The organism is Herbaspirillum sp. CAH-3, assembly GCF_009668275.1.
In the GTDB taxonomy this organism is placed as follows: domain Bacteria; phylum Pseudomonadota; class Gammaproteobacteria; order Burkholderiales; family Burkholderiaceae_D; genus Herbaspirillum; species Herbaspirillum aquaticum.
Genome location: NZ_VSWE01000004.1, coordinates 114,624 through 170,152 on the forward strand (window position 1 = coordinate 114,624; position 55,529 = coordinate 170,152).

Annotated in this window: 56 protein-coding genes and 1 riboswitch (2 of these 57 cut by a window edge); of the genes, 38 read left to right on the forward strand and 18 right to left on the reverse strand. The window is 63.7% G+C overall.

What is annotated here, in order from left to right; translation table 11 throughout:
* The 4 genes from FYB76_RS06570 to FYB76_RS06585 form a co-directional block, all read left to right on the forward strand.
* Positions 1-2,597: the 3' portion of a ribonucleoside-diphosphate reductase subunit alpha gene (locus FYB76_RS06570; protein WP_088756255.1), read on the forward strand. The gene continues 382 nt to the left of window position 1, outside the view; the window shows 2,597 of its 2,979 coding nt (coding positions 383-2,979); the start codon falls outside the window, past its left edge; the stop codon is at positions 2,595-2,597.
* A 212-nt stretch (positions 2,598-2,809) separates the two neighbouring features.
* Positions 2,810-3,976, forward strand: coding sequence for a ribonucleotide-diphosphate reductase subunit beta (locus FYB76_RS06575; protein ID WP_154133075.1), 1,167 nt, complete (start codon positions 2,810-2,812; stop codon positions 3,974-3,976).
* A gap of 503 nt (positions 3,977-4,479) precedes the next feature.
* Positions 4,480-5,355 carry a histone H1-like DNA-binding protein gene (locus FYB76_RS06580; protein ID WP_154133076.1) on the forward strand — a complete coding sequence of 292 codons (876 nt, stop codon included), beginning with the start codon at positions 4,480-4,482 and terminating at the stop codon, positions 5,353-5,355.
* Between the two features lie 310 nt (positions 5,356-5,665).
* Entirely contained in the window at positions 5,666-6,205 is a 540-nt protein-coding gene (locus tag FYB76_RS06585) for a YggT family protein (RefSeq protein WP_088756252.1), read from the forward strand.
* 84 nt (positions 6,206-6,289) lie between these two features.
* Here FYB76_RS06585 and FYB76_RS06590 read toward each other — a convergent pair whose 3' ends face one another.
* The 9 genes from FYB76_RS06590 to FYB76_RS06630 form a co-directional block, all read right to left on the reverse strand.
* Positions 6,290-6,883, reverse strand: a complete 594-nt coding sequence (locus FYB76_RS06590) for a peroxiredoxin (RefSeq protein ID WP_154133078.1) — start codon at positions 6,881-6,883, stop codon at positions 6,290-6,292.
* A gap of 68 nt (positions 6,884-6,951) precedes the next feature.
* The gene (locus FYB76_RS06595; RefSeq protein WP_154133079.1) at positions 6,952-7,887 is read right to left on the reverse strand and encodes a carbohydrate kinase family protein; all 936 of its coding nucleotides are present in this window, start codon (positions 7,885-7,887) and stop codon (positions 6,952-6,954) included.
* A gap of 136 nt (positions 7,888-8,023) precedes the next feature.
* Entirely contained in the window at positions 8,024-9,310 is a 1,287-nt protein-coding gene (locus tag FYB76_RS06600) for a DUF3426 domain-containing protein (protein ID WP_154133080.1), read from the reverse strand.
* Between the two features lie 3 nt (positions 9,311-9,313).
* A complete protein-coding gene (gene prmA, locus FYB76_RS06605) occupies positions 9,314-10,228 on the reverse strand; it encodes a 50S ribosomal protein L11 methyltransferase (protein ID WP_154133081.1) in 915 nt (304 codons plus the stop codon).
* A 66-nt stretch (positions 10,229-10,294) separates the two neighbouring features.
* The gene (accC, locus tag FYB76_RS06610) at positions 10,295-11,674 is read right to left on the reverse strand and encodes an acetyl-CoA carboxylase biotin carboxylase subunit (RefSeq protein ID WP_088756247.1); all 1,380 of its coding nucleotides are present in this window, start codon (positions 11,672-11,674) and stop codon (positions 10,295-10,297) included.
* A gap of 117 nt (positions 11,675-11,791) precedes the next feature.
* Positions 11,792-12,265: an acetyl-CoA carboxylase biotin carboxyl carrier protein gene (gene accB, locus FYB76_RS06615; RefSeq protein WP_088756246.1), complete on the reverse strand. Its 474-nt coding sequence runs from the start codon at positions 12,263-12,265 to the stop codon at positions 11,792-11,794.
* 123 nt (positions 12,266-12,388) lie between these two features.
* On the reverse strand, positions 12,389-12,826 hold the full coding sequence (aroQ, locus tag FYB76_RS06620) for a type II 3-dehydroquinate dehydratase (protein ID WP_088756245.1): 438 nt from the start codon (positions 12,824-12,826) through the stop codon (positions 12,389-12,391).
* A gap of 131 nt (positions 12,827-12,957) precedes the next feature.
* Complete coding sequence (locus tag FYB76_RS06625; protein ID WP_039789225.1) at positions 12,958-13,479, reverse strand: TlpA disulfide reductase family protein; 522 nt, start codon at positions 13,477-13,479, stop codon at positions 12,958-12,960.
* Between the two features lie 3 nt (positions 13,480-13,482).
* Positions 13,483-14,124, reverse strand: coding sequence for a hypothetical protein (locus FYB76_RS06630; protein WP_154133082.1), 642 nt, complete (start codon positions 14,122-14,124; stop codon positions 13,483-13,485).
* A gap of 66 nt (positions 14,125-14,190) precedes the next feature.
* Here FYB76_RS06630 and mpl point away from each other — a divergent pair, with 66 nt between their 5' ends.
* From mpl to FYB76_RS06675, 9 genes are all read left to right on the forward strand, one after another.
* The gene (gene mpl / locus FYB76_RS06635; RefSeq protein ID WP_154133083.1) at positions 14,191-15,573 is read left to right on the forward strand and encodes a UDP-N-acetylmuramate:L-alanyl-gamma-D-glutamyl-meso-diaminopimelate ligase; all 1,383 of its coding nucleotides are present in this window, start codon (positions 14,191-14,193) and stop codon (positions 15,571-15,573) included.
* Complete coding sequence (locus FYB76_RS06640; protein WP_088756241.1) at positions 15,570-16,160, forward strand: YqiA/YcfP family alpha/beta fold hydrolase; 591 nt, start codon at positions 15,570-15,572, stop codon at positions 16,158-16,160. The genes mpl and FYB76_RS06640 overlap by 4 nt, the downstream gene beginning before the upstream one ends.
* Complete coding sequence (locus tag FYB76_RS06645; protein WP_154133084.1) at positions 16,160-16,774, forward strand: chorismate lyase; 615 nt, start codon at positions 16,160-16,162, stop codon at positions 16,772-16,774. The genes FYB76_RS06640 and FYB76_RS06645 overlap by 1 nt, the downstream gene beginning before the upstream one ends.
* Positions 16,775-16,780: 6 nt before the next feature.
* Positions 16,781-18,901 (forward strand): RNB domain-containing ribonuclease, encoded by a 2,121-nt coding sequence (locus FYB76_RS06650; protein ID WP_154133085.1) that lies wholly within the window; start codon positions 16,781-16,783, stop codon positions 18,899-18,901.
* Positions 18,902-18,956: 55 nt separating this feature from the next.
* Complete coding sequence (locus tag FYB76_RS06655; RefSeq protein WP_370516315.1) at positions 18,957-19,838, forward strand: TonB family protein; 882 nt, start codon at positions 18,957-18,959, stop codon at positions 19,836-19,838.
* 61 nt (positions 19,839-19,899) lie between these two features.
* Positions 19,900-20,715 carry a shikimate dehydrogenase gene (gene aroE / locus FYB76_RS06660; RefSeq protein WP_154133086.1) on the forward strand — a complete coding sequence of 272 codons (816 nt, stop codon included), beginning with the start codon at positions 19,900-19,902 and terminating at the stop codon, positions 20,713-20,715.
* A gap of 139 nt (positions 20,716-20,854) precedes the next feature.
* Positions 20,855-21,562, forward strand: coding sequence for a monofunctional biosynthetic peptidoglycan transglycosylase (gene mtgA / locus FYB76_RS06665; protein ID WP_154133087.1), 708 nt, complete (start codon positions 20,855-20,857; stop codon positions 21,560-21,562).
* Positions 21,563-21,758: 196 nt separating this feature from the next.
* Positions 21,759-22,724 (forward strand): magnesium/cobalt transporter CorA, encoded by a 966-nt coding sequence (gene corA, locus FYB76_RS06670; RefSeq protein ID WP_039789235.1) that lies wholly within the window; start codon positions 21,759-21,761, stop codon positions 22,722-22,724.
* Positions 22,725-22,889: 165 nt separating this feature from the next.
* Complete coding sequence (locus FYB76_RS06675) at positions 22,890-23,360, forward strand: glycine zipper 2TM domain-containing protein (protein WP_088756280.1); 471 nt, start codon at positions 22,890-22,892, stop codon at positions 23,358-23,360.
* Between the two features lie 142 nt (positions 23,361-23,502).
* Here FYB76_RS06675 and FYB76_RS06680 read toward each other — a convergent pair whose 3' ends face one another.
* Positions 23,503-24,621: an anhydro-N-acetylmuramic acid kinase gene (locus FYB76_RS06680; protein WP_154133088.1), complete on the reverse strand. Its 1,119-nt coding sequence runs from the start codon at positions 24,619-24,621 to the stop codon at positions 23,503-23,505.
* Between the two features lie 80 nt (positions 24,622-24,701).
* Complete coding sequence (locus FYB76_RS06685) at positions 24,702-26,099, reverse strand: M23 family metallopeptidase (protein WP_145606117.1); 1,398 nt, start codon at positions 26,097-26,099, stop codon at positions 24,702-24,704.
* A gap of 244 nt (positions 26,100-26,343) precedes the next feature.
* Between FYB76_RS06685 and tyrS the strand changes: the two genes are divergently transcribed.
* The 9 genes from tyrS (at position 26,344) to purH (ending at position 34,551) form a co-directional block, all read left to right on the forward strand.
* Complete coding sequence (tyrS, locus tag FYB76_RS06690; protein WP_154133089.1) at positions 26,344-27,612, forward strand: tyrosine--tRNA ligase; 1,269 nt, start codon at positions 26,344-26,346, stop codon at positions 27,610-27,612.
* A gap of 12 nt (positions 27,613-27,624) precedes the next feature.
* Positions 27,625-28,107, forward strand: a complete 483-nt coding sequence (gene dtd, locus FYB76_RS06695; protein ID WP_154133090.1) for a D-aminoacyl-tRNA deacylase — start codon at positions 27,625-27,627, stop codon at positions 28,105-28,107.
* An 87-nt stretch (positions 28,108-28,194) separates the two neighbouring features.
* On the forward strand, positions 28,195-28,842 hold the full coding sequence (locus tag FYB76_RS06700; protein ID WP_154133091.1) for a YbhB/YbcL family Raf kinase inhibitor-like protein: 648 nt from the start codon (positions 28,195-28,197) through the stop codon (positions 28,840-28,842).
* 19 nt (positions 28,843-28,861) lie between these two features.
* Positions 28,862-29,506, forward strand: coding sequence for a histidine phosphatase family protein (locus FYB76_RS06705; RefSeq protein ID WP_154133092.1), 645 nt, complete (start codon positions 28,862-28,864; stop codon positions 29,504-29,506).
* A 136-nt stretch (positions 29,507-29,642) separates the two neighbouring features.
* Positions 29,643-29,912, forward strand: a complete 270-nt coding sequence (locus FYB76_RS06710) for a helix-turn-helix domain-containing protein (protein WP_154133093.1) — start codon at positions 29,643-29,645, stop codon at positions 29,910-29,912.
* On the forward strand, positions 29,906-31,273 hold the full coding sequence (locus FYB76_RS06715; protein WP_154133094.1) for a type II toxin-antitoxin system HipA family toxin: 1,368 nt from the start codon (positions 29,906-29,908) through the stop codon (positions 31,271-31,273). Before FYB76_RS06710 ends, FYB76_RS06715 begins: the two co-directional genes overlap by 7 nt.
* Positions 31,274-31,434: 161 nt before the next feature.
* A complete protein-coding gene (gene dusB, locus FYB76_RS06720; RefSeq protein ID WP_284076468.1) occupies positions 31,435-32,454 on the forward strand; it encodes a tRNA dihydrouridine synthase DusB in 1,020 nt (339 codons plus the stop codon).
* Between the two features lie 183 nt (positions 32,455-32,637).
* Positions 32,638-32,871: a Fis family transcriptional regulator gene (locus FYB76_RS06725; protein ID WP_006463627.1), complete on the forward strand. Its 234-nt coding sequence runs from the start codon at positions 32,638-32,640 to the stop codon at positions 32,869-32,871.
* A 108-nt stretch (positions 32,872-32,979) separates the two neighbouring features.
* A complete protein-coding gene (purH, locus tag FYB76_RS06730; protein WP_154133095.1) occupies positions 32,980-34,551 on the forward strand; it encodes a bifunctional phosphoribosylaminoimidazolecarboxamide formyltransferase/IMP cyclohydrolase in 1,572 nt (523 codons plus the stop codon).
* Between the two features lie 83 nt (positions 34,552-34,634).
* Here the strand turns inward: purH and FYB76_RS06735 are convergent, their stop codons facing one another.
* Positions 34,635-35,654, reverse strand: coding sequence for a MerR family transcriptional regulator (locus tag FYB76_RS06735; protein ID WP_154133096.1), 1,020 nt, complete (start codon positions 35,652-35,654; stop codon positions 34,635-34,637).
* A 96-nt stretch (positions 35,655-35,750) separates the two neighbouring features.
* Here FYB76_RS06735 and FYB76_RS06740 point away from each other — a divergent pair, with 96 nt between their 5' ends.
* The 5 genes from FYB76_RS06740 to ruvC are packed head-to-tail and all read left to right on the forward strand — an operon-like array spanning position 35,751 to position 39,720.
* Entirely contained in the window at positions 35,751-35,927 is a 177-nt protein-coding gene (locus FYB76_RS06740; RefSeq protein ID WP_088756225.1) for a DUF2256 domain-containing protein, read from the forward strand.
* 11 nt (positions 35,928-35,938) lie between these two features.
* The gene (locus FYB76_RS06745; RefSeq protein ID WP_154133097.1) at positions 35,939-37,270 is read left to right on the forward strand and encodes an FAD-binding domain-containing protein; all 1,332 of its coding nucleotides are present in this window, start codon (positions 35,939-35,941) and stop codon (positions 37,268-37,270) included.
* Positions 37,257-37,673, forward strand: a complete 417-nt coding sequence (locus FYB76_RS06750) for a thiol-disulfide oxidoreductase DCC family protein (protein ID WP_154133098.1) — start codon at positions 37,257-37,259, stop codon at positions 37,671-37,673. Before FYB76_RS06745 ends, FYB76_RS06750 begins: the two co-directional genes overlap by 14 nt.
* Before the next feature lies 1 nt (position 37,674).
* Positions 37,675-39,141 carry an FAD-binding domain-containing protein gene (locus FYB76_RS06755; RefSeq protein ID WP_154133099.1) on the forward strand — a complete coding sequence of 489 codons (1,467 nt, stop codon included), beginning with the start codon at positions 37,675-37,677 and terminating at the stop codon, positions 39,139-39,141.
* A gap of 36 nt (positions 39,142-39,177) precedes the next feature.
* Positions 39,178-39,720, forward strand: a complete 543-nt coding sequence (ruvC, locus tag FYB76_RS06760) for a crossover junction endodeoxyribonuclease RuvC (RefSeq protein WP_034341567.1) — start codon at positions 39,178-39,180, stop codon at positions 39,718-39,720.
* Here the strand turns inward: ruvC and FYB76_RS06765 are convergent.
* A complete protein-coding gene (locus tag FYB76_RS06765) occupies positions 39,717-40,658 on the reverse strand; it encodes a DUF808 domain-containing protein (protein ID WP_154133100.1) in 942 nt (313 codons plus the stop codon). The two genes, ruvC and FYB76_RS06765, sit on opposite strands and share 4 nt — an antisense overlap.
* Positions 40,659-40,772: 114 nt before the next feature.
* Between FYB76_RS06765 and ruvA the strand changes: the two genes are divergently transcribed.
* From ruvA to FYB76_RS06785, 4 genes are all read left to right on the forward strand, one after another.
* Positions 40,773-41,351, forward strand: coding sequence for a Holliday junction branch migration protein RuvA (gene ruvA / locus FYB76_RS06770; protein ID WP_154133101.1), 579 nt, complete (start codon positions 40,773-40,775; stop codon positions 41,349-41,351).
* A 32-nt stretch (positions 41,352-41,383) separates the two neighbouring features.
* Positions 41,384-42,439: a Holliday junction branch migration DNA helicase RuvB gene (gene ruvB / locus FYB76_RS06775; RefSeq protein ID WP_154133102.1), complete on the forward strand. Its 1,056-nt coding sequence runs from the start codon at positions 41,384-41,386 to the stop codon at positions 42,437-42,439.
* A gap of 180 nt (positions 42,440-42,619) precedes the next feature.
* Positions 42,620-43,462 carry a 2-keto-4-pentenoate hydratase gene (locus FYB76_RS06780; RefSeq protein ID WP_187697701.1) on the forward strand — a complete coding sequence of 281 codons (843 nt, stop codon included), beginning with the start codon at positions 42,620-42,622 and terminating at the stop codon, positions 43,460-43,462.
* Between the two features lie 19 nt (positions 43,463-43,481).
* Positions 43,482-43,937 carry a YaiI/YqxD family protein gene (locus FYB76_RS06785; protein ID WP_034333361.1) on the forward strand — a complete coding sequence of 152 codons (456 nt, stop codon included), beginning with the start codon at positions 43,482-43,484 and terminating at the stop codon, positions 43,935-43,937.
* A 10-nt stretch (positions 43,938-43,947) separates the two neighbouring features.
* Here the strand turns inward: FYB76_RS06785 and FYB76_RS06790 are convergent, their stop codons facing one another.
* Both FYB76_RS06790 and FYB76_RS06795 read right to left on the reverse strand, forming a co-directional pair.
* The gene (locus FYB76_RS06790) at positions 43,948-44,412 is read right to left on the reverse strand and encodes a DUF2147 domain-containing protein (protein ID WP_154133103.1); all 465 of its coding nucleotides are present in this window, start codon (positions 44,410-44,412) and stop codon (positions 43,948-43,950) included.
* A 157-nt stretch (positions 44,413-44,569) separates the two neighbouring features.
* Complete coding sequence (locus tag FYB76_RS06795; RefSeq protein WP_154133104.1) at positions 44,570-47,380, reverse strand: valine--tRNA ligase; 2,811 nt, start codon at positions 47,378-47,380, stop codon at positions 44,570-44,572.
* 158 nt (positions 47,381-47,538) lie between these two features.
* Here FYB76_RS06795 and FYB76_RS06800 point away from each other — a divergent pair, with 158 nt between their 5' ends.
* The 7 genes from FYB76_RS06800 (at position 47,539) to thiE (ending at position 53,024) form a co-directional block, all read left to right on the forward strand.
* Entirely contained in the window at positions 47,539-47,790 is a 252-nt protein-coding gene (locus FYB76_RS06800; protein WP_088756279.1) for a type II toxin-antitoxin system Phd/YefM family antitoxin, read from the forward strand.
* A complete protein-coding gene (locus tag FYB76_RS06805) occupies positions 47,787-48,200 on the forward strand; it encodes a type II toxin-antitoxin system VapC family toxin (protein ID WP_088756213.1) in 414 nt (137 codons plus the stop codon). Before FYB76_RS06800 ends, FYB76_RS06805 begins: the two co-directional genes overlap by 4 nt.
* A 103-nt stretch (positions 48,201-48,303) precedes the next feature.
* Positions 48,304-48,414, forward strand: a riboswitch (TPP riboswitch).
* A gap of 97 nt (positions 48,415-48,511) precedes the next feature.
* Complete coding sequence (gene thiC, locus FYB76_RS06810) at positions 48,512-50,425, forward strand: phosphomethylpyrimidine synthase ThiC (RefSeq protein ID WP_154133105.1); 1,914 nt, start codon at positions 48,512-48,514, stop codon at positions 50,423-50,425.
* 5 nt (positions 50,426-50,430) lie between these two features.
* Complete coding sequence (gene thiS, locus FYB76_RS06815) at positions 50,431-50,631, forward strand: sulfur carrier protein ThiS (protein ID WP_154133106.1); 201 nt, start codon at positions 50,431-50,433, stop codon at positions 50,629-50,631.
* Between the two features lie 80 nt (positions 50,632-50,711).
* The gene (locus FYB76_RS06820) at positions 50,712-51,521 is read left to right on the forward strand and encodes a thiazole synthase (protein WP_154133107.1); all 810 of its coding nucleotides are present in this window, start codon (positions 50,712-50,714) and stop codon (positions 51,519-51,521) included.
* A gap of 2 nt (positions 51,522-51,523) precedes the next feature.
* A complete protein-coding gene (locus tag FYB76_RS06825; RefSeq protein ID WP_154133108.1) occupies positions 51,524-52,390 on the forward strand; it encodes a hydroxymethylpyrimidine/phosphomethylpyrimidine kinase in 867 nt (288 codons plus the stop codon).
* Position 52,391: 1 nt separating this feature from the next.
* Positions 52,392-53,024 carry a thiamine phosphate synthase gene (thiE, locus tag FYB76_RS06830; protein ID WP_154133109.1) on the forward strand — a complete coding sequence of 211 codons (633 nt, stop codon included), beginning with the start codon at positions 52,392-52,394 and terminating at the stop codon, positions 53,022-53,024.
* A gap of 198 nt (positions 53,025-53,222) precedes the next feature.
* Here the strand turns inward: thiE and FYB76_RS06835 are convergent, their stop codons facing one another.
* The 3 genes from FYB76_RS06835 to aroQ (FYB76_RS06845) form a co-directional block, all read right to left on the reverse strand.
* A complete protein-coding gene (locus tag FYB76_RS06835) occupies positions 53,223-53,717 on the reverse strand; it encodes a Dps family protein (RefSeq protein ID WP_008334773.1) in 495 nt (164 codons plus the stop codon).
* 237 nt (positions 53,718-53,954) lie between these two features.
* Complete coding sequence (locus FYB76_RS06840; RefSeq protein ID WP_154133110.1) at positions 53,955-55,196, reverse strand: MFS transporter; 1,242 nt, start codon at positions 55,194-55,196, stop codon at positions 53,955-53,957.
* Between the two features lie 194 nt (positions 55,197-55,390).
* Positions 55,391-55,529, reverse strand: the 3' portion of a protein-coding gene (gene aroQ, locus FYB76_RS06845) for a gamma subclass chorismate mutase AroQ (RefSeq protein WP_154133111.1). It continues 431 nt past the right edge of the window; only the last 139 of its 570 coding nucleotides appear in the window; its start codon lies off the right edge, out of view; it ends in the stop codon at positions 55,391-55,393.

Below are 55,529 nucleotides of genomic sequence, written 5' to 3' on the forward strand. Positions count from 1 at the left end.
CCTACGTGCTGTACCGCGCCAAGCGCATGGAAGAGCGCGCCCAGCAAGGCGCCGCCACCAAGACCGAAGTGGCCGCACCGCAACTGCACGTGACCGAAGACGGCCAGAGCCGTCCGCTGGACATCAACGAAGTCCGCGCCCTGATCGCCGCTGCCTGCGTCGGCCTGGAATCGCACGTCGATGCCGAAGCCATCCTGTCCGAAACCGTCAAGAACCTGTACGACGGCGTGCCCGTCGAAGAGCTGTACAAGTCCGCCATCCTGGCTGCCCGCGCGCTGATGGAAAAGGATCCTGCTTACAGCCAGGTGACCTCGCGCCTGCTGATGCACACCATCCGCAAGGAGGTCTTCGGCAAGGAAGTGGCCCAGGCAGACGCCCCGGCCGAGTACCTGGAATACTTCCCGCAATACGTCAAGAAGGGGATCGAGGCCGAGCTGCTCGACACCAAGCTGGCCCAGTTCGACCTGGCCAAGCTGGCTGCCGCCATCAAGCCCGAGCGCGACCTGCAGTTCGGCTACATCGGCCTGCAGACCCTGTATGACCGTTATTTCCTGCACATCGGCGGTACCCGCATCGAGATGCCCCAGGCGTTCTACATGCGTGTGGCCATGGGCCTGGCACTGAACGAAATCGACCGCGAAACCCGCGCCATCGAGTTCTACGACCTGCTGTCCTCGTTCGACTTCATGAGCTCGACCCCGACCCTGTTCAACTCGGGTACCCAGCGTTCGCAGCTGTCCTCGTGCTATCTGACCACGGTGGCCGACGACCTCGACGGCATCTACGAAGCCATCAAGGAAAACGCCCTGCTGGCCAAGTTCGCCGGCGGCCTGGGCAATGACTGGACCCCGGTGCGCGCCCTGGGCGCCCACATCAAGGGCACCAACGGCAAATCGCAAGGCGTGGTCCCCTTCCTGAAGGTGGTCAACGATACCGCCGTGGCGGTCAACCAGGGCGGCAAGCGCAAGGGCGCAGTGTGCGCCTACCTGGAAACCTGGCACATGGACATCGAGGAATTCCTCGAGCTGCGCAAGAACACCGGCGACGACCGCCGCCGCACCCACGACATGAACACCGCGAACTGGATTCCCGACCTGTTCATGAAGCGCGTGATGGAAAAGGGCGAGTGGACCCTGTTCTCGCCCTCCGACACCCCGGACCTGCACGACAAGTTCGGCCGTGCCTTCGAAGAAGCCTACACCGCCTATGAAGCCAAGGCTGCCCGTGGCGAGCTGAAGCTCTTCAAGAAGGTGCAAGCCAACGACCTGTGGCGCAAGATGCTGTCGATGCTGTTCGAAACCGGCCACCCGTGGATCACCTTCAAGGATCCCTGCAACATCCGTTCGCCGCAGCAACACGTGGGCGTGGTGCACAGCTCCAACCTGTGCACCGAGATCACCCTGAACACCAACGAGAGCGAGATCGCGGTCTGCAACCTGGGTTCGGTGAACCTGCCGGCGCACCTGGTCAATGGCGAGCTGGACCATGCCAAGCTGCAAAAGACCATCCGCACCGCCATGCGCATGCTGGACAACGTCATCGACATCAACTACTACGCCGTCAAGAAGGCACGTGATTCCAACCTGCGCCACCGTCCGGTGGGCATGGGCATCATGGGCTTCCAGGACTGCCTGCACATCAAGCGCGTGCCGTACGCCTCGATGGACGCCGTCGAATTCGCCGACCGCTCCATGGAAGCCGTCTGCTACTACGCCTACATGGCCTCGACCGAACTGGCTGAAGAGCGCGGCCGCTATGCTTCCTACCGCGGTTCGCTGTGGGATCGCGGCATCCTGCCGCAGGATTCCCTGAAGCTGCTGGCGCAAGAGCGCGGCGGCTACCTGGAAACCGACAGCACCGAGACCCTGGACTGGGCCGCCCTGCGTGCACGCATCGCCGAACACGGCATGCGCAACTCGAACTGCGTGGCCATCGCCCCGACGGCGACCATCTCCAACATCATCGGCGTGTCCGCTTGCATCGAGCCGACCTACCAGAACCTGTACGTGAAGTCGAACCTGTCGGGCGAGTTCACCGAGATCAACGAGTACCTGGTGCGCGACCTGAAGGCCCGTGGCCTGTGGGACGAAGTCATGGTCGCCGACCTCAAGTATTTCGACGGCAGCCTGGCCAAGATCGACCGCATCCCGCAAGACCTGCGCGACATCTACGCCACCGCCTTCGAAGTCGATCCGTCCTGGTTGGTGGAAGCCGCCTCGCGTCGCCAGAAGTGGATCGACCAGGCCCAGTCGCTGAACATCTACATGGCCGGTGCTTCCGGCAAGCGCCTGGACGAGACCTACAAGCTGGCATGGCTGCGTGGCCTCAAGACCACCTACTACCTGCGCACCATCGGCGCGACCCACACCGAGAAGTCGACTTCCCGTGCGGGTGCACTGAACGCCGTGGCCGTTGACGGCGGCGCCGGTGCCATGGCGTCGGCACCGGCCGTGCCGGCCGCACCGATCGCTTCGGCTGCCGCTGCCTCGGCCGCCTACGTGATGCCGACCCCGGGTGCTTCGATCGAAGCCGACGGTCCGGTCTGCACCATGCGTCCGGGCGATGCGGGCTTCGAAGAGTGCGAGGCCTGCCAGTAAGCAATCCGGGCAGGGCCGGGATGGCCTGCTGATGAGGATGATTCAAGGTCATCCGAGATGACGGCAGCACCACTGTCCCAAGTCCTGCCCACCCTAGCCGGCGCATCGCGGTGAACTTCACCGGATGCGCCGTTGTCACCTGATAGACACCCGCCGCGCCATGGTCATGCGACCTCGCCGGCAGCGACCGATAAAGTAAAGAGGAACCAGAGATGCTTTCTTGGGATGATGAAGTCAAGCAACCGGCCCAAGCGCCGCGCACCCCCAACCTGCAGCCGCAACTGCAACCGGCCTTCGGCCAGTCCAACGCTGCGCTGAACCCGGCACTGATGGCCGGCAACGGCGAGCAGGTCGACACCACCCGTCGCGTCAATGCGGCCGACAAGCGCATCATCAACGGCCACACCGACGTCAACCAGCTGGTGCCCTTCAAGTACAAGTGGGCCTGGGACAAGTACCTGGCCGGCTGCGCCAACCACTGGATGCCGCAAGAGATCAACATGCAGCGCGACATCGAGCTGTGGAAGAACCCGAACGGCCTGACCGAAGACGAACGCCGCCTGGTCAAGCGCAACCTGGGCTTCTTCGTCACCGCCGACTCGCTGGCGGCCAACAACATCGTGCTGGGCACCTATCGCCACATCACCGCACCGGAGTGCCGCCAGTACCTGCTGCGCCAGGCGTTTGAAGAAGCGATCCACACCCACGCCTACCAGTACATCGTCGAGTCGCTGGGCCTGGATGAAGCCGAGATCTTCAATGCGTATCACGAGGTCGCATCGATCCGCGACAAGGACGAGTTCCTGATTCCCTTCATCGATACGCTGACCGATCCCGAGTTCAAGACCGGCACGATGGAGAATGACCAGAAGCTGTTGAAGTCCTTGATCGTCTTCGCCTGCATCATGGAAGGCCTGTTCTTCTACGTGGGCTTCACGCAGATCCTGGCACTGGGTCGCCAGAACAAGATGATGGGTGCGGCCGAGCAGTACCAGTACATCCTGCGTGACGAATCGATGCACTGCAACTTCGGCATCGACCTGATCAACACCGTGAAGATGGAGAACCCGCACCTGTGGACTCCGGCGTTCCGCGACGAAATCAAATCGTTGTTTTTACGCGCGGTGGAGTTGGAATATCGTTACGCAGAGGATACAATGCCGCGAGGCGTGCTCGGGTTGAACGCTACCATGTTCAAGGGCTACCTGCGATTCATCGCAAACCGCCGCGCACAGCAAATCGGATTGGACCCGCTGTTCGCACAAGAAGAAAATCCGTTCCCTTGGATGAGCGAGATGATCGACTTGAAGAAGGAGCGCAACTTCTTTGAGACCCGTGTCATCGAATACCAAACCGGGGGCGCACTGAGTTGGGAATGATGTGCAGTCTTGAAGTTCTCTTCATCGAGACATGATGCACAACAGGAGCCGGGTAGCTTGCAAGATGCCCGGCTGCTGAAACGGAAAAGGCCTACGCCAAATTAATGAACAGTCAGAGACCGAATCAATCTTCTCTGTTATCGCCGCTTAACCCCATCTTGTCGGGTCAGGCGGCTTTTCCTTTGAAAAACACCAAGGTTTTTCAGGAACGCGATTCCGACGCTAGCGTTTGAACACGCTGGCGTTTTTTTTGGTGTCGCGCCTGCTCCCGTAGTCGCATCTTCCTGCGCCATTGCGCGGGCACTACCGGAGGGGCGTCGCCAAGATAGCTGAAGCGCTGCATAGGTGAGGGGATGCAGCAGTTCAGCTGGTGCCGAATTCATTAGCGCAAGCCACAGGCGGCTTGTGCCGATGAATAGCTCGCCCGCGTCATCGCGATGTCGCGTGCGGGTTGCTTATATCAAGCTTGATTTTTTCCATTCACGTGAAGAAGGAGAAACAAAATGGCAACAGCAGCAAAGAAGACCGCGGCGAAGAAGCCGGCGGCAAAGAAGGCGGCAGCCGCCAAGGAAACCACCAAGAAGGTAGCCGCGCCCAAGGCCGCAGCCGCCAAGAAGACCGTGGCCAAGGCCGCCGCCAAGCCGGCAGCCGTGAAGAAGGCAGCCGCTCCGAAGGCAGCAGCGAAGAAGGTTGCAGCGCCGAAGGCAGCTGCAAAGAAGACCGCAGCGCCGAAGGCAGCCGCAGCGAAGAAGGTTGCAGCTCCGAAGGCAGCCGCAAAGAAGACCGCAGCGCCGAAGGCAGCCGCAGCGAAGAAGGTTGCAGCTCCGAAGGCAGCAGCAAAGAAGGTTGCAGCTCCGAAGGCCGCCGCCAAGAAGGCAGCAGCGCCGAAGGCAGCAGCAAAGAAGGTTGCAGCTCCGAAGGCAGCCGCAGCGAAGAAGGTTGCAGCTCCGAAGGCAGCCGCCAAGAAGGTTGCAGCGCCGAAGGCCGCCGCCAAGAAGGCAGCAGCTCCGAAGGCAGCAGCGAAGAAGGTTGCAGCTCCGAAGGCCGCCGCCAAGAAGGCAGCAGCGCCGAAGGCCGCCGCAGCAAAGAAGGTTGCAGCTCCGAAGGCCGCCGCCAAGAAGGCAGCAGCGCCGAAGGCAGCCGCTCCCAAGGCAGCAGCAGCCAAGAAGGTTGCAGCTCCCAAGGCAGCCGCCAAGAAGGTAGCCGCTCCGAAGGCCGCCGCGCCCAAGGCAGCAGCAGCTCCGAAGGCCGCCGCCAAGAAGGCCGCCGCTCCGAAGAAGGCAGCCGCCAAGCCGGCAGCCGCCGCAGCACCGGCCGCCAAGACCGTGCTGAACCCGGCTGCTGCATGGCCGTTCCCGACCGGCGCTGGCCGTCCGTAAGATCGGCGCGCGTCTAGTCTGATCCCCTCAGACTGAAGGCCGCTGTATGGCATTGCGCCATGCAGCGGTTTTTTTATGCCCGCAAAGAGGGTTTGCCATGCCTGGCGATCCAGGCAGCATCACGGCTCTGGCAAATCGCCGTAATGGCACAATATATGAAAGCTCAGGTATGCTCGCTCGCGCTACCCGCACTGGCGCTGGCTCCTGATGCGGCGTATCGCGCCGCGCATGATGCCGCGTGCAGCTTGCGATTGCGCTGCAGCCGCTTGCCCACTAGTATGTGCCCTGCCTCTCACTGATGGAGATCCCTGTGCTGCATAGTATTTTCACGATGATCGTCAACGCCGTCGCCAGCATCCTGGCCGGCGTCCTGCTGCTGCGTTTCTGGATGCAGGTAGTGCGCGTGCGTCCGCCGCAATCGGTGGGGCAATTCGTCTACCAGCTGTCCGACTGGCTGGTGCTGCCCCTGCGCCGGCTCATGCCCGGCGGCCGCCATGACTGGGCCAGCCTGGTGGGGGCTTTCCTGATCGTGCTCTTGTCCATCATCGCCATCCTGGGCTGGCAGACCAACTTCGATTTCAAGCTCATCTTCCTGGTGTCGCTGGAGCGCTTCTTCGAGTGGATCTGCTATGGCTTCATGGCCACCTTGATCCTCGAAGCCGTCTTCAGTTGGGTCAACCCGCATGCACCCCTGGCTCCATTCGTACGCGCCCTGAATGATCCGCTGCTGCGCCCGCTGCGCCGTATCATCCCGCCGCTGGGGGGCGTGGACCTGTCGCCGCTGGTGCTGCTGATCCTGTTGCAGATCGCCGTGCGGGTGGTGGGTGCGCTGCTCTTCGGGGTGTTCTGACCCGCCAGCCAGCGTCGCATCAATGAAAAAGAGCCGGACATCGTCCGGCTCTTTTCGCATCTGCGCAGCCTCTGCAGCGATCGCTCAGCGCTTCTGTCTGGCCGACCATTGTTCCAGCGCTTGCATGGTGTTCTCCACATGCTTTTCCGGATTCATGTCGGTGTATTCGTAGAGGATGGCGTGGTCGGGCGTGATGACGTAGGAGGTGCGGCTGGCGTAGCCGGAGACCTTCATGAACTGGGCGTCATAGGCCTTCATGATCTTCTTGTCGACGTCGGCGGCCACCGCAAACTTGCTGCGGCATTCGCTGACCGAGAATTTGTTGAGCGTCTCGATATTGTCGCCCGACACGCCGATGACGGTTGCGCCCAGTGCCTTGTAGCGATCCACAGCCTCGGCAAACAGATGGGCTTCGATGGTGCAGCCGGAGGTGAAGGCAGCCGGGTAGAAGTACAGCACCACGGGTCCCTTCTTCAGGGCCTGCGAGAGTGAAAAGGTCGAGACCTGTCCGCCCAGTGAACTCGGGGCCGAGAATTCGGGGGCCTTGTCTCCCGGTTTCAAGGCCGCCAGCGCGGACTGCGAACACAGTGCCGCACCCAGCAGGAGGGAGGCGGCAGACCAGCGGCGCAGGCGAAGGCGCACATCAGCAGGCAAGGCAAACTTGGAAGGGCTCATCATCGCACATCTCCTGGTCAGGTCTTGCTGCCGGCATTGCGCTGTGCGCTGTACCGGCAGCCCGGATTACATCAGCCGAAACGATAACCGAAGGCCTTGTGGAAGCGCTCCTCGATCTCCGCCTTGGACGGTGCGTGGTTCTGCGGACCTTGCGAGGCGATCTTGATGGAGCCCATCAGGCTGGCCAGGCGGCCGGTGGTTTCCCAGTCATAGCCTTCGGTCAGGCCATGCAGCATGCCGGCGCGGAAGGCATCGCCGCAGCCGGTCGGGTCGGCGATCTTGTCGGCCTTCACACAGGGGATGGCGTGGTGCTTGCCGCCCACGAAGATGTCGGCACCCAGCTCGCCGCGCGTGACCACCAGGGCCGTGACGCGCTCGGCGATTTGCGCCAGCGACAGACCAGTGCGCGCGGTCAGCAGCTCGGCTTCGTAATCATTGACGGCCACATAGGTGGCCAAGTCGATGAAGTTCTTGAGGTCATTGCCATCGAACATCGGCATGCCCTGGCCCGGATCGAAGATCAGCGGGATATTCAATTCAGCCGCCTGCTGCGCGTGCTGCAGCATGCCGTCACGGCCATCGGGGGCGACGATGGCGAACTTGACCGCGCCGGCGTCAGCGACCTTGTTCTCGTGCGACCAGGTCATGGCACCGGGGTGGAAGGCGGTGATCTGGTTGCTGTCGGCATCGGTGGTGATGAAGCACTGCGCGGTGAACGAGGACTCGATCTGGCGCACGCATCTGGTCGAGATGTCCAGTGCTGCAAAACGCTCCATGTAGGGTGCGCTGTCCAGGCCGACGGTGGCCATCACGATGGGTTCGCCGCCCAGCAGCTTGAGGTTGTAGGCGATGTTGCCCGCGCAGCCGCCGAACTCGCGGCGCATGGTGGGCACCAGGAAGGAGACATTGACCTTGTGCAGCTGGTCGGCCAGCAGGGCTTCAGCGAAGCGGCCCTCGTATTGCATGATGTTGTCGTAAGCGAGGGAACCGCAGATCAGGGAGCTCATGGCGTGGTCGTGACAAATGAGTGGACGATGCCGCATTGTAGAAGAAAAGCGGTGTGCAGTCCGAACCTGGTGCAAGTCGTTTCGTGGTCAGGCCGGGAAGTGATGATCGGTGACGATCAGTCGTGATGAGTCCGTCTCACGGATAGAAGAGATAGATGCGATACCCCGAGACCAGCGCATCCTTGAGCTCGAAGTTGAGCTTGATCTGCTGCTCGCTCTCGGGTGCGATACCGCGGTCGACCTGGGCCGGGTCGGCCAGGTAGTCGCGCGGGCGGAAGACGCGGCGTACCACCGCCTTCTCGTCGTCGTTGTTGAGCGTGAGCTCGATATGCGGCCAGGCCTGGGCGCTGGCAGCGCGATTGCGCATCACCAGCGAGAGCGCATAGACGTTCTGGTTGGGCGGCACCACCTGCAGCTCGTTGGATTCCAGCGAGAGGCGTTCGATGTCGGTGGGCAGGCCCACGGTGCAATGCAAGGCCACACACATGCCGTTGAGCATGGGTCGCAGCTGCGGTGCGGAGGCCGCCAGCGGATTGCGCCAGTAATACAGCGATTGCAGCAGCAGCACCGGCACCATCACACCGGCCAGCACCATCATCACCATCTTCATGACCTGGCTGATGCGCGCGCGGCGCTCGGCGCGCTTGACGAAGCCGGGCTCGTCGGCGGGATCGTCGTCGTCCTGCGCCTCTTGCGTGCCGGCCTCCTGGTCATCGGCGCCGATACTGTCCTTGTCCCCGGCCACATCATGCAATACCGGCTCGTCGTCCATGCGGAAGACGGCAGCCACCTCCGGCGGCGCGGCGATCTCGTCGGACTCGGCCGACGAGCGGCGCAGCAGCGCGCCGCTGTCGGGGGCATCCTCTTCCGGTGTCATCGGAGGGCGGGCCTCTTCTTCCGGACTTGTCTTGTCCACAGGCGCAGCCGCTTTGAAGTTCGCGCCGAGGTCGGGGAGATAACCCGGACTGGCCGGCGAGCGGAACACCTTGGGCTCGGCAATGACCGGGATGGCAGCAGGCAAGGGGGCGGATGGCGCTGCAGGGGCAGGCGCGGCGACCGCAGTCGGCTGCGGCGCAGGAATGTTCACCTCAGGGACGGGCGCTTGCGCAGGGGGAACGAAAGCAGGCCGTTGCGTGGCCAGCGGTGCGCCAGCTTGTTCATAGGGGCTATTTGCGGGGGCGGTCGGGACGGATGAAGGCGAAGATGCCGGCGCAAACGCCGGTGTGGCCATCCCGGCCTGGGCCTTGCTGCCCGCTGCCGGCTGGTAGTGGCCGTCGGCCACGCTGGGCTCGACCAGGAATTCGTTACCGTTGAAGACCTGGCGGCAATTGCCGCAGCGGACCAGTCCGCCGCGCAGTTTGAGCTGGTCGCTGGCGACCCTGAAGATGGTCAGGCAGTGCGGACACTGGGTCGCCAACGCCATGGATTACTCCGGCAGGCGGCCTGCCAGGGCCACCCAGCCTTCATGTTCTGCCCAGACGGTCAGGGCGATCCAGGGCGCGTAGGCGTTGATGACTTCCTGGGCCTGGCGATCCAGCACGCCCGAGAGCACCAGCGCGCCGCCGGCGCGCACGCGGCCAGCCAGCATGGGCGCCATCAGTTGCAGGGGGCCGGCCAGGATGTTGGCCACCACCACGTCGAATCGTTCACCTTCCGGGTGGGCGGCGGCGAAGGGTTCCGGCAGGTAATAGGTGGCGCTGCAGTGGTTGCGTTCAGTATTATGCTGGGCCGACTCCAGTGCCTGCGGATCGATGTCCACCCCGATCACCTGCGGCACGCCGATCTTGGCGGCCACCAGGGCCAGGATGCCCGAGCCGCAGCCGTAGTCCAGCAGGGTTTGGGCCTGGGTGGCATTGGTTTCCAGCCACTCCATGCACAGCCGGGTAGTCGGATGGCTGCCGGTGCCGAAGGCCAGGCCCGGATCCAGTTCCAGCACCAGGGCGTCCGGATCGGACGGTGCCTCGTGCCAGCTGGGCACGACCCAGATACGCTGGCCAATGTGGATGGGCTCGAACTGGGATTGCGTCAGGCGCACCCAGTCCTGCTCTTCCACATTGCGCGTGGCAAAGGGCAGGGCATAGTCCAGGCCGATGGCCTTGGCGGCATCCATGACGATGGTCGCGTGATCGGCATCCTTGCCGGCCAGCGCCACCACACGGCTGCGGTCCCAGGCGGCTTCTTCCGGCTCCATGCCGGGTTCGCCGAAGAGCGGACGCTCGGCGTCCGTCCCTTCATCGGCATCTTCCACCGACACCGAAAGGGCGCCAGAGTCCATCAGGGCGTCGGACAATGCCTCCGCCTGTTCGCGCGCCACTTCGATGACGATTTCTACCCAAGCCATGCTTGCCTGCCTTTGCTGTCGTTACTGTTAGTACTGTTGCTGCTGCTTTTGCTGCTGAACTGCGATTTACTTCTTGAGGGACTTGTCCGCTTCCGGCGCTGTCGGGCGTTCCGACAACTTATGTTCCAGATAATGGATATTGGTTCCGCCTTCGAAGAAACGCGCATCCACCATCAGCTCGCGGTGCAGCGGGATATTGGTCGAAATGCCTTCCACCACCATCTCCGACAGGGCGATCTGCATGCGGCGGATGGCCTGTTCGCGGGTCGCACCATAGGAAATCACCTTGCCAACCATGGAATCATAGTTGGGCGGCACGAAATAACCCGAGTAGGCGTGCGAATCGACGCGGATGCCAGGACCGCCCGGTACGTGCCACGCCGTGATGCGGCCCGGCGAGGGGATGAACTTGAACGGATCTTCGGCGTTGATGCGGCACTCGATGGCGTGACCCTTCAGTTCGATGTCGCGCTGGCGGTAACGCAGCTTTTCGCCAGCGGCGATGCGGATCTGTTCCTGCACGATGTCCACACCGGTAATCATTTCAGTGACCGGGTGTTCCACCTGCACGCGGGTGTTCATCTCGATGAAGTAGAACTCTTCATTTTCGTACAGGAACTCGAAGGTACCGGCGCCACGATAGTTCATCTTGCGGCAGGCTTCGGCGCAGCGTTCGCCGATCTTCTCGATGATCTTGCGCGGGATGCCCGGTGCTGGCGCTTCCTCGATCACCTTCTGGTGGCGGCGCTGCATGGAGCAGTCGCGCTCGCCCAGCCAGATGGCTTGCTTGTGCTCGTCGGCCAGGACCTGGATTTCCACGTGACGCGGATTTTCCAGATACTTCTCCATATAGACTTCCGGATTGCCGAAGGCAGCACCCGCTTCGGTCTTGGTCATGGTCACGGCATTGATCAGCGCGGCTTCGGTATGCACCACGCGCATGCCACGTCCACCGCCGCCGCCAGCGGCCTTGATGATGACCGGATAGCCGATCTTGCGGGCGATCTGGACGATTTCCTTGGGGTTGTCCGGCAACGCCCCTTCCGAACCTGGCACGCAAGGCACGCCGGCACGGATCATGGCCTGCTTGGCCGAGACCTTGTCGCCCATCATGCGGATGTTTTCCGCGCGCGGGCCGATGAAGACGAAGCCGGACTGTTCCACGCGCTCGGCGAAATCGGCGTTTTCCGAGAGGAAGCCGTAGCCGGGGTGGATCGCCTGGGCGTCCGTCACTTCAGCGGCGCTGATGATGGCCGGCATGTTCAGGTAGGACAGGGCCGACGGGGCCGGGCCGATGCAGACCGACTCATCGGCCAGCTTCACGTACTTGGCCTCGCGGTCGGCCTCGGAGTGCACGACCACGGTCTTGATACCCAGTTCGCGGCAGGCGCGCTGGATACGCAGGGCAATTTCGCCACGGTTGGCGATGAGGATTTTTTCAAACATAACAGGAATGAGGCGTCGCCAGGTTCAAGCGTTATAGGTTCCGGAGCCAGGCCGCGGCAGCCGGCATGCGCCGCGCGGCGGCCGTTGCTGCCAGGCCAGGGACTGCTGCGGCGGGAATCAGCCCAGCACGAACAGCGGTTGGCCGAACTCGACGGCCTGGCCGTTTTCCACCAGGATCTGCTTGACCACGCCACCCTTGTCGGCGTCGATTTCGTTGAGCAGCTTCATGGCTTCGATGATGCACAGGGTATCGCCTTCCTTGACTTCCTTGCCCACTTCGACGAAGGCCGGTGCGCCCGGTGCCGAGGAGCGGTAGAAGGTACCGACCATGGGCGACTTGACGATGTAGCCTTCCGGCACGGCCGGCGCCGCCGGTGCGGCAGCGGGAGCCGCAGCTGCCGGGGCGGGCGCGGCCACGGGGGCGGCGGCGGGAGCGTAGGCTTGCTGTTGCGGCACCATCACGACCTGGTTCTGGGCATTCGGGGACGACTTGACGATGCGGACCTTGCTTTCGCCTTCGGTGACTTCCAGCTCTTCGATGGCCGATTCAGCAACCAGGTCGATCAGCGTCTTGAGTTTTCGTAAATCCATTTGAATCCCTCGGAATGTAGATGAGTAGTGTTAAACGAAACGCCGGCGCTCTGTCGCGCCCGGCGGGTTCAGTCTGGGTCTTGCAGTACGTGAAGCGATCCGTTCGAAGCGGCGTGTCCGCCCTCAGGATTGACGCAGCCAGAAATCAACGGCCATGCGATAGCCATCGACCCCGAAGCCGCACAGGACTGCCCGGGCGATGCCGGACAGGTAGGAAAAATGCCGGAACTCCTCGCGCTGGTGCACATTGGAGATATGCAATTCCACGAAGGGAATCGCCACCCCGGCCAGCGCATCGCGCAATGCCACGCTGGTGTGGGTCAGCCCACCCGGATTGATGATGATGCCATCGACCCCCTCCAGGCGCGCCTGGTGGATGCGGTCGATCAGGGCGCCTTCGTGGTTGCTCTGGAAGGTCGCCAGGGTCGCGCCGGCGGCGCGGGCCTGTTCTTGTGCACGCTGTTCGATATCGGCCAGCGTGGTGGATCCGTAGACTTCCGGCTCCCGGGTTCCGAGCAGATTGAGGTTCGGTCCATTGAGCAGGAGAAGCTGTTTTGCCATGGAGATTGAGCTCCGTTTGACGACGATGCGCGCATTTTGCCGTCAAATGCCATCATTTGGCAAGAAAAACTTTCTTTTCACGGATTTGCGTTTGCGGGCCGCCGAGGTGGCCCTGCAAGAGACTCTGCGATTCAGAGCTGAGACAGGTCTGCGCGCAGTTCATCGAACTTGATGCGGCCCAGGTAGACCTTCTTGACGTTGCCGTCCTTGCCCACCAGAGCGGTGAACGGAAGACCGCCCGCCTGATTGCCGAATTGCCGCAGCAAATCGGTGGCGCCGGTTCCGGCAACGAAGAGAGGATAGCGGATTTGGTACTTTTGCGCAAACTTGGCGATATTTTCCTGACTATCGACGCCAATTCCGAGGATTTGCACCGGCGCGATCTCCTGCTGCAAGGCCGTCAGTTCCGGCATTTCTTCCACGCAGGGGCCGCACCAGGTGGCCCAGAAGTTCACGACCAGGGGCTTGCCCTTGTATTGCGCCAGCGATTGGGTCTGGCCGCTGGCATCCGGCATCGATTGCGACAGCAGCTTGTTGAGCGCCTGGGTCTCGGGCGAGGCGGGCGGGTTGGCGCGATGGCTGGCATAAACGCCAACGCCCACGCAAACGACCGCAACCACGGCCAACAGGATCACATTTTTCAGCTTCGTCATGAATCAGTCCTCGGAGGGTGCATCAATGAGCGCGGCCAGCGCAGCCGCATCACCGCGCTCGGGGCGTTTGCCCGGGGCCGCGCGCAGGCTGCCGCGCAGGTCGTCTTCGTCATACAGGGCCAGATGGGCCAGTTCGGGGTCGGCACCCCGCTGGGGCAGCAGGAAACTCAGGGTTTCCACGGCCTGGCCAGTGCGGAAGTGGCTGGTTTCCCCGACCTCGAAGTTCACATTCTTGTTCAGCAGGAAAATCTCCACATCCTTGGCGCTGGGGGAGAAGAGCTGCAAGTGGATGTCAGAATGTTCACCGGCAGTGCCATTCCAGACTGCGCCGGTAATATAAGGATTGAACTGCTGCAGGTCCTGCATCAGCTGCAGGGCCACCTGGCGCAGGTGCAACAGGCGCGCCGGCTGGGTGTCAGCGAAGAAGAGTTCGTTGTAGATGCGGACTTCTTCTTCGATCTGCTCGTTATCCGGCATGATCTCGCCGCGCACCTTCTGGTTGCCCAGGATCTGTTTGGCGGCCTTGCGCTTGGCGCTGCCGTAGTCGGCGCCATCCTCGGCGATCATGCGGGCGGCGGCTGCGGCGATTTCGGCGCGCAGCTGCTCGGTGGGGGAGGTGAATTCAAATTCAGACATGGGCGACATGATACTCGTTAGCGGATGCACCCGCCGCCTCAGGTAAAATCGCGGGATTACACCCCAAGATTCGCTATGCATATACACATCCTCGGCATCTGCGGCACCTTCATGGGCGGCCTGGCCGTGCTGGCCAAAGAGGCTGGCCATACCGTGACCGGCTGCGACGCCAACGTCTATCCCCCGATGAGCACCCAGCTGGAAGCCCAGGGCATCACCCTGACCCAGGGTTTCGAGCCGTCCCAGGTGGAGATCAAGCCGGACCTGTTCGTCATCGGCAACGTGGTCTCGCGCGGCAACCCGCTGATGGAAGAGATCCTCAACCGCGGCCTGCCCTATGTGTCCGGGCCGCAATGGATGGGCGAAAACATCCTGCAGGACAAGTGGGTCCTGTCGGTGGCGGGCACGCATGGCAAGACCACCACCTCGGCCATGCTGGCCTGGGTGCTGGAACACGCGGGCTACCAGCCGGGCTTCCTGATCGGCGGGGTGCCGATGAACTTCGGCATCTCGGCGCGCCTGGGCAGTGATGGCCAGGGTGGGCCGTCGCCCTTCTTCGTCATCGAAGCCGACGAGTACGACACCGCCTTCTTCGACAAGCGCAGCAAGTTCGTGCACTACCGCAGCCGGACTGCCGTGCTGAACAACCTTGAATACGATCACGCCGACATCTTCCCCGATCTGGCCGCCATCGAGACGCAATTCCACCATCTGGTGCGCACCGTGCCGGGGATCGGCCGGGTCATCGTCAATGGCCGCGAAGCGGCATTGCAGCGCGTGCTGGCACGTGGCTGCTGGAGCGAACGTGAAGATTTTGGCGTGGTCGCCGGCCAGCCCGGCTGGTCGCTGCAGACCCACGACGATGGCCGTTTCGAGGTCTTCTTCGAAGGCCAGTCGCAAGGCACGGTGGATTGGTCGCTGACCGGTGAACATAACCGCATGAACGCCATCGCCGCCATCGCCGCTGCCCGTCACGTGGGCGTGCCGGCGGCCCAGGCCATCGAGGCACTGGGCGCTTTCCAGAGCGTGAAGCGGCGCATGGAGCTGCGCGGCAGCGCCAACGGCGTGGCCGTGTATGACGATTTCGCCCATCACCCGACCGCCATTGCCACCACGGTGGCAGGGCTGCGCAAGAAGGTCGGCGCCGCCCGTATCCTGGCCGTGCTGGAGCCGCGTTCCAACACCATGAAGCTGGGCACGATGAAAGAAGCCCTGCCTGGCAGCTTGACTGAAGCTGACCTGGTCTTCGGTTTCGGCGCCCGGTCCGGGCGTGATGCGCTGGGCTGGGACCTGGCCGAAGCGCTGGCCCCGCTGGGCCAGAAGGCCGCCGCCTTCCACGACCTCGATGCGCTGGTGCAGGCCGTCAAGGCCGCCGCGCAGCCCGGCGACCATGTGCTGGTGATGAGCAATGGCGGCTTCGGCGGCGTGCACCAGAAGCTGCTGGACGCACTGGCATGATCCTGTACCTGCACGGCTTTCGTTCTTCGCCGCAGTCCTTCAAGGCGCGCGTGATGGGACAGCGCATGGCCGAGCTCGGCCTGCAGGACCAGTACGCCTGTCCGCAACTGCCGGCCTCGCCCGCCGGGGCCATCGCCCTGGCCGGTGCGCTGGTGGCGGGGGTGGACCCGGCCGCGCTGACCGTGGTCGGCTCGTCGCTGGGCGGCTATTACGCCACCTGGCTGGCCGAACACACCGGCTGCCGGGCGGTGCTGGTCAATCCGGCGGTCAAGCCGCCGCGTGACCTGGAATCCTATGTCGGCGTGACCACGCAATATCACTCCGACGAACCCTTTGAATTCAAGCGCGAGTACATCGCCGAGCTGCTGGCCCTGGCCGTGCCGGCCATCACGCGCCCCGAGCGCTATTTCCTGCTGGCGGCCACCGGCGACGAGGTGCTGGACTGGCGCGAGATGGTGGCCCATTACCCCGGCGCGCGCCAGACCGTCATCGAGGGCAGCGACCATGGCATGGCCGAGTTTGCCGACCATCTGGACGAGGTGCTGGCCTTCTGCGGCGTGGACCTGCCCGGCAAGGCGGTGCGCTGATGCCGCAGGCCGTGCGCAAGGCGCGCTGGATGGCGCATCCGCAGGCATTGGCGGCGCTCTTGGCTACCGATGGCGACCTGATGCGGCGTACCCGGGCCTGGCTGGCCGACCCCGGTTCCATGACCCTGAAACTGAAGAAACGCACCGACAGCTTCAGCGTGCGCCTGCTGCGCCAGCGCCCGGGCCGCATCCTGGCCGATGAGCATGAAGCCTTGCGCATATCGCCCCGTAGCCGGGTGGTGGAGCGCGATGTCATCCTGCTGGGCGACGGGCAGCCGGTGGTGTTCGGGCATACGGTGCTGTCGACCGGCTCGGTCAAGTCCGACTGGCCTTTTTTCAGCAAGCTCGGTATCACGCCCCTGGGCGCCAACTTGTTCTTTGATCCGCTGGTCGGGCGCAGTCCCATCCAGTATGCTCGGCTGTCCGCCGGCCACCCGCTGATGCGCCGCATCGCGCAGGCCTTGCCCGAGTCCGAATTGCCGACCAGTTTGCTGGCGCGCCGCTCCCTGTTTACCCGGCGCGGCGGCGTGCTGATGGTCACCGATGTTTTCCTGCCGGCACTGGAGGCGCTGATGCGTCCGCTGCCGGCCCACGTACCGATTGAAAAGCGATAGAAGCAGATGAATTTATTGTTCGAAGAATCCGGCGACTTCAAGGCCGGCTCCATCATGACCCAGCAGGGCGAGTCCTACCAGGTCGAGATGGCCTCCGGCAAGCGCGCCAAGGTCAAGTCGCGCGATGCGCTGCTGCAATTCGCTGCCCCTGCGCCGCAGGAGCTGATGCAACAGGCGCAGGCCATCGCTGACGACGTCGACCTGGATTTCCTCTGGGAAGTGGCCGGCGAAGAAGAGTTCGGTTTCACCGACCTGGCCGCCGAGTATTTCGGCCACGCCCCGCTGCCGCCGGAAGCGGCCGGCCTGCTGTTGTGCCTGCATCGCGCACCGATCTATTTCTACAAGAAGGGCCGCGGCCGCTACAAGGCGGCCCCGCAGGCTTCGCTGCAGGCGGCACTGGCCGGGCTGGAAAAGAAGAAGCAGCAATTGGCCGCTCAAGCCGTGTACGTGGAAGAACTCAAGGCGCACAAGCTGCCCGAAGCCTTCCGCCCCATCGCCCTGCAACTGCTCTTCAAGCCGGACAAGAACGGCATCGAATTCAAGGCCCTGGACGCCGCCGCCAAGGAAATGCAGACCACCCCGCAGCGCCTGATGCTGGCCGCCGGTGGCGTGGCCTCGCCCAAGGACCTGCATTACGCGCGTTTCCTCTCCGAATTCTTCCCGCGCGGCACCGGTTTCCCGGCCATCGATATCCCGCCGGCCACCACCGACCTGCCGCTGGCCGATGTACAGGCCTTCTCCATCGATGACGTGACCACCACCGAGATCGATGATGCCCTGTCCGTCACCCGCCTGCCGGACGGCAAGCTGCGCGTGGGTATCCACATCGCCGCCCCGGGCCTGGCCATCAAGCGCGGCGATGCGATCGATGCGATTGCGCGTGCGCGCATGTCCACCGTCTACATGCCGGGCGAGAAGATCACCATGCTGCCCGACGACCTGGTGGCCACCTATACGCTCGATGCCGGTGCTGCCCGTCCTGCGCTGTCGCTGTATGCGACCCTGGATGCGGCCAGCTGGGAAGTGCTGGCCACCGAGACCCGTGCCGAGCTGGTGCCCATTGCCGCCAACCTGCGCCACAACGACCTCGACGAGCTGGTCACCGAGGAAGCCCTGGCCGAGAATCGCGGCGAGTATCCGCACAAGGAAGAGATCGCGCTCCTGTGGCAGTGGGTGCAACTGCTCGAACAGGGCCGCATGGCCAAGCGCGAGAGCTTCGGCCTGCGCCCGGAGCAGAACAACCGTGTCGACTTCAACTTCTACGTCGAGAACGATGTGGTGAGCATCGTGCGCCGCCGCCGTGGCGCACCGCTGGACAAGATCGTGGCCGAGCTGATGATCTTCGCCAACAGCACCTGGGGCAAGCTCATGGCCGATCACGGCGTGCCGGGCATCTACCGCGCGCAGGGTGGCGGGGCCGGTGGCTGGGCCGCCAAGATGCAGGTGCGCATGGTCACCCACGCCGCGCCCCACCAGGGCCTGGGCGTGGATCAATATGCCTGGAGCACCTCGCCGCTGCGCCGCTATACCGACCTGGTCAACCAGTGGCAGATCCTGGCCTGCATCGAGCACGGCGTGACCGCGCCGCTGGTGGCGCCCTTCAAGCCGCGCGATGCCGATCTCTTCGCTATCGTTTCCGGCTTCGATGCGGCCTACTCCGGCTATGCCGATTTCCAGTCCACCATGGAACGTTACTGGTGCCTGCGCTGGCTGGAGCAGGAAAACGCCCGTACCGTGGAAGCCGTGGTGCTCAAGGATGAAATCCTGCGCCTGGTCGAAATCCCGCTGGTGCTGCGCATGCCGGGCCTGCCGCAACTGGCGCGTGGCCTGCAGGTCAAGCTGGACCTGCTGCGCTGGGATGAGGTCGACCTGACCGTGGAAGCGCGCCTGCTCGAAGTGCCCGCCGCCGCTGCCCAGGCGCTGGCCAGCGACCTTGGTGAAGATGATGACGAGTTGCTCGAAGGCATGGCCTCCATGGGCAGCGAAGAGCAGGGCGAGGAAGCGGCCGCTGAACAGGATGCTGCGCAAGATTCTGCACAGGATGCTGCGCAGGAAGATGCGCAGGAAGATACACATGATCCAGCGGCCGACGCGGGCGAAAACCCGTCCGCGCAAGCGGCCCAATGAGCCGGTGCTGGCGTAGAATTGGCGCTGTGTCTATCGTCGTTGCTTCCCGTTTGCTGTGAACCTGTTTGCCCAACATCGTCTGCTGAGCGTTGCGCTCGGAATCTCGCTGCTGGTGCATGGCCTCTTGCTGGTCGTGCACTTCGCTGCGCCCGATGCCTTCCGTTTCAAGCCGTCCGATCCCGAGCTGGAAGTCATCCTGGTCAACGCCAAGCATGACAAGAAACCAGTCAACGCCCAGGCGCTGGCGCAGGCCAATCTGGATGGCGGCGGCAATGCCGACGACGGCCGTGCCCGATCGCCGCTGCCGGATATGCAGCGGGTGGAGAGCGGTGACAGCGTCAAGGCCGCCCAGCGCAAGGTGGCCGAGCTGGAGCAGCAGCAGCGCAAGATGCTGGCGCAGCTGCAGGAGGCACGCCAGCACGTGGCCAGCAGCGAGCTGCAGAAGCCGACCGAGACGCCGCAGCCCAACGCGCGCGACCTGACCGAAACCGCCAAGGCCATGGCGCGCATGGAAGCCGAACTGGCCAAGGACATCGAGCAATACAACAAGCGCCCGAAGAAGACCCAGATCACGCCGAGTACCCGCGAAGTGGGGTATGCGCAGTACTTCAAGGCACTGCAGGACAAGGTGGAAAAAGTCGGCACGCTGAACTTCCCGACCCGCGACGGCAAGAAGCTCTACGGTGAACTGCTGGTGGTGATCCCGGTGTTCCAAGATGGCAGTCTCTATGAGCGCGATGGCGGCGTGGTGGTGCGCACAAGCTCCGGCAATGCCGCGCTGGACCAGGCGGCGGTGGCCATCGTGCGGCGTGCGGCGCCGTTTGGCCGTTTTCCCGAGAACATGCGCACCAGCGGCAAGGATGACGTGTGGGAAGTCATCGTGACCTTCCGTTTTACCCGCGACCAGGGCGTGCAGGCACAGCTGGGCGCCAGCTGACATCAGCGCCGGCGGCCCGGCTACAGACAAGAACAGAGAACGAGGGAGCAGCTAGAACACCATGGATGAATACGTCGTCATCGGCAACCCGATTGCCCACAGCAAGTCGCCCGAGATCCATGCGCAGTTCGCTGCCCAGACCGGCCAGTCGCTGCACTATGATCGCCTGCTGGCGCCGCTGCACGGCTTCAAGGCCGCGGTGCAGGTCTTCCAGCGGCGCGGCGGGCGCGGCGCCAACGTGACCGTCCCCTTCAAGCTGGAAGCGCATTCCCTGTCCGATCAGCTGACCGAGCGTGCGCGCCTGGCGGGGGCGGTCAATACGCTCAAGTTCGAAGGCGGCCGCATCCTTGGCGACAACACCGATGGTGCCGGCCTGGTCACCGACATCGTGACCAATGCCGGCCAGGCGCTGGCGGGACGCCGCATCCTGCTGCTGGGCGCGGGTGGCGCCTCGCGCGGCGCACTGCTGCCGCTGCTGCAACAGCAGCCAGCCGAGCTGGTGATCGTCAACCGCACGCAGTCGCGGGCGCAAGAGCTGGCGCAGCAGTTCGCCGAATACGGTCCGGTGCGCAGCGCCGCCTATGCCGAGCTGGAGGGCGTGTTCGATGTCATCATCAATGCCACCTCGGCCAGCCTCTCGGACGACCTGCCGCCACTGCCAGTCTCGGTCTACGGCAGCGAAACCCTGGCCTACGACATGATGTATGGCCGCCAGCCCACCGTCTTCATGCAGAGCGCCCAGCAGCATGGCGCCAGCGTGCGCGACGGGCTGGGCATGCTGGTCGAGCAGGCGGCCGAAGCCTTCCTGCTCTGGCGCGGCGTGCGGCCGGCCACCGCCGACGTGTTTGCCAGCCTGCGCCAGCAGTTGTCGCAGTAAAGGCAGGGCATAGTCCGTCACACCTGTAGAGGACTGCAGGACAGCATGTCTGTATCTCTGCATCTCTGCATCTCTGCAGGTCTGCATGTTGAGTTGATCGCGCATCGCTAGAACCCTGGAACAGAACCACCACCGGCACATGAAATCGCTACGCAAGCTGCTCTTCTGGATCATCGTCCTGCCCGTCATGCTGGTACTGCTGCTGCAGCTGTACTTCTTCGTGCAGATCTGGTGGTGGAAGGACCACAACCCCGAGTCCACCAGCTTCATGCGCCAGCAGTTGTCCATCCTGCGCGAGAAGGACCCGAATGCCCAGCTGCAATTCCGTTGGGTGCCCTACGCACGCATCTCCAACAATCTCAAGCGCGCCATCATCGCCTCGGAAGATTCCAATTTCTCCGAGCATGCCGGCGTCGATTGGGAGGCCTTGCAGAAGGCCTACGAAAAGAACGAGAAGAAGGGCAAGGTGGTCGCCGGCGGTTCCACCATCACCCAGCAGCTGGCCAAGAACCTGTTCCTCTCGGGCGAGCGCAGCTACCTGCGCAAGGGCCAGGAATTCATCATCACCTACATGCTGGAATTCCTGCTGGACAAGCAGCGCATCTTCGAGCTCTACCTCAACGTGGTGGAGTGGGGCAATGGCGTCTTCGGCGCCGAGGCTGCGGCCCAGCATTACTACCGCACCACGGCCGCCAATCTTGGCGCGGAGCAGGCGGCCCGGCTGGCGGTGATGTTGCCGCGTCCGCGCTATTACGACCGCAATCGCGGTTCCGGCTACCTGGCCTCCCGTACCAGCCTGATCCTGCGCCGCATGAACGCGGCCACGCTGCCGCCGGCGCACAAGTAATCGCCCGCTGCTGCCGCAGCCACATGACCGCCGTATGACAGCGCGCGCCATTGGCCACAGCCGTACGGCATGCGGCGCATTGGCGCTTGCCTGGCACGGGGCTTGAACGTACACTTGCGCACGTTTCGCGCCTGTCGCCACGGGCTGCCGCATTTCACCCGGGACTCTTCCCCCGCGTTCCACCGAGCGAGAACCCATGATCAATGTATTCGTGTTGCAAAACGGACGGCTGAGCCAGGTCAACATCGACAGCCGCACCGACCTCGAACAGGCCGCGCCGGTCTGGGTGGACCTGACCGAACCCAATGACGAAGAGCGCGCCTGGGTCAAGAGCATCTACGGCGTGACCCTGCCTGACGAGGATGAATTCAGCGACATCGAAGCGTCGGCCCGTTATTTCGAAGCCGAGAACGGTGACCTGCACCTGCGCACCGATTTCCTCTTCGAAGGCGATGACGATTCTTCCTCCACCATGACGGTGGCCTTCATCCTGGCGCGCAACATCCTCTTCTCGGTCCATGCGGAAGACCTGCCGGTGTTCCGCCTGGTGCGCATGCGCGCACGCTCGCGGCCGGGTTCCATCGGCGACTACCGTGACGTGCTGCTCGACCTCTACGAGACCGATGCCGAATATTCCGCCGACGCGCTCGAAGGCATCTACCAGAAGCTCGAAGCGGTGAGCACCAGCGTGCTCAAGAAAAGCCTGTCCGACCAGGCCGCCGCCGAAGTGCTCAACACCATCGCCCACGAGGAAGACCTGAACGGCCGCATCCGCCGCAACATGATGGACACGCGCCGCGCGGTCAGTTTCCTGATGCGCGGCCGTCTGCTCAGTTCGGAGCAGTTCGAGGATGCGCGCCAGATCCTGCGCGACATCGAATCGCTGGATGGCCACACCGCCTTCCTCTTCGACAAGATCAACTTCCTGATGGATGCCACCGTCGGCTTCATCAACATCAACCAGAACAAGATCATCAAGATCTTCTCGGTGGCCTCGGTGGCCTTCCTGCCGCCCACGTTGATCGCCAGCATCTACGGCATGAACTTCAAGGTCATGCCGGAACTGGATTGGGTGGTCGGTTATCCGCTGGCCATCCTGATGATGGTCGGTTCGGCCATTGCACCCTTCTGGTATTTCCGTCGGCGCGGCTGGCTCAACTGAGACTGTCTGCTGACGGCGACGTCCTCATTTCTCCGACACCGATTCCCGGGCTTCTCCGATGCCGCGCACCAGGGTTGCGCGGCACACTGCAATCATCATCCATGGCAGATGCGCGCACAGCTGCGCATCCGTGTCGCATTCGTGTCTTATGCAGAGGAGAACTCCATGTCCATCCGTCATCACTACATCTCGCTGGCCGTGGTCAGCGCCAGCTTCGCCGGTCTGCTGATCGGCTGTGCCAGCCCGCAGCAGGCGCCCTATGGCGCGGCGCCCACTTCGCAGAACTATGAGCGCGTGGCCGCCTATTCCGGGACCGGCGTGGTGGAAGCCATCGAAGTGACCCACAAGGAAAGCAACGGCGTGGCCGGTGCGGTGGTGGGCGGCGTGGCCGGTGGCCTGCTGGGTAACGCCGTGGGCGGTGGCACGGGCCGCGTGCTGGCGACCGTTGCCGGTGCCGCAGGCGGTGCTTATGCGGGTAACCAGGTCCAGCGCAACAGCGCTGCGGGCCATCAGGTCTACAACATCCGCGTGCGCATGAGCGATGGGTCCTTGCAGACCTTCGCACAGGAAGACAATACCGATTTCCGCGTGGGCGACCGCGTCCGGCTGGATAACGGTCGTATCAGTCGTTACTAATCTGGTCACGGTTGTTACCAGTTCCCTTATCAGCTTTACCAAGCTCTTTTTCGATACGGCACCGTTCGCTATCGACATGACATGAAAAAAGCCGTCCGGCTCAATACCGGACGGCTTTTTCTTTGCTGGTGCGGGCCGGGCCTTATGCAGGGTAGAGCGCGCCCAGCACGCGCAGGCCACGTGCCCCCGTGACTGCAGGCAGGTTGCCCGGCAGGCGCAGGTCAAAGCGCCGCGCCAGCCATGCAAAGGCCAGCGCCTCCACATGCTGCGGGGCCACGCCGAGCACGGCCGTCGACTGCACGCTGGCACGACCTTGCAGTTGCTGCTGCAACAGTCGCATCAGGAAGGCATTCTCGGCCCCACCTCCACAGACGTAGACCTGGCGGGCCGTCGGTGCGTGCGCCACGATGGCGTCGGCAATCGTGCTGGCCGTGAGCATGGCCAGCGTGGCCTGGATGTCTTCCGGTGCAAGTGCGGAGCCGGTGCGCAGCAGGGCCGCTTGCAGCCAGTCGAGGTGGAACAGGTCGCGCCCCGAACTCTTGGGCGGCGGCGCGCGGAAGAAGGGCTCGTCACGCAATTGCGCCAGCAGCCCTGCGTGCACCTGTCCCGATGCACCCCAGTCGCCGTTGGCGTCATAGGCGCGTTGCTGGTGCAGGTGGATCCAGCCATCCATGAGTGCATTGCCGGGGCCGGTATCGAAGCCGTAAGCGCCGTCTTCCCCTGCCGGCAGGATGCTGATGTTGGCGATGCCGCCGATGTTGACCACCACCCGCGACTGCGCCGCATCCCCGAAGATGGCGCGATGGAAGGCCGGCACCAGCGGTGCGCCCTGGCCGCCCGCAGCCACGTCGCGGCTGCGGAAGTCGGCGACCACGTCGATGTTGCACAGTTCGGCCAGCAGCGCCGGGTTGTTGGTCTGGCGGGTGAAGCCGAGTTCGGGGCGATGGCGGATGGTCTGCCCATGCACGCCTACCAGGCGCACGTCCGCGGCCGTCTTGCCGGCCTGCAGCAGCAGTTGCGCCACGCAGTCGGCGTAATGCACGGCCAGCGCATTGGCGGCCAGGGCTTCGCGTTCGATCTCGTTGGGGCCAGCGGCCTGCAGGGCCATCAGGTCCGCGCGCAGGTGGGCGGGGAAGGGCACGTAAGCCGCCGCCAGCGTGGCGGAGATCGCCTGGCCGTCGAAGGCGGCCAGGACACCGTCGACGCCGTCGAGGCTGGTACCCGACATCAGGCCGATGGTCAAATGGGAGGAATCGTTCATGGCAGGCAAGTCGGAAAAAGAAAAGGGCGGCCGCTGATTCTACAGCGCCGCCCTGGTCGGGGAGTCGGGACACCCGTCCCTTACTTGGCTGCCGCCAGCTTCACATCGGGCGCACCCGGCACGCGCAGCATGGCCATGCGATGCTGCATGTCCGCGGCCACGGTACGGAAGCGCTGCAACTGCGGGCCGGTCAGGGCCTGGTTGTTGGGCACCTCCACCGACAGCGGGTTGCGCGGCTGGTTGTTGACGCGGAACTCGTAATGCAGGTGCGGCCCGGTGGCCCAGCCGGTCATGCCGACGAAGCCGATCACGTCGTTCTGGCTGACCTTCATGCCCTTCTTGATGTTGGGCGCGAAGCGGCTCATGTGGCCGTAGGCGGTGGAGTAGCCGCTCCAGTGCTTGATGACGACGATGTTGCCGTAGCCATTCTGCTGGCCCACGAAATCAACCACGCCATCGGCTGCTGCATGGATGGGCGTGCCGGTCGGTGCGGCGAAGTCCACGCCGGTGTGCTGCTTCCACTGGCCCAGGATCGGGTGCAGGCGCATCGAGAAACCGGAAGAGATACGGGTGAAGGCCAGGGGCGACTTCAGGAAAGCCTTCTTGAGCGACTTGCCATCGAAGGCGTAATAACCGCCACCGCCGGTCTTGCTGGCCGGATCGCTGAACCACACGGCCTGGTAGCGGTTGCCGGCATTGTCGAATTCACCGGCCAGCACGCGCCCGGTGCGTACCAGGTCGCCGTTCTGGTAGTAGGTCTCGTAGACCACATTGAAACGGTCGCCGCGGCGCAGGTCGGAGGCGAAGTTGATGTTGGTGGCAAACATGTCCACCAGCTGCATGGCCACCGCATCGGGGATCTGCGCCGTGTCGGTGGCGGCAAAGAGCGAGGAGAAGATGGTGCCGGCGCGCATTTCCACGCGGCGCTCCAGCACGGCCGGCTGGGCTTCGGCGCTGAGCTTGCCGTCATGGCGCGCGATCACCAGGTTCTTGGGGGTATCGCTGCCATCGTCCAGGGTGGCGGAGAGCTTGATGAGCTCGCCGTTGTCGTCGGTCTGGGCGACCACACGCTTGCCGGCGCGCAGCTGCATCACCGCGCGCGCCAGGGTATCGGACTTGATGAAGGCGGTGGCCTCGTCATCATCCACGCCCAGGCGGTTGAGCAGGGTGGCCAGGGTGTCGCCGCTGCGGACCTTCTCTTCGTTGACGTAATACTGCGAACGCTCTTCCAGTGCACTGACCTGCTGTTGCAGGTCGGGCAGGGCCAGTTCCTTGGAAATCGGATTCACCGGGGCATCGCGCAGGTCCGGCTCGGCCGGCGCGAAACCGGCCGCACCGATGGTGAAGGCGGCCAGGAACAGGGCGCTGGCGCCGATGATGCGGGTCTTGGGCGAGGAAGCGGCGACTTTGTGGTGGCAGGACTGCAACGCGGAGAAGCACAGGGACGAGACGTGCTTGAGTTTATCTTGTGGGAACATGCAAACCGAATACGTTAAAATCTGACGTTTCCGTGGCGGATGGCGGGTGATGGCTGCAATGCGGCGTTTCCTGTCCCCCCGCCGTGTTGCGCCCGCGTAACATCGCTTACGGGTCGAGAACGTTTTCCTGCTGCTGAGCTTCTGGGGCCGCGTCCTGGCGCTGGGCAGAAAAAACGAAAGTCGGAATTATAGCAACACGATTTAGCGGTCCTGTCCTACAAAAGCCAATTTTTTAGTTATATCGATGAACGCCGACCAGTCCACCTCCGCCGCCGCTGCGCCTGCCCCTGCAGCCCCCTCCCGCCTGCCCCTCACCGACAAGGTGCAGGAGGCGCTGGCCATCACCAAGCGCGGCATCGATGAGCTGCTCATCGAAAGCGAATTCGCGCAAAAGCTGGCGCGCGCCGAGCAAAGCGGCCAGCCGCTGCGCATCAAGCTGGGCCTGGACCCGACCGCGCCTGACCTGCACCTGGGCCACACCGTGGTCTTGAACAAGATGCGCCAGCTGCAGAACCTGGGCCACCAGGTGATCTTCCTGATCGGCGACTTCACCTCCATGATCGGCGACCCGTCCGGCCGCAATGCCACCCGTCCGCCGCTGTCGCGCGAGCAGATCGAGATCAACGCCAAGACCTATTTCGCCCAGGCCAGCCTGGTGCTGGATCCGAGCAAGACCGAGATCCGCTACAACTCCGAATGGTGCGACGCCCTGGGCAGCCGCGGCATGATCCAGCTGGCCTCGCGCTACACGGTGGCACGCATGATGGAGCGCGATGACTTCACCAAGCGCTTCAAGGAAGGCACGCCGATTTCGGTGCATGAATTCCTCTACCCGTTGATGCAAGGTTATGACTCGGTGGCCCTGAAGTCGGACCTGGAACTGGGCGGCACCGACCAGAAATTCAATCTGCTGGTGGGCCGCGAACTGCAGAAGGACTTCGGCCAGGAGCCCCAGTGCATCCTGACCATGCCGCTGCTGGAAGGCCTGGACGGCGTGGAAAAGATGTCCAAGTCCAAGGGCAACTACATCGGCATCACCGAGCCGGCCAACACCATGTTCGCCAAGGTGATGAGCATTTCCGACGTGATGATGTGGCGCTACTACGACCTGCTGTCGTTCCGTTCGATGGCCGAGATCGCCGGCTACAAGGCCGAGGTCGACGCCGGCAAGAACCCGCGTGACATCAAGGTGGCGCTGGCCCAGGAAATCGTCGCCCGCTTCCACTCGCAGCAGGCCGCCGAAGATGCGCTGGCCGACTTCGTGAACCGCTCCAAGGGCGGCATCCCGGACGATATCCCGGAGGTTTCGCTGTCGGGCGCGCCGCTGGGCATCGGCCAGTTGTTGAAGCAGGCCAACCTGTGCGCCTCCACCTCGGAAGCGCTGCGCATGGTGGAGCAGGGCGGTGTGCGCATCGACGGCACCGTCATCAGCGACAAGGGCCTGAAGGTCGAGGCCGGCCAGTGCGTGGTGCAAGTGGGCAAGCGCAAGTTCGCCCGCGTCACCCTGGCGTAAGCTGGAGCGCGCATGATCGCTCTCTTGCAGCGGGTCAGCCAGGCCTCGGTGGTGGTGGATGGACAGACGCTGGGCAGCATCGGCACCGGGCTCATGGTGCTGGTCTGCGCCGAGCGCAACGACACCCCGGCCGAAGCCGATGCCCTCCTGAAGAAGCTGCTGGCCTATCGCGTCTTCAGCGACGAGGCCGGCAAGATGAACCGCAGCGTTGCCGACGTGCAAGGCGGCCTGCTGCTGATCCCGCAATTCACGCTGGCGGCCGATACCAATTCAGGCACGCGCCCCTCCTTCACGCCTGCTGCGGCACCGGAACTGGGACGGCAACTGTTCGACCACTTCGTGGCGCAGGCGCGTGCGCGCCATGGCGAGCAACGCGTGGGAACAGGGCGCTTCGGGGCCGATATGAAGGTGTCGCTCACCAACGACGGTCCGGTGACCTTCTGGCTGCAGGTCAAGCCCAAGGCCCCGGCTGCCGATATGAACGCTACCGGATAATAGCCAGCCCGGCATTGAAGCCCGGCGGCGCGTCCCCAAATGAATTCGTAATGCGTGTTGCATGTGGCCTTACTTTTAGGAGGTGATATGAAATTCTGGAGCGATTCTTTCAAGGACGGTGCCAACATCCCCGGCGAATTCGCCTTTGCGGTGATGGATCCCAAGACCCACGTGGCCCTCTCTGCCAATCGCAATCCGCACTTCGGCTGGAGCGACCTGCCGGCCGGCACCAAGTCGCTGGCGCTGGTGGTGCATGATCCCGACGTGCCCTCGCGCGGCGACGATGTGAACCAGGAAGGCAAGACCGTGCCGCTGGAGCTGCCGCGTGTGGATTTCTATCACTGGACGCTGGTCGACATTCCGGCGGGCGTGAGCGAAATCAAGGCCGGCCAGTTCAGCAACGGCGTGACCGCACGCGGCAAGCCGGGCCCGGCCGTGCTGGGCGAGGTCATGCCGGGCGCGCGCCAGGGCATCAATGACTACACCGGCTGGTTCGCCGGCGACGGCGACATGCGCGGCGACTACTTCGGCTACGACGGCCCCTGCCCGCCGTGGAATGATGCGCTGGTGCACCGCTACATCTTCACCCTCTACGCACTGGACGTGCAGCAGCTGCCGGTGTCCGGCAACCTGGAAGGCTCGGTGGTGGTCACTGCGCTGCGCGACCATGTGCTGGATCAGGCTGCCATCACGGGCCTTTACACCCTCAACCCCAACGCGGTACCGCGTAGCTGACCTGACCTGACTTGACTGCATGACCGACATCCTGCTGATCCGCCACGGCGAAACCGACTGGAACGTAGACAAGCGCCTGCAAGGGCATATCGACATCGGCCTGAACGAGGCCGGCCAGCGCCAGGTCCTGGCGCTAGGCGAGGCGCTGGCGGGGGAGGGCATCGATGCCGTCTTCGCAAGCGACCTGCAGCGCGCACGTGATACGGCCCAGGCCGTGGCCGGTGCGGCGGGAGTGACGGTGCAGATCGATGCGGGTTTGCGCGAGCGCTGCTATGGCGGCTTCGAGGGCTTGCGCCATACCGAGATCGAGGCGCGCTATCCGGAGGCGTATCGCCAGTGGAAGGCGCGCGAGCCGGACTTCCGCTATCCCGCCGGCGAGCGCATCGCCGAAACCATGCGCGAATTCTATGAGCGTTCGGTGGCAGCCGTGCAGCGCGTGCTGGCCTCGGGCCGCTATCGCAAGGTGGCCATCGTCACCCATGGCGGCGTGCTGGAGTGCGTGCACCACTGGGCCAGCCAGACTTCCTTTGCCCAGCCACGCACGTTTGACATCTTCAATGCCAGCGTCAATCGCCTGCACTGGGATGGCGAACGTGCCCACATCCGCTCCTGGGGCGAGATCGGGCATCTCCAGCGGGAGACGCTGGATGAGGTGGATCGCTGATTCCTTTCCTTTTCACAACCTTTGGTTTGTAATTGGAAATACAAATTTAAATTTGTATTGGCTGAATACAAATCACAATGCGTAAAGTTGCGAAACAACGTATGATTTGTTTCACATCACTTCGTAGCGGGGTTGTATGAGTGAATTTCCTGTTCGTACTGGCCACCAGCTGCCCCAGCTGCTGCAGGCCTACCGCAAGCAATCCGGCATGACCCAGACTGAGGTTGCCCGTCGGCTGGGCGTGACCCAGCAGAGCCTGTCTTCGCTGGAGCGCAATGCTGACAAGGTCAGTGCCGACCGGCTGGTGGAACTGCTCAACATCCTGGGCGTCGAGCTGGTGCTGCGCAAAGCGGACGATGCGCTCTCGAAGAGTGATACGCCCCCTTCCGACGACGCTTCATGGTGACCGCGCAGCGTCGCAAGCCCAGGGAGTTGGGCCTGTGGATGAATGGCAGTTTCGTTGGCACTTGGGCCATCACGGCGCAAGGCGACAGCCTGCACTACGATCCGCAGTGGGTGGCATCGCCCGGCGGCCGTCCCTTGTCGCTGTCGCTGCCTTTCAAGCCCGGCAATCCGCCCCATCGTGGCGAGATCGTCCACCACTATTTCGACAACCTGCTTCCCGACAGCAAGCTCATCCGCGAACGCCTTGCACGCCGCTACCAGGCCGCCGACACCGATGCCTTTGCACTGTTGGCCGAAGCGGGCCGGGATTGCGTGGGTGCACTCCAGATCCTGCCGAGGGGCGTGGTGCTCTCAGCCAGAACGGTGATCCAGTCCCGGCCCTTGAGTGACAACGAAGTCGCAGAGTTGCTGCATCAGATTACGGAGCCCATGCCCTTGGGCCTGAAGGACGATGGAGAGCTGCGCCTCTCATTGGCAGGAGCCCAGGAGAAGACCGCCCTGTTGTGGTACCAGGATCAATGGTGCCTGCCTCACGGTAGCACTCCCACTACGCACATCCTGAAATTGCCCATGGGCGTGGTCGGTGGCCTCAAGCTTGATCTGCGCCATTCGATCGAGAATGAATGGCTGTGCTCACGCATCCTGGCGGCCTATGGCATGCCGGTGGCCACCTGCGAACTCTTGCGTTTTGGAGCGCAGCGGGTATTGTCGGTGGAGCGCTTCGACCGCCGCTGGAGCCGCGATCCGGTCAGCGGGCAGACCGTACTGCTGCGTTTGCCGCAGGAAGACCTGTGCCAGGCCAGCGGGATTTCCCCCTGGCTCAAATATGAAGCCGATGGCGGTCCGGGCATGAAGGAGATCATGGCGCTTCTGGGCGGTGCCATCGATCCGGTGGCGGCGCGTCGCTACTTCTTCCAGGCGCAGGTGTTGTTCTGGATGCTGTGGGCGACCGACGGCCATGCCAAGAATTTCTCGCTCTTCCTCAAGCCCGGTGGCCGATATGAACCGACGCCGCTGTATGACGTGCTGTCTGTCTTGCCCATGATCGGCGAAGGGCCCGGCAAGTTGTCGCCGCATCGGGCTGCCATGGCGATGGCGGTGCGGTCCCGCAACGTGCATCGCAGGATGAAAGATATCCTGCCACGTCACTGGGCGGCCCTCGGCACGCACTTCGGGGTCGTGGCCGAGAGCGGTGAAGGGCCGCTGGCGCTGCTGCGTGAACTGGGCGAGCGTACCGAGCAAGTCATTGCCGCGGTGCAAGCCGATCTGCCGGACGGATTCCCGTCCAAAGTCGCCGCAGCGATTCTGAAAGGTTTGCGCCAGTCGGCAGACAGCTTGCTGGCCTTTGTGAAATCGGCGTGAGATTCCCGTCAAGTGATACTTCGAATTAGCATTTCACCAACAATCTCCGCTGCCCAATAAATAATCACCCGCAAAGATGTAACCGCGCCCGATTCTTGTTGGGCGAGGCAGGCAATCGCGCTAAAATAGCGCCCTTCCCCGTATCTCCCCCTATCCACGTCGTGAACATTGGGCCCTATTCCCTGCGCAACAACGTGTTCGTCGCCCCCATGGCGGGTGTGACAGACCGTCCGTTCCGCCAGTTGTGCAAGCAGCTGGGGGCGGGTTATGCCGTCTCGGAAATGGCTGCGTCCGACCCGCGCCTGTGGCAGAGCGAGAAGACCTCGCGCCGCATCAACCACGATGGCGAGATGGAACCCAAGGCGGTGCAGATCGCCGGGGCCGATCCCGTCATGCTGGCCGATTGCGCGAAGTACAACGTCGAGCGCGGTGCGCAGATCATCGACATCAACATGGGCTGCCCGGTCAAGAAAGTCTGCAACAGCTGGTGCGGTTCGGCCCTGCTGCAGGACGAGGAACTGGTGGCGCGCATCCTGGACGCGGTGGTGTCGGCGGTAGATGTGCCGGTGACCCTGAAATTCCGCACCGGCTGGAACCGCGCCAACAAGAACGCCCTCAAGATTGCTGAGCGCGCCGAGGCCGCCGGTATCGCCATGCTGACCCTGCACGGCCGCACCCGCGCCGACGGCTACAGCGGTGAAGCTGAGTACGAAACCATCGCGGCCGTGAAGGCCGCCGTGAAGATCCCGGTGGTGGCCAATGGCGACATCACCACGCCCGAGAAGGCGCGCGAAGTCCTGCGCATCACCGGGGCCGACGCGGTCATGGTCGGCCGCGCCGCCCAGGGGCGTCCCTGGATCTTCCGCGAGATCGATCACTTCCTGCGCACCGGCGAGCACCTGCCGGCACCGCTGGTGACCGAGGTGGCGCATCTGATGGATGAACACCTGCAAGCCCATTACGCCTTCTATGGCGACTACCTGGGCGTGCGCACGGCACGCAAGCACATCGGCTGGTATGTGCGCGACCTGCCGGGCGGCGAGACTTTCCGCCGCAGCATGAACCGCATCGAAGACTGCGGCCAGCAGTTGCAGGCGGTACGGCAGTTCTTTGCTGACCAGGCCGTGCACGGCGATCGCCTGCAATACGGACTGGCCGACGAGGTAGCCCTGGCCGCCTGAAGCAACACCGCAGGATGGCAGGACAGCACGACAGGGCCAAGGGGTTCGGATGCGCTGGCGCGAGCGGCAACAGCGGGCGCAATTGATCAACAACACGGCATCGCCACGCACCATCGCGCCCGGGGGAATACGGCGCATTCAGGCTTGCGGGGTGGCGCCGACAAGAACAGAAGCAGCAGAGCAATGAGCAAAGAAAGTATTGAGGATGTCGTCAAGAAGAGCCTGGAAAAATATTTCCGGGATCTGGGTGAACAGCTACCGACCAATGTCTACGACATGGTGCTGGCCACGGTCGAAAAACCGGTCTTCGAGACCGTGATGGCGCGCGCCGAGGGCAACCAGTCCCAGGCCGCCGAGATCCTTGGCATCAACCGCAACACGCTGCGCAAGAAACTGCAGCAGCACGGCCTGCTGTAGCCGCCACCATCCTTGCCGGCGCGCCAGTGAGGGCGTCGGGCGGGTGCGCGGGTGCAGCTTCCTTCCACGGTTTTTCAGGTTTCCTTTTCCTTACCAGTCTTGCCTACCATGATCAAACAAGCACTCATTTCCGTATCCGACAAGGCAGGCGTGCTCGATTTCGCGCGCGCGCTGTCCGCCATGGGCGTCAACATCCTGTCCACCGGCGGCACCGCCAAGCTGCTGGCCGACAATGGCGTGCCGGTCACCGAAGTGGCCGACTACACCGGTTTCCCGGAAATGCTGGATGGCCGCGTGAAGACGCTGCATCCCAAGGTCCATGGCGGCATCCTGGCCCGTCGCGATTTCCCCGAGCACGTCGCCGCCTTGGAGCAGCACGGCATCCCCACCATCGACATGGTGGTGGTGAACCTGTACCCGTTCCAGCAGACCGTGGCCAAGGAAGAATGCGCGCTGGAAGACGCGATCGAGAACATCGACATCGGCGGCCCGGCCATGCTGCGTTCCTCGGCCAAGAACCACAAGGACGTCATCGTCATCTGCGATCCGACCGACTATGAAGGCGTGCTGGCCGAGCTGAAGTCCGGTGGCGACCTGCCCTACGAAAAGCGTTTCGCGCTGGCCAAGAAGGTCTTCGCCCACACCGCGCAATACGATGGCGCCATCACCAATTACTTCACCTCGCTGGGTGAAGACAAGCAGCACAGCACCCGCAGCGCCTACCCGGCGACCCTGAATCTTCACTTCGAGAAGGTCCAGGACATGCGCTACGGCGAGAACCCGCACCAGAGCGCCGCCTTCTACCGCGACATCAAGAAGGTCGATGGCGCCCTGGCCAACTACACCCAGCTGCAGGGCAAGGAACTGTCCTTCAACAACATCGCCGACGCCGATGCCGCCTGGGAATGCGTCAAGAGCTTCGACCCGGCCACGGAAGCAGCCTGCGTCATCATCAAGCACGCCAACCCCTGCGGCGTGGCCATCGGCGCCAACCCGCTGGAAGCCTACAGCAAGGCCCTGCAGACCGACCCGACCTCGGCCTTCGGCGGCATCATCGCCTTCAACCGCGAAGTGGACGCCGCAGCGGCCGAAGCCGTGGCCAAGCAATTCCTGGAAGTGCTGATCGCCCCGTCCTTCAGCGCCGAAGCCAAGCAGATCTTCGCTGCCAAGCAGAACGTGCGCTTGCTGGAAATCCCGCTGGGTACCGGCCTGAACGGCTATGACTTCAAGCGCGTCGGCGGTGGCCTGCTGGTGCAGTCGCCGGACGCCAAGAACGTCCTGCTGGCCGATGTGAAGGTGGTCAGCAAGAAGCAGCCGACCCAGCAGCAACTGCAGGACCTGATGTTCGCCTGGCGCGTGGCCAAGTTCGTCAAGTCCAATGCCATCGTGTTCTGCGGCAATGGCATGACGCTTGGTGTCGGTGCCGGCCAGATGAGCCGTATCGATTCCGCCCGTATCGCCTCCATCAAGGCGCAGAATGCCGGCCTGACCCTGGCCGGTTCGGCCGTGGCGTCGGATGCCTTCTTCCCGTTCCGCGATGGCCTGGATGTGGTGGTCGATGCCGGTGCCACCTGCGTCATCCACCCGGGTGGCTCCATGCGCGACCAGGAAGTCATCGATGCAGCCAATGAGCGCGATGTCGTGATGCTGCTGACGGGGACGCGTCACTTCCGTCACTGATCAACAGCGCTTGCTGTAACGAAAACGCCTGGCTTCATGCCGGGCGTTTTTGTCTGTGCTTCGTGTGCCGCGGCACGCTGGGCTCAGCTGTTTTCGCTGATCAATCCTTCATGCACGGCAATGCGCGTCAAGGCCGCTTCAAACCGCTGGCGCGATTCCGAGGTCAACTGCTGCAGGTATTGATGCAATTGCGCGTCAGCCACGTTGCGGTTGGCGCATTGCGCGCTGTAGTGCTCGAACTGCGACAGCTGCATCAGCAATTCCGCCACGTGGCGCGGGCACTCGCAGGCCACCGTGGTGGACTGGTTGGCAAAGGCGATCAACTCGTTGTCATTCCAGCGGCGCGGCGGTAGCGCCTTGTCACCTGCCTCGTCGTCGCGCGCCGGTGAGGACAGTGCGGCCAGCCCGCGCAACCATTGCAGGATCACCACATCGGGCTGCGGCGCACGCAGCAGGCTGATGCCCACCGCTGCCAGCGTCTCGCACACCGCCTCGCTGGCAAATCCATACAGCACCGCCATTGGCAGCCCGCTCAGTGCCGGTGCCGAACTTTCCAGCGCACCCAGCCAGCCGGCGTGCAACTGCGGTTCGTGCAGCAGCAGGGCATCCACTTCTTCCCGCTTCAAGGCCATGGCCGCCTGTTCGATGCTCTCGAACGGGCCCAGCAACTGCAGCGGACGCCCCAGGCGCTGCAGCAGGCCGGGCTTGTCCAGGCGCTGCGCCAGGGTGGAGCCGATCACGGCCAGCCGCCACTGACCCTGCACTGCATCCGGTGGTGTCGGGCGGGCTGCATGCAGTTCGGCGTGGGTGGCTGCGACTTGCTGCAACTGGTCCATGTCCAGCCCGGCCAGGCTGCCGATGGCATGGCCCAGTTCGGTCAATTGCCGGATCAGCGCCAAACGCCGTACGTCGGCTTCCGAATAAAGACGCTGGCCGCTGGGCGAAAGCTTGCCCTGCGTCAGCGCGTAGCGGCGCTCCCACACGCGTAGCGTGGCCACCGGCATGCGCAGCATGCGCGCCACCGCGCCAGTACGGCGCAAGGCTTCGCCAGCGGGTTTGTCGGCCGCAAGGGCAGGGGAAGAGGTCGATTGCGCAAGGCTCATGATGGTCTCCGGTGAATCATGTTTGACACAGATTATAGACGCGAATTTGGCGTCATGAGTCAAGTGTGACGCATTTATTCAGTACAATCCTGAGTCATGAAACCGAAAAGCCAAGTCAACGGACATCGCGGCAACAAGGCGCACTTGCCCAGCAAGCCCTGCGCCGTGTGCGGCCTGCCCATGACCTGGCGGCGTGCCTGGGCGAAGAACTGGGACGAGGTCAAATACTGTTCCGAAGCCTGCCGCCGCAAGCGCGCCCACCCTGGCCTTTGAGGAGTCGAGCCATGTATCGCAAACATCAATTCGACCTGGTGCTGGATACACCTTCCCCGGAAGATGCACCCGTTGCACCCGCCGCTGCCACGGTCGCGGCCGTCCCTGCGCCGCGACCGCTGGCATTGCTGCCCTTGCTGCCGACCCTGGCCGCTGCGCGCGAGCGTATCGCCGCCGTGCGTCCCGGTGCCTATGCCCGCACCCGCAACAGCCTGGATGGCGCGGTGACCGGCCTGTCGCCCTATCTCACGCACGGCCTGGTCAGCCTGCGCGAAGTGCTGGCGGGCGTGTGCAGCCGCCAGGCGCTGGATGTGCAGCACAAGTTTGTCTACGAGCTCGGCTGGCGCGCCTTCTACCGCTACGTCTGGGCCAGGCGCGGGGCGCGCATCTTCGATTCGCTGCATGCCGGTCCGCTCCCGGAGGCGGCCTATGCGCGCGAACTGCCGGCCGATATCCGCGAAGCCGCCACCGGCCTGCCGGTGATCGACCAGGCCGTGCGTACCCTGTATGCCACCGGTACCCTGCACAATCACGCGCGCATGTGGCTGGCCAGTTATGTGGTGCATCTGCGCAAGGTGCACTGGCGCGCGGGGGCGGACTGGATGGTCGGCCATCTGCTCGATGGCGACCTCGCCAGCAATCACCTGAGCTGGCAATGGGTGGCGGGCACTGGCAGCCACAAGCCTTACCTGTTCAATGCCGAGAACGTCGCCAAGTACGCCCCGGCCGAGTGGCATAGCCCGGGGACCGTGGTCGACACCTCCTATGAAGCGTTGGGCGAAATCGCCCTCCATCCCGACCCGGTGGCGGCCGAACCCGCCCAGCGCACGCGCGAGCGCTGCAAGGAGCCGGCCCTGCTGCCGGTGCCACCTGAACATTTGGGCAGTGTGGGCCCGGAGGCGCAGGCCGTGGCCGGACGCGATGTCTGGCTGGTCCATCCGTGGAGCCTGGGCGAGTTGCCGTCCGACCTGTCGGCCGACACCGTGGTGGTGGGTCTGTATCTCTCGGACTTCCATCTGCTCTGGCCTTGGGACCAGCGCCGTTGGGATTTCGTCGGTGCGCGCATGCGCGAGCTGACTCCGCTGTGCTGGCACGGTGACGCCGCCACCGTCGGCCGTGCGCTCAAGTCTGCCCGCAGCGTACGTTGCGTGGCTGATCCGCATCTCGCCCCCTGGTTGCCGCTGTGGGCGCAGTGCGTGGCACCGCCCGAGTTGTTCCCGGTGGTGGACAAGCCCAGCGACCTGTTCACCCAATGGTGGCGTCGCAGCACGCAAGGCCTGCAGACGGCAGCCGAGTTGCTGGCGCGCACCGAACGCAAGGAGCGGCGCGATGGCGGATCCTGACGCTCGCCCACCACAGCATGAGATTACCGTGCTGTACGACGGCGCCTGCCCGCTGTGCCGGCGCGAGATTGGCGTGTACCAGCGCGGTGCGGGGGATGCCCCGCTGCGCTTTTGCGACATCAGCCGCCCGGATATGCCCGCCATGGAGCTTCCGGCGGGGCTCACGCGCCAGCAGCTGCTGGCGCGCTTTCATGTGCGTCGCGCGGATGGCGTGGTCTTCAGCGGTGCCGAAGCCTTCGTGCAGCTGTGGGCGAGCTTGCCGGGGTGGCGCTGGCTGGCCCGGCTGGCACGTTTGCCCGGCATGCTGTGGCTGATGGAGCGCAGCTATCGCGGCTTCCTGCGCGTGCGTCCGGCCGTGCAACGCCTGGTGGTGCGGCTCGAACGCCGCCAGGACCGAGGCTGAGATGAGCGTGGGTCTGGTCTGGTTCAAGCGCGACCTGCGCTTGCGCGATCATGCGGCGCTGGCTGAGGCTGCGCGATGCGAGCGTGCGTTTGCGGTCTTCATCATCGAGCCAGCCTGGCTGCAGAGTTTTGAATGCGATCCACGGCATGTGGACTTCCTGTTGCGTTCCCTTGCCCCCTTGCAGATCGAATTGAAGCAGCGCGGCCTGCCTTTGCTGGTACGCATTGGCGAGGCGGTGCAGGTATTGGAATCGCTGCGCCGGCAGTGGGGCGTGACCCATCTTTTCAGTCATGAAGAAACCGGCCCGGCCTGGAGCTATGCCCGCGATATTTCGGTCAACCGCTGGAGCCGCATCCAGGGCGTGCGGTGGCAGGAGTTTGCGCAAACCGGCGTGGTGCGCCGCCTGCGCAGCCGCGACGGCTGTGCCGCGCGCTGGGTACAGCGCATGGAGGCAACGCAGGTTGCCAATCCTGTCGGCTTCCTGGCACCGCAAGGGATGCAGCCCGACAGGCTGCCCACATTGAGCGAACTGGGTTTGCCCGGGGTGCGCCTGCAACCACCCGCCGGCGAGGCGGCAGCGTGGGATACGCTGCGCGCCTTCCTCGGCGGCGGCGGGCGCGATTACCGGCGTGGCATGTCCAGTCCGCTGAGCGCACCCGAAGCCTGCAGCCGGCTCAGTGCGCATCTGGCCTTCGGCACCATTTCCATGCGCAGCGTGCATCAGGCCACCGAGCTGGCCATCGAACACACGGCCGACCGCGAGCTGGCCTACGGCCTGCGCGGCTTCTCCAGCCGCCTGCGCTGGCATTGCCACTTCATGCAGAAGCTGGAAGACCAGCCTGATATCGAATGGCGCAACGTGGCGCGTTCGCTGGATGGCTTGCGTCCGGGCGATGGCGGTCCGTGGGGCGTGGAGGCGCAGGCGCGTTTCGATGCCTGGTGCGAAGGCCGTACCGGCTATCCCATGATCGATGCCTGCATGCGCCAGCTGTGCGCCACCGGTTGGCTCAACTTCCGCATGCGCGCCATGCTGGTCAGCTTTGCCGCCTATCACCTGTGGCTGCACTGGCGCGCTCCGGGGCTGTTCCTGGCGCGGCAGTTCCTGGATTTTGAGCCGGGCATCCACTGGAGCCAGATGCAGATGCAATCCGGCACCACCGGCATCAACACCCTGCGCATCTATTCGCCGGCCAAGCAGGCGCGCGATCATGATCCGATGGGCGAGTACGTGCGGCGCTGGGTGCCGGAATTCGGCACGGCGGCTTATCCCGATCCCATCGTGGATGAGAAGACGGCGCTCCAGCACGCCAAGGATGCCCTCTACGGCCAGCGCAGCAGCAGTACCGCGCGCGCGGAAGCCGATGCCATCCAGGACAAGCATGGCTCGCGCAAGAGCGGCCTGCCCTCGACCACCCAGCGCCGCCCGCGCCAGAAAATGCCGGATCCGGGGCAGGGCGTCCTGTTCTGACGCGAGATGCCCGCCTGATCGGTTAGACTGGCGGGCATGAAAATCCTCGGTATCGACCCTGGCTTGCGCACCACCGGTTTCGGGGTCATCCACAAGCAGGGCAACACGCTGTCCTATATCGCCTCCGGCACCATCAAGACGCCGGACGGCGACCTGCCGTCACGCCTGAAGGTGATCCTGGCCAGTGTCGGTGAAGTGGTGAAGTCCTATGCGCCGGACTGCGCGGCCATCGAAAAAGTGTTCGTCAACGTCAATCCGCAATCTACCTTGCTGCTGGGGCAGGCGCGCGGCGCGGCCATTTGCGCGCTGGTGGCCGCCGACCTGGCGGTCGCCGAATACACGGCCCTGCAGGTCAAGCAAGCCGTAGCCGGCCATGGACGCGCCCAGAAGGCGCAGGTGCAGGAGATGGTGGCGCGGCTGCTGAAGCTGCCCGGCCTGCCGGGCACCGACGCCGCCGATGCGCTGGGCGTGGCGATCTGCCATGCGCATGGGGGAGGCGTCTTGTCGGACCTCGGCGCGCTGGCCCCGGCGCTGGCGCGCAAGGGCATCCGCATGCGCGGCGGGCGTCTGGTCGGTTAGTTTTTTTTCTTGAAGAGCGACAGCACGCGCTGCGCCAGCTTCACCACTACCAGCACCACTGCCCCTGCGACTACCCCGAAGAGAGCATTGAGGACCGCCGGGGTGATTGCCCCGAGGACTGGTCCGACCACCGCGATCCCCTCTACGGCTTGCGCTGCTGCCTCGATGGCGTGATGCGCGAAGGGCAGGCCGTGGGTCAGGATGCCGCCGCCGACCATGAACATGGCAATCGTCCCGATCACCGACAGGCTGCGCATCATCTTCGGTGCGGCCGCCAGGACGGCCCGTCCGATACCGGCCTTGAAGCGCCCCCAGGCGCTCGCGCCCGCATGCTGCACCAGGTAGAGGCCACCATCATCGAGCTTGACGATGCCGGCCACCAGTCCATACACGCCCGCCGTCATGATCAGGGCGATGCCCACCAGCACCGTGATCTGCTGCTGCAGGGGCGCACCGGCGACCGTACCCAGGGTGATGGCGATGATTTCGGCCGAGAGGATGAAGTCGGTGCGCACGGCATCCTTGATCTTTTCCTGCTCGTAGACCAGCGGATCGACGTCGTCGGCCGTCTTGGCGGCGACTTCATGATGTTCGTCATCATGCGGAAGATACTTGTGCGCCAGTTTCTCGAAGCCCTCGAAGCAAAGGAACGCGCCGCCCAGCATCAGCAGCGGCGTCACCGCCCAGGGGATGAAGGCACTGATGGCCAGCGCCGCCGGTACCAGGATGGCCTTGTTCTTCAACGAACCCTTGGCCACCGCCCAGACCACCGGCAGCTCCCGCTCGGCGCGTACGCCCGCCACCTGCTGGGCGTTGAGGGCCAGGTCGTCGCCCAGCACGCCGGCCGTCTTCTTGGCGGCCACCTTGGTCATCAGGGAAACGTCATCGAGCACGGTGGCGATGTCGTCAATCAATGCGAAGAAGGCGCTACCGGCCATGTTTTTCCTTTGTCTTCATCTAAGGGGAGGAGGCTTGGATACTGTTTATCCGAACAGTGCTGTATCATCGCGGGATTATCACAGAAGCTGCCTCCCACGCACATCCCTGACGCCATGATCGGTCGCCTCTCCGGAATTCTTCTAGAAAAAATCCCCCCGAACCTGCTGGTCGACTGCCAGGGCGTCGGTTACGAAGTGGCCGTGCCCATGAGCACCTACTACAACCTGCCGGGCCTGGGCGAGCAGGTCACGCTGCTGACCCACCTGGCCATCCGCGAGGATGCGCACATCCTGTTCGGGTTTGGGACCGCCGAAGAACGCAATACGTTCAAGGAGCTCATCAAGATTTCCGGCGTGGGCGCGCGCACGGCGCTGTCCATCCTTTCCGGCATGTCGGTGGCCGACCTGGCCCAGGCCGTGACCCTGCAGGAAGCCGGCCGCCTGACCCGGGTGCCCGGTATCGGCAAGAAGACCGCCGAACGCCTGCTGCTGGAACTGAAGGGCAAGCTCGGCGCCGATCTGGGCGCGGTGGCCGGCGTGGTCCATAGCGATGCCTCGGCCGACATCCTCAATGCCCTGCTGGCCCTGGGCTATTCGGACAAGGAAGCGACCCTGGCCATGAAGCAGGTGCCCAAGGACAGCAGCGTCTCGGACGGCATCAAGCTGGCCTTGAAGGCGCTCTCCAAGGGCTGATGCACAGGCAAAAGGCAGACAAGGATTAGAGCATGAGCATCCAGACCGACGATTTCTCCGAACAGCGCATCATCTCCGCCACCCCGGCCTCGGCCAACGAGGAAGCCATCGAGCGTGCGCTGCGGCCCAAGCAACTGGACGAATACGTCGGCCAGGAAAAGGTGCGTGCCCAGCTCGAAATCTTCATCTCGGCCGCCCGCAAGCGCGGCGAGCCGCTCGACCACACCCTGCTGTTCGGCCCGCCCGGCCTGGGCAAGACCACCATGGCCCACATCATCGCCCGCGAAATGGGCGTGAACCTGCGCCAGACCTCAGGCCCCGTGCTCGAGCGCGCCGGCGACCTGGCGGCCTTGCTCACCAATCTCGAAGCCAATGACGTGCTCTTCATTGACGAGATCCACCGCATGTCGCCGGTGGTGGAGGAAATCCTCTACCCGGCGCTGGAAGATTATCAGATCGACATCATGATCGGCGAAGGCCCGGCCGCCCGATCGGTGCGCCTGGACCTGCAGCCTTTCACGCTGGTGGGTGCCACCACCCGTGCCGGCATGCTGACCAATCCGCTGCGCGACCGCTTCGGCATCGTCGCCCGGCTGGAGTTTTATACGCCACCCGAGTTGGCTCGCATCGTGACCCGCAGTGCCGGGTTGCTCAATGCTCCCATCGTCGAGGAGGGCGCGCTGGAAATCGCCCGCCGCAGCCGTGGTACGCCGCGTATCGCCAACCGCCTGCTGCGCCGCGTGCGTGACTATGCCGAGGTCAAGGGCGAAGGCCGCATCACCCGCGAGATGGCCGATGCCGCCCTGGTGATGCTGGACGTGGACCCGGTCGGTTTCGACCTGATGGACCGCAAGCTGCTGGAGGCCGTGCTCTTCAAGTTCGGCGGCGGCCCGGTCGGGCTGGACAACCTGGCGGCAGCCATCGGTGAAGAACGCGACACCATCGAAGACGTGCTGGAACCTTACCTGATCCAGCAAGGCTACCTGCAGCGCACCCCGCGCGGGCGCATCGCCACCGGTGCGGCCTATCAGCACTTTGGCGTGACTGCACCGCAAAGCGGCCTGAACGGCGAACTCTGGGGCGGCTGAGCTCGGCCATTCCCAAGCTGGACAGGACTGTTGCAGCCAGTGGAAAACAGCATGACGCGCAGCAGCACAATCTGATGAAATTTTTGTCAGATCTCGTATAAAAGCGAGTTTTTGCTTGTGCAAAAATTAATCGTCATCGACAATGGATAGCTATTCACTATCTTTCGATGTGAGCCCTCCATGCTAATGTCGAGCCAAGCCCTTCGATACGCGCATCAGCTGCTGGATGCCCGCGCCCAGTCCCGCATCATCCCGCGCATTTCCGAGTCCGAGCCGCTGTCGGTGGAAGACGCCTACGAAATCGCCCACAACATCCGCAACATCCGTGTCGCCCAGGGCGAGCAGCCCATCGGCCGCAAGATCGGGTTCGTGGTGCGCAAGAACTGGGAGCGCTACGGCATCATCGACGATGCCCGCATCCCGACCTGGGCGCCGATGTACGATACCACGGTACGCTTCGCCGAAGACAATCACGGCGCGCAGTCGCTCACCGGTGCAGTGCAGCCGCGCATCGAACCGGAGATCGTCTTCAAGCTTGGCAAGACCCCGGCACCCGGCGCCTCGCTCATCGAGCTGGCCGATTGCCTGGAATGGATGGCGCATGGCTTCGAGATCGTGGTCTGCCCCTTCCCCAATTGGGAATTCACGGTGGCCGATTCGATTGCCGCTTTCGGCTTGCACGGCACCCTGATCGTGGGCGAGCCGCACGTGCTCTCTTCGGCGACCAAGCATCACTTGCCGCAGATCCTGGCCAGCGCCAGCGTCTCCCTGTCCTGCAATACGGAATCGTCCAGCGTGCTGCGCGCGGCCGGCTTCTGCAATGACGAGATGGACAGCCCGCTACACGCCCTGTGGCACCTGCACCAGCTCCTGCAGAAGCAGTCCCGGTTCCGCCAGTTGCAGGCCGGCGAGATCATCAGTACCGGCACCTGGACCGATGCCTGTCCCATCGAACCCGGCCAGACCTGGACCACGGCCTTCTCGGGCGTGACCCTGCCGGGCCTGACCGTGTCTTTCGTCTGAAGCGGGCGAACGCACACTGATGGCGATCTGGGTGGATGCCGACGCCTGTCCGGGCGTCATCAAGGACATGCTGTTCCGGGTGGCCGACCGCACCACGATCATCGTGACGCTGGTGGCCAACCGCCCCTTGCGCACGCCGCCTTCGCGTTACATCAAATCCATGGTGGTGCCGGCCGGCTTCGACGTGGCCGACAAGGAAATCGCCCGCCAGTGTGAACCCGGCGACCTGGTCATCACCGCCGACATCCCGCTGGCCGCCGACGTGGTGGCCAAGGGCGCGCTGGCACTCAATCCACGCGGCGAGCTCTATACGGCCCAGAACATCGGCCATCACCTCAGCACCCGCAATTTCATGGAAGAGCTGCGCAGCAGCGGCGTCGAGACCGGCGGCCCGGCCGCCTTCAGTGCCAGCGACGGCCGCGCCTTCGCCCGCGAGTTGGACCGTTACGTGCTCAAAGCTTCACGTCCGGCCTGACGCGTCGGCATTACTGCTCCCGCAGCCAGGTCTGGGTGCGGCCCAGCATGGGCATGCCGACAAAACCGCGCACATTGAGCTTTTGCCCGTCATCGACGACTGACAGCTTGCTCTTGTAGACCTTGCCATTGGCCGGATCGATGATCTGGCCGCCGTTGTATTCCTCACCGTCTTTCTTCAGGCCAGACAGGATGGTCATGCCGATGACCGGCTTGTCCTTGAGCTCGCCTTCGCACTTCTGGCAGACCGGGTTCTGGTCTTCTTCCGGTGCACGGAAGAGCTTCTCGATCTTGCCGCTCAACTCGCCATTGTTCTCGCTGATGCGGATGAGTGCCTTGGGTTTGCCGGTGGCGTCGTCGATGCTCTTCCACAAGCCCACCGGCGAGCCATCGGCCCAGGCGGCAGCACTGGAGAGCAGGGTAGCGGCCAGCAGCGACAGCGTGGCCAGGCGGGAAGGGGAGGAAATACGGGTCATGCTTGTCTCCTGTTATCAAGTCGAATGCGATAAAAAAGCACGATTGTTCTAATTTTTTCGATCCAGTCTAGACAAGCCCGCGCCGCAAGGCAAGCACAAAAAAACAAAAGCCGCCGCCCCGCAAGGGGACGACGGCTTCATGAAGAAACAGACCGGCTTACTTGAGCTTGGCCAGCTGTTCCTTCACCTTTTCCAGCGTAGCGCTGAAGTTGGCAACACGTTCCTTCTCCTGTGCCACCACGGCCTCGGGAGCACGCGCCACGAAGCTCTCATTGGACAGCTTGCCGTTGGCCTTGGCGATCTCGCCGGTCAGGCGAGTGACTTCCTTGCCGAGGCGTTCACGTTCGGCGGCCACGTCGATTTCCACCTTCAGCATCAGCTTGACTTCGCCGACGATGGCCACCGGTGCCGGCGACTCCGGCAGTTGCGGCACGATCGTGGCTTCCGACAGGCGCACCAGCCCTTGCAGGTAAGGCAGGAAGGATTCCACGGCCGACGCATCGGCGGCTTCCACGATCAGCGGCACACGCAGCGACGGCGCCAGCTGCATCTCGCCGCGCAGGTTGCGGCAGGCATCGGTGTAGGCTTTGAACTGGGCGACCCAGGCCTCGGCATCGGTGTCGATCTTTTCCAGGTCGGGGCGCGGATAGGCTTGGCGCATGATGGAGTCGCCCGCCGGATCCGGCTTGCGATCGGTCAGCGGCGCCACGCTCTGCCACAGCTGCTCGGTGATGAAGGGCAGCACCGGATGGGCCAGGCGCAGCACGCTTTCCAGCACGCGCAAGAGCGTGCGGCGGGTGGCGCGCTGTTGTGCTTCATTGCCGCTCTGGATCTGGGCCTTGGCCATTTCCAGGTACCAGTCGCAGTACTCGTCCCAGACGAACTTGTAGATCGCGGTGGCGATGTTGTCGAAGCGGTAGTCGGCAAAGCCCTTTTCGACTTCCGCTTCGGTACGCTGCAGCAGCGACACGATCCAGCGGTCAGCCTTGGAGAATTGCAGCTTCTCCTTGTCGCAGACACCCTTCTCGTGGCCGTCGAAACCGCAGTCCTGGCCTTCGGTATTCATCAGCACGAAGCGGGTGGCGTTCCACAGCTTGTTGCAGAAGTTGCGATAGCCTTCGCAGCGGTTCAGGTCGAAGTTGATGTTGCGGCCCAGGGTCGCCAGCGAGGCGAAGGTGAAGCGCAGCGCATCGGTGCCGAAGGCCGGGATGCCATCGGCAAATTCCTTGCGGGTGGCCTTCTCGATGCTGGCGGCCTGCTTGGGATTCATCAGGCCGACCGTACGCTTGGCCACCAGCTCGTCCACGCCGATGCCATCGATCAGGTCGATCGGGTCCAGGGTGTTGCCCTTGGACTTCGACATCTTCTGGCCCGAGGCATCGCGCACCAGGCCGTGGACGTAGACAGTGTCAAACGGCACCTTGCCGGTGAAGTGCGTGGTCATCATGACCATGCGCGCCACCCAGAAGAAGATGATGTCGAAGCCCGTCACCAGCACCGAGGAGGGCAGGAACAGCTTGTAGTCCGGGGTTTCTTCCGGCCAGCCCAGGGTGGAGAAGGGCACCAGCGCCGAGGAGAACCAGGTGTCGAGCACGTCTTCATCGCGCTTGACGGCCTTGCCGCCGGCTTGCTTCTTTGCTTCTTCTTCGGTGCGGGCAACGTAGATGCCGCCGTCCTCATCGTACCAGGCCGGGATCTGGTGGCCCCACCACAGTTGGCGCGAGATGCACCAGTCCTGGATGTTGTTGAGCCACTGGTTGTAGGTGTTGGTCCAGTTCTCGGGCACGAACTTGATCTCGCCCGAAGAAACCTTTTCCAGCGCGGTCTCGGCAATCGACTTGCCGGGGAAGAAGGTCCCTTCCGGTGCCGGCTTGCTCATGGCGACGAACCATTGGTCGGTCAGCATCGGCTCGATCACTACGCCGGTACGGTCGCCACGCGGCACCATCAGCTTGTGCGGCTTGACCAGTTCCAGCAGGCCCAGCGCGTCCAGGTCGGCCACGATCTGCTTGCGCGCCTCGAAGCGGTCCAGGCCCTGGTACTTCTCGGGCGAGTTCTCGTTGATGGTGGCCTTCAAGGTGAAGACGCTGATCATTTCCAGGTTGTGGCGTGCGCCGACCTGGTAGTCGTTGAAGTCGTGGGCCGGGGTGATCTTCACGCAGCCGGTGCCGAATTCCTTGTCGACGTATTCATCCTTGATGATGGGGATCTCGCGGCCCACCAACGGCAGCTTGATCATCTTGCCTACCAGCGCGGCGTAGCGTTCGTCAGTCGGGTCCACGGCCACGGCGACGTCGCCCAGCATGGTTTCCGGACGGGTGGTGGCCACCACGATATGGCCGCTGCCATCGGCCAGCGGGTACTTGATGTGCCACATGGAGCCGTCTTCCTCCTCCGACACCACTTCCAGGTCGGAGACGGCGGTGCCCAGCACCGGGTCCCAGTTCACCAGGCGTTTGCCACGGTAGATCAGGCCTTGCTCGTAGAGGCGCACGAAGACTTCGGTAACGGCCTTGGACATCTTCGGGTCCATCGTGAAGTATTCACGGGCCCAGTCGGTGGAGGCGCCCATGCGGCGCATCTGGCCGGTGATGGTGGAGCCGGATTTTTCCTTCCACTCCCACACCTTCTCGACGAATTTTTCACGGCCCAGGTCGTGGCGCGAGACCTTCTGCGCATCCAGCTGGCGTTCCACCACGATCTGGGTGGCGATGCCGGCGTGGTCGGTGCCGGGGATCCAGGCGGTGTTGTAGCCGCGCATGCGGTGGTAGCGCGTCAGGCCATCCATGATGGTCTGGTTGAACGCGTGACCCATGTGCAGGGTGCCGGTCACATTGGGCGGCGGCAGCTGGATGGAAAACGAGGGCTTCTCCGCGTCGGTGGTGGCGGCGAAGTAACCGCGCTTTTCCCATTCCTCGCGCCAGAATTTCTCAATCTCGGCGGGCTCGAACGACTTGGCTAATTCCATGATTTGACGTGTGTTTTTGCGAAACCCAACATTATAAGGGACGGATAGTACAAAGCCCCCAAAACGTCGCCGCGAGCCGGCGAAGAATTCCGGTACCAGCGGTATTTGCAAAGGAATGCTGCTATGATCTGACCTGTCTGGTCAGATTGGAGGTATTCATGCGTACATGGCAAATACAAGAAGCCAAGGCTCAGTTTTCGGAACTGGTGCGGGATACGGAGCGCTCGGGTCCGCAGGAAATCACCTGGCACGGTCGCTCAGTAGCGGTAGTCATGTCGAAAGCAGACTATGAGCGGCTCAGCGGCGCAGATTTGACCTTGGTCGAATTTATGCGGCGTTCGCCGCTTTACGATGCAGATGATGTTGAATTCGAGCGTGATACCAGCCTGACGAGGGAGGTTGACCTTTGAGTTATCTGCTCGACACCAATGTCCTGTCAGAACTGCGTCGCCGTGAGCCCAATCCCCGGGTCGTGGAATGGTTTGCGCGCAGGCCTCCAGCTACCTTGTACCTGAGCGTCCTCACCATGGGCGAAATTCGAAAAGGTGCCGATAACAAGCCGCCGGGGCCTGCAAAGTTGCGCTTGATAGATTGGCTGGAAACTGAGTTGCCCGCCTATTTTGCCGGAAGAATCTTGCCGATTGATGTTGTCGTGGCAGACCGATGGGGGCGCATTCAGGCAGCAGCGGGGCGTCCGGTTGCAGCGGTTGACAGCCTCTTGGCCGCCACTGCACTCGTGCACGGACTGACCATGGTGACCCGCAATCGCAAAGATTTTCAGTTCCCGGGTCTGCAAGTGATCGATCCTTGGGCTGAGTGAAAATGCTGCGCTGCACACCCAGCCCATCTGAAATGAAACCTTGTTCCTTGCGCCGATTGGAGTAGAATCCGGCCCACGACACGGACTGCGCAAGCAGCCCGCGTCGCATCGCTAGGGGTCCTGGCACCGGAGCACATGCTCTGGCAGCCGGGTGAGAAATACCCTTGAACCTGATCTGGATAATGCCAGCGAAGGGAAGCAACCGGCAGCATGACGCACCCACGGCCCTGTATCACCTCCACGCCGTCCGTCCTCTTCCGCAACCTCCTTTGCTGGCTCCGAGCCAAGAGTCATCAAGCAAAGGAGCCGAAATGAATGCCAACCCGAAATTCCTGTCCGCGACGGCAACCGTCGACGAGGCAGCCGTCCAGCCTCTGCCGAATTCCCGCAAGATCTACGTGACCGGCTCGCGCCCGGATATCCGCGTGCCCATGCGCGAGATCAGCCAGGCCGACACCCCCGCCATGTTCGGCTCGGAAAAGAACCCGCCGATCTATGTCTACGACACCTCCGGCCCCTACACCGACCCGGACGTGAAGATCGACATCCGCGCCGGCCTGTCCACCCCGCGCCTGCCCTGGATCCTGGAACGCAACGACACCGAGGAACTGCCCGGCCCGACTTCCGAATACGGCCAGCAGCGCCTGAACGACCCGGCCCTGGCCGAGCTGCGCTTCAACCTGCACCGCAAGCCGCGCCGCGCCAAATCGGGCGCCAACGTCACCCAGATGCACTACGCGCGCCGCGGCATCATCACGCCGGAAATGGAATTCATCGCCATCCGCGAAAACCTGCGCCGCAAGGAATACCTGGAGCAATTGAAGGCCTCCGGCCCCATGGGCAACAAGCTGGCCGACCTGATGGGCCGCCAGCATCCGGGCCAATCCTTCGGTGCATCGATTCCCGCCGAGATCACCGCGGAATTCGTGCGTGACGAAGTCGCACGCGGCCGCGCCATCATCCCCGCCAACATCAACCACCCGGAAGTCGAACCGATGATCATCGGCCGCAATTTCCTGGTGAAGATCAACGCCAACATCGGCAACTCGGCGGTCACTTCTTCCATCGGTGAGGAAGTGGAAAAGATGACCTGGGCCATCCGCTGGGGTGGCGACAACGTCATGGACCTCTCCACCGGCAAGAACATCCACGAGACCCGTGAATGGATCATCCGCAATTCGCCGGTGCCCATCGGCACCGTGCCGATCTACCAGGCACTGGAAAAGGTCAACGGCAAGGCCGAGGACCTGACCTGGGAAATCTTCCGCGACACCTTGATCGAGCAAGCCGAGCAGGGCGTGGACTACTTCACCATCCACGCCGGCGTACGCCTGCAATACGTGCCGCTGACGGCCAAGCGCATGACCGGCATCGTCTCGCGTGGCGGCTCCATCATGGCCAAGTGGTGCCTGGCGCATCACCGCGAATCTTTCCTCTACGAACACTTCGAAGAGATCTGCGAAATCATGAAAGCCTATGACGTCAGCTTCAGCCTGGGCGATGGCCTGCGTCCCGGCTCGATCTACGACGCCAACGACGAAGCCCAGCTGGGCGAGCTGCGCACCCTCGGCGAACTGACCCAGATTGCCTGGAAGCACGACGTGCAGGTGATGATCGAAGGCCCCGGCCACGTGCCCATGCATCTCATCAAGGAGAACATGGACCTGCAGCTGGAGCAGTGCCACGAAGCCCCGTTCTATACCCTGGGCCCCTTGACCACCGACATCGCTCCCGGCTACGACCACATCACCTCCGGCATCGGTGCCGCGCAGATCGGCTGGTACGGCACGGCCATGCTGTGCTACGTCACCCCCAAGGAACACCTGGGCCTGCCCAACAAGACCGACGTCAAGGACGGCATCATCACCTACAAGATCGCCGCGCACGCCGCCGACCTGGCCAAGGGCCATCCGGGCGCGCAGATCCGTGACAACGCGCTGTCCAAGGCGCGCTTCGAGTTCCGCTGGGAAGACCAGTTCAACATCGGCCTGGACCCCGACAAGGCGCGCGAATTCCACGACGAAACCCTGCCCAAGGATTCGGCCAAGGTGGCGCACTTCTGCTCCATGTGCGGCCCGCATTTCTGCTCCATGAAGATCACCCAGGAAGTGCGTGATTACGCCGCCAAGGAAGGCATCTCCGAGATCGACGCCTTGAAGCAAGGCATGCAGGTGAAATCGGTGGAGTTCGTCAAGATGGGCGCAGAGATCTATTCGAAGCAGTAAGCGCCATGCAGATCGAACTGAACGGCAAGCCGCACTCGCTGCCTGAGGGCGCCACGCTGGACCAGCTCATTGCCGGGCTCTCCCTGGCCGGCAAGGCGGTGGCCGTGGCGGTGAACCGCCAGGTGGTGCCCAGCGCGCAATGGCCTGAGCGCGCGCTGGCCGAGGCCGACAAGGTAGACGTAGTGCGCGCCATCGGGGGCGGATGAACGATTGTTCCGCGGCGGCGCGCTGGAGCCTCCAGGCGCCGCCTCCCGTGGCACGCAGCTCTTACAGACAAGGAATCGACATGAACATGAACGACGCCCCCCACCTCACCGAGGACAAGGGCCTGACCATCGCCGGCAAGACCTATCGCTCACGCCTCCTGGTGGGCAGCGGCAAATACAAGGACCTCGACGAAACCCGCGCGGCGACTGTCGCCAGCGGTGCCGAGATCATCACGGTGGCGATCCGCCGCGTCAACATCGGCCAGGACCCGAATGCGCCCAGCCTGCTGGACGCCGTGCCGCCCTCCGAATTCACCATCCTGCCCAATACGGCCGGCTGCTACAACGCTGCCGATGCGGTCTACACGCTGCAACTGGCGCGCGAACTGCTGGGAGGCCACAAGCTGGTCAAGCTGGAAGTGCTGGGCGACGAGAAGACGCTCTTCCCCAACATGCCCGAAACGCTGAAGGCCGCCGAGACCCTGGTCAAGGATGGCTTCGACGTGATGGTCTATTGCAGCGACGATCCGATCCAGGCACGCATGCTGGAAGACCTTGGCGTAGCCGCCGTCATGCCGCTGGCCTCGCTGATCGGTTCGGGCATGGGCATCCTGAATCCCTGGAATCTCTCGCTCATCATCGAACAGGCGCGTGTGCCGGTGCTGGTCGATGCCGGCGTGGGCACGGCCTCCGATGCGGCGATTGCGATGGAGCTGGGCTGTGATGGCGTGCTGATGAATACCGCCATTGCCGGTGCACGCGATCCGATTCGCATGGCGCATGCCATGAAGCTGGCCGTGGAAGCGGGCCGCGAAGCCTTCCTCGCGGGACGCATCCCGCGCAAGTTTGCCGCCTCGCCCTCCTCGCCGATGGCCGGCCGCGTGGCGTGAGCATGCAGGCAGCTTATCGTTCCACGCCGCCCTGCGTGCTGGTCTTCTCCGGCTCCGACCCCAGCGGCGGGGCCGGCATGCAGGCCGATATCCCGGCCATCACGGCACTGGGTGCGCATCCCTTGTCGGTGCCGACCGCATTGACCGTGCAGGACAACGTCAGCGTCTTTGCCGTGCATGCGCTCGATCCTGACCTGGTGCGCTACCAGGCGCAGGTGCTGATCAATCGTTTCGACATCGCTGCAGTCAAGTTGGGCATTGCAGGCAGCCATGAGAATGCCGAAGTGATCGCCGGCCTGATCCGCCAATTGCGCGCACGCAATCCGCACTTGCCGGTGGTGCTCGATCCGGTACTGGCCAACGGCAAGGGCGACCAGCTCTCGCGCGACGATGCTGCGCGGGTAATCGAACCCTTGTATGAATTGGCCACCGTCATCACCCCCAACCTCAACGAGGCGCGGCGCCTGTGCGGGGATGTCGACCCGGCGCGGCAGGCGGCCCTGCTGATGGAGCGTGGCTGTGCGCATGTGCTGCTCAAGGGTGGCCATGGTCCGCAGGAGCAGGATGTGATCAATCGCTGGTACGGACAATCGTTGCGTTCCGGGTTTGCCGAAGAGGCCATCGAGAGCGCGCGCTGGCGCTGGACCCGCCTGCCCGATGAATTCCACGGCAGCGGCTGCACCCTTGCGGCCGCCCTGTCGGCCTGCCTGGCGCGCGGCCTGCCCATGCGTGAGGCCATCGACCTGGCGCAGCAGTACACGCAGCAGGCGCTGTCGACGTCCTATGCGATTGCTGACGGGCAGCGCATCCCCAATCGCGTGCCTGCCTTTGAACCTGTTATTGATGCCGCCGTCGCGGCAGGAGCCTGACATGAAACCCGAGTACGCAACGCATCTGCGTGGCCTCTACATCGTCACACCCGATTGGGATGACACCGCCCAATTGCTGGCCGCTACCGAACTGGCCTTGCAGAACGGCGCCGCGCTGGTGCAGTACCGCCACAAGACTGCCGGTGCGGAGCAGCGCCGCGCGCAAGCGTCGGCATTGCTGGCGCTGTGCCGGCAATATGATGTGCCTCTCATCATCAATGATCATGTGGACCTATGCCTGGAGATCGATGCCGATGGCATCCACGTCGGTGGTACCGATGCCTCCATTGCTGAGGTGCGCAAGGCCGTGGGGCCGGAGCGCATCGTCGGGGCCTCGTGTTACGGTACGCTGGAGCTGGCCCATGCGGCGTATCGCGATGGTGCCAGTTATGTCGCCTTCGGCGGCTTCTATCCGTCGCGCGTGAAAAAATATGATTTCCGGACCGCGCCGGAAATCATTGCGCAATCCAAGCGCGAGATCCCCTTGCCGGTGGTGGTGATCGGCGGCATCACGCTGGAGAACGCGCCGCCGCTGGTGGCCCAGGGGGCTGACATGGTGGCCGTCATCAGCAGCGTCTATCTGGTGCCGTTGGAGGAGCGCAAGACGCGGCAGTTGGTTGATCTGTATCGCTGAGGCGCATCTTTCATACTCTCTGACCGTTCGGACTGAGTAGACCCGCAGGGTCGTATCGAAGACGCACCGAAGACACATCAGCGCAGCTGCGCCTTCGATACGCGGCAGGGCGGCTACTCAGTCCGAACGGTAAGTGAATGAAAAAAATGCCGTTCAACAATTGAACGGCATTTTTCTTGGGCTAACGCCAGCAGGTCATCAGCCTTCCAGCAGGCTGCGCAGCATCCACGCATTCTTTTCATGCAGCTGCATGCGCTGGGTCAGCAGGTCGGCGGTCGGTTCGTCAGCGGCGGCATCGACGGTCGGGAAGATCGAACGTGCGGTGCGGGTCACGGCTTCCTGGCCGGCCACCAGCTGGGCGATCATCTCTTGCGCATTGGGCACGCCTTCGGCTTCGGGGATCGAAGACAGCTTGGCGAATTCCTTGTACGAACCCGGTGCCGGATAACCCAGCGCGCGGATGCGTTCAGCGATCAGGTCCACTGCCAGTGCCAGTTCGTTGTACTGGCCTTCGAACATCAGGTGCAGCGTGTTGAACATCGGACCGGTCACGTTCCAGTGGAAGTTGTGGGTCTTCAGGTACAGCGTGTAGGTGTCTGCCAGCAGCTTGGACAGGCCGTCAGCAATCTTCTTGCGGTCCTTGTCGTTGATGCCGATGTTGATCGAGGGGGCTGCCACATTCTTCTTTGCCATCATTCGCTCCTTAGCTGTTCGGTTTTTCGTAAGCGGGTACATCACATTGCGCAACACCGCGATTCTATTGCAAATCGCAAACGGACAAACTGCGACTACACAAGTATTGATGAAAGGATGGGGGCGACGTTCCCCATTTCAATCGATTTTGGAGATAAATGCACGCCTATAAATCAATCGGGCCGATAAATCAAAATCTATCGGCCCGACGTCCCATCAACTGCAACGGCAATCAGATCAGGATTTTGCGCCCTGCTGCGCACTGCGATACAGGGACAGCGACAAGGCCACGCCACCAATGGCCGCGATGGCAGCGAAGAGGAAGACCTGGGGATATCCCAGCTGTCCGGCAATGGCCCCGGCCAGCGGACCAGTGATGCCCAGCGCCAGGTCGAGGAACACCGAATACGCCGCCAGTGCCGCCCCCCGATTGGCGGGCGACACCAGGTTGACCGCTTCCACCCCCAGCGAAGGGAACACCAGTGCAAAGCCGAAGCCGGCCAGTGCCGCCCCCAGCAATGCCAGCGCGGGCGTGGTGGCGCTCCACAGCAGCAGCAGGCCGACCGATTCAGTCAGGAAGCACACCACCGCCACGCGATATCCGCCGAAGCGGGTGATGACATTGGCAAACAGCAGGCGCGCACCAACGAAGGCAGAGGAGAAGGCGGTCAGCGCAAAGGCCGCGCCGCTCCAGTGCTGATCGGCGTAATACAGGGTGATGAAGGTGGCGATCGAGCCAAAGCCGATGGTGCCGAAGGCCAGGCCCATGCCATACGCAAAGACCTTGCGCAGCACCAGCTTGAAGGACAGCTGTTCGCCTTGTACCACGGGCGTTGCCGGACCACCGCGCGCCAGCACATAGCCCAGCACGGTGAGCAGCATGCCAGTCAGGCCGATCATGGCAAAGCCCAGCGAGCGGTCCAGCACCACGCCCAGCGGCGCACCGATGGCCAAGGCGGCATAGGTGGCGATGCCATTCCAGGAGATCATCTTGGCGGTGTTCTCGGCACCTACGCGGCCCACGCCCCACATGATGGCGCCGGTGCCGACCAGGCTTTCGCCCAGGCCCAGGAAGGCGCGGCTGGCAAACAGCAGCACCAGCGACAGGAAGGGCAGCGGCTGCGCCAGCGCCGAGAGCAGCAACAGGCCGCCGCTGGCCGAACACAGCAGCATGCCGCGCATGACGGTGTGCTTGGCGCCCATGGTGTCGATCATGCGGCCGGCATTGGCGCGGCTCACGAAGGTGGCGAAATACTGCACGCTGATGCCCAGGCCCGCGATCACCGAGCTGTAGCCCAGGTCGAGGTGGATGTAACCCGGCAGCACCGCCATCGGGATGCCGATGGCCAGATAAACCAGGAAGGTGAAGAAGGCGGTGGCAATGATCCGCCGGGTGACCTTGGCCGGCGTCAGCGGACGCGGCGCGGCGGCGGGCACGGGCGTGCCGGTGGAACTGGGACTACAGGAATCGTCGGACATGGCGGGGAAGTCGGAATGTGAATCCGGAACTGCAAACCGGAATGAGCAGGCCGCGCGCGCCGGTGTGCGCGTGAACAGCCAGACCGAATTTTACTCCCGCCCTAAAAATGCTGCAGGACAGCAAAAGATTTTTGCCTGTCAATTCAGCAACTTAGTCGTTTTTGTGCGACGTCATGGCACACAAAGGCTGCAATTCAACGCTGGCAACGCAGTGCTTCGGTGGCGCGTTCGCGCACGGCGGGGGCGTAGTCGGCGCCCAGGATTTCCGCATCGAGCTCGGCCAGGTCGCGCTGCACGGCCGGTTCGCACCAGTGGCCGTTGAGGCGGGCCAGC

Excerpts from the sequence above, each read along its gene's own strand:
- FYB76_RS06575 (WP_154133075.1), top strand. The coding sequence starts at position 2,810 with ATGCTTTCTTGGGATGATGAAGTCAAGCAACCGGCCCAAGCGCCGCGC.
- FYB76_RS06580 (WP_154133076.1), top strand. The coding sequence starts at position 4,480 with ATGGCAACAGCAGCAAAGAAGACCGCGGCGAAGAAGCCGGCGGCAAAG.
- FYB76_RS06590 (WP_154133078.1), bottom strand. The coding sequence starts at position 6,883 with ATGATGAGCCCTTCCAAGTTTGCCTTGCCTGCTGATGTGCGCCTTCGC.
- FYB76_RS06595 (WP_154133079.1), bottom strand. The coding sequence starts at position 7,887 with ATGAGCTCCCTGATCTGCGGTTCCCTCGCTTACGACAACATCATGCAA.
- FYB76_RS06600 (WP_154133080.1), bottom strand. The coding sequence starts at position 9,310 with ATGGCGTTGGCGACCCAGTGTCCGCACTGCCTGACCATCTTCAGGGTC.
- prmA (WP_154133081.1), bottom strand. The coding sequence starts at position 10,228 with ATGGCTTGGGTAGAAATCGTCATCGAAGTGGCGCGCGAACAGGCGGAG.
- accC (WP_088756247.1), bottom strand. The coding sequence starts at position 11,674 with ATGTTTGAAAAAATCCTCATCGCCAACCGTGGCGAAATTGCCCTGCGT.
- accB (WP_088756246.1), bottom strand. The coding sequence starts at position 12,265 with ATGGATTTACGAAAACTCAAGACGCTGATCGACCTGGTTGCTGAATCG.
- aroQ (WP_088756245.1), bottom strand. The coding sequence starts at position 12,826 with ATGGCAAAACAGCTTCTCCTGCTCAATGGACCGAACCTCAATCTGCTC.
- FYB76_RS06625 (WP_039789225.1), bottom strand. The coding sequence starts at position 13,479 with ATGACGAAGCTGAAAAATGTGATCCTGTTGGCCGTGGTTGCGGTCGTT.
- FYB76_RS06630 (WP_154133082.1), bottom strand. The coding sequence starts at position 14,124 with ATGTCGCCCATGTCTGAATTTGAATTCACCTCCCCCACCGAGCAGCTG.
- mpl (WP_154133083.1), top strand. The coding sequence starts at position 14,191 with ATGCATATACACATCCTCGGCATCTGCGGCACCTTCATGGGCGGCCTG.
- FYB76_RS06640 (WP_088756241.1), top strand. The coding sequence starts at position 15,570 with ATGATCCTGTACCTGCACGGCTTTCGTTCTTCGCCGCAGTCCTTCAAG.
- FYB76_RS06645 (WP_154133084.1), top strand. The coding sequence starts at position 16,160 with ATGCCGCAGGCCGTGCGCAAGGCGCGCTGGATGGCGCATCCGCAGGCA.
- FYB76_RS06650 (WP_154133085.1), top strand. The coding sequence starts at position 16,781 with ATGAATTTATTGTTCGAAGAATCCGGCGACTTCAAGGCCGGCTCCATC.
- aroE (WP_154133086.1), top strand. The coding sequence starts at position 19,900 with ATGGATGAATACGTCGTCATCGGCAACCCGATTGCCCACAGCAAGTCG.
- mtgA (WP_154133087.1), top strand. The coding sequence starts at position 20,855 with ATGAAATCGCTACGCAAGCTGCTCTTCTGGATCATCGTCCTGCCCGTC.
- corA (WP_039789235.1), top strand. The coding sequence starts at position 21,759 with ATGATCAATGTATTCGTGTTGCAAAACGGACGGCTGAGCCAGGTCAAC.
- FYB76_RS06675 (WP_088756280.1), top strand. The coding sequence starts at position 22,890 with ATGTCCATCCGTCATCACTACATCTCGCTGGCCGTGGTCAGCGCCAGC.
- FYB76_RS06680 (WP_154133088.1), bottom strand. The coding sequence starts at position 24,621 with ATGAACGATTCCTCCCATTTGACCATCGGCCTGATGTCGGGTACCAGC.
- FYB76_RS06685 (WP_145606117.1), bottom strand. The coding sequence starts at position 26,099 with ATGTTCCCACAAGATAAACTCAAGCACGTCTCGTCCCTGTGCTTCTCC.
- tyrS (WP_154133089.1), top strand. The coding sequence starts at position 26,344 with ATGAACGCCGACCAGTCCACCTCCGCCGCCGCTGCGCCTGCCCCTGCA.
- dtd (WP_154133090.1), top strand. The coding sequence starts at position 27,625 with ATGATCGCTCTCTTGCAGCGGGTCAGCCAGGCCTCGGTGGTGGTGGAT.
- FYB76_RS06700 (WP_154133091.1), top strand. The coding sequence starts at position 28,195 with ATGAAATTCTGGAGCGATTCTTTCAAGGACGGTGCCAACATCCCCGGC.
- FYB76_RS06705 (WP_154133092.1), top strand. The coding sequence starts at position 28,862 with ATGACCGACATCCTGCTGATCCGCCACGGCGAAACCGACTGGAACGTA.
- FYB76_RS06710 (WP_154133093.1), top strand. The coding sequence starts at position 29,643 with ATGAGTGAATTTCCTGTTCGTACTGGCCACCAGCTGCCCCAGCTGCTG.
- FYB76_RS06715 (WP_154133094.1), top strand. The coding sequence starts at position 29,906 with ATGGTGACCGCGCAGCGTCGCAAGCCCAGGGAGTTGGGCCTGTGGATG.
- FYB76_RS06725 (WP_006463627.1), top strand. The coding sequence starts at position 32,638 with ATGAGCAAAGAAAGTATTGAGGATGTCGTCAAGAAGAGCCTGGAAAAA.
- purH (WP_154133095.1), top strand. The coding sequence starts at position 32,980 with ATGATCAAACAAGCACTCATTTCCGTATCCGACAAGGCAGGCGTGCTC.
- FYB76_RS06735 (WP_154133096.1), bottom strand. The coding sequence starts at position 35,654 with ATGAGCCTTGCGCAATCGACCTCTTCCCCTGCCCTTGCGGCCGACAAA.
- FYB76_RS06740 (WP_088756225.1), top strand. The coding sequence starts at position 35,751 with ATGAAACCGAAAAGCCAAGTCAACGGACATCGCGGCAACAAGGCGCAC.
- FYB76_RS06745 (WP_154133097.1), top strand. The coding sequence starts at position 35,939 with ATGTATCGCAAACATCAATTCGACCTGGTGCTGGATACACCTTCCCCG.
- FYB76_RS06750 (WP_154133098.1), top strand. The coding sequence starts at position 37,257 with ATGGCGGATCCTGACGCTCGCCCACCACAGCATGAGATTACCGTGCTG.
- FYB76_RS06755 (WP_154133099.1), top strand. The coding sequence starts at position 37,675 with ATGAGCGTGGGTCTGGTCTGGTTCAAGCGCGACCTGCGCTTGCGCGAT.
- ruvC (WP_034341567.1), top strand. The coding sequence starts at position 39,178 with ATGAAAATCCTCGGTATCGACCCTGGCTTGCGCACCACCGGTTTCGGG.
- FYB76_RS06765 (WP_154133100.1), bottom strand. The coding sequence starts at position 40,658 with ATGGCCGGTAGCGCCTTCTTCGCATTGATTGACGACATCGCCACCGTG.
- ruvA (WP_154133101.1), top strand. The coding sequence starts at position 40,773 with ATGATCGGTCGCCTCTCCGGAATTCTTCTAGAAAAAATCCCCCCGAAC.
- ruvB (WP_154133102.1), top strand. The coding sequence starts at position 41,384 with ATGAGCATCCAGACCGACGATTTCTCCGAACAGCGCATCATCTCCGCC.
- FYB76_RS06780 (WP_187697701.1), top strand. The coding sequence starts at position 42,620 with ATGCTAATGTCGAGCCAAGCCCTTCGATACGCGCATCAGCTGCTGGAT.
- FYB76_RS06785 (WP_034333361.1), top strand. The coding sequence starts at position 43,482 with ATGGCGATCTGGGTGGATGCCGACGCCTGTCCGGGCGTCATCAAGGAC.
- FYB76_RS06790 (WP_154133103.1), bottom strand. The coding sequence starts at position 44,412 with ATGACCCGTATTTCCTCCCCTTCCCGCCTGGCCACGCTGTCGCTGCTG.
- FYB76_RS06795 (WP_154133104.1), bottom strand. The coding sequence starts at position 47,380 with ATGGAATTAGCCAAGTCGTTCGAGCCCGCCGAGATTGAGAAATTCTGG.
- FYB76_RS06800 (WP_088756279.1), top strand. The coding sequence starts at position 47,539 with ATGCGTACATGGCAAATACAAGAAGCCAAGGCTCAGTTTTCGGAACTG.
- thiC (WP_154133105.1), top strand. The coding sequence starts at position 48,512 with ATGAATGCCAACCCGAAATTCCTGTCCGCGACGGCAACCGTCGACGAG.
- thiS (WP_154133106.1), top strand. The coding sequence starts at position 50,431 with ATGCAGATCGAACTGAACGGCAAGCCGCACTCGCTGCCTGAGGGCGCC.
- FYB76_RS06820 (WP_154133107.1), top strand. The coding sequence starts at position 50,712 with ATGAACATGAACGACGCCCCCCACCTCACCGAGGACAAGGGCCTGACC.
- FYB76_RS06825 (WP_154133108.1), top strand. The coding sequence starts at position 51,524 with ATGCAGGCAGCTTATCGTTCCACGCCGCCCTGCGTGCTGGTCTTCTCC.
- thiE (WP_154133109.1), top strand. The coding sequence starts at position 52,392 with ATGAAACCCGAGTACGCAACGCATCTGCGTGGCCTCTACATCGTCACA.
- FYB76_RS06835 (WP_008334773.1), bottom strand. The coding sequence starts at position 53,717 with ATGGCAAAGAAGAATGTGGCAGCCCCCTCGATCAACATCGGCATCAAC.
- FYB76_RS06840 (WP_154133110.1), bottom strand. The coding sequence starts at position 55,196 with ATGTCCGACGATTCCTGTAGTCCCAGTTCCACCGGCACGCCCGTGCCC.